The sequence below is a fragment of the Carnobacterium sp. ISL-102 genome (genome assembly GCF_018612935.1).
GTDB lineage: Bacteria > Bacillota > Bacilli > Lactobacillales > Carnobacteriaceae > Carnobacterium_B > Carnobacterium_B alterfunditum.
Genome location: NZ_JAGGRF010000012.1, coordinates 1 through 42,135, shown reverse-complemented (window position 1 = coordinate 42,135; position 42,135 = coordinate 1). Strand labels below are relative to the sequence as shown.

The following is a 42,135-nucleotide window of genomic DNA, read 5'->3' as shown; positions in this document are numbered from 1 at the left end:
GCCGAACACAGAAGTTAAGCTTCTTAGCGCCGATGGTAGTGAAGGGTTTCCCTTTGTGAGAGTAGGACGTTGCCACGCAGATTCAATTGTTTTTTTTTATGGAGGTTTAGCTCAGCTGGGAGAGCATCTGCCTTACAAGCAGAGGGTCGGCGGTTCGATCCCGTCAACCTCCACCATGAGTCATTAGCTCAGTTGGTAGAGCATCTGACTTTTAATCAGAGGGTCGCAGGTTCGAATCCTGCATGACTCATAGCTAATCATGCAAATATGTTTAGTTATGCCATGTTTTTGCGGGTGTGGCGGAATTGGCAGACGCACTAGATTTAGGATCTAGCGTCGTAAGACGTGGGGGTTCAAGTCCCTTCACCCGCACTGTTTTTATTGAAGGACTGAAGTATTACTTTAGCCGGCTTAGCTCAGTTGGTAGAGCATCTGATTTGTAATCAGAGGGTCGAGGGTTCAACTCCTTTAGCCGGCATTCTTTTGCGAAAGTAGTTCAGTGGTAGAACATCACCTTGCCAAGGTGGGGGTCGCGGGTTCGAATCCCGTCTTTCGCTTACTAGGTTGACTAGTAAGCTCATTCGTAAAAAGAATAAGCTGTTCTAATGCCGGGGTGGCGGAACAGGTAGACGCACAGGACTTAAAATCCTGCGGTGAGTGATCACCGTGCCGGTTCGATTCCGGCCCTCGGCACCATACGCACCCATAGCTCAATTGGATAGAGTACTTGACTACGAATCAAGGGGTTAGAGGTTCAAGTCCTCTTGGGTGCATTTCATTTAAAAAAGAATGAGGAATCATGAACGGGAAGTAGCTCAGCTTGGTAGAGCACTTGGTTTGGGACCAAGGGGTCGCAGGTTCGAATCCTGTCTTCCCGATAAATAATTATAAAAAGGTGCTTTCTCTTAATTTAGAGAAAGCACCTTTTTTTGTTCGTTTTATACTGTTAAGTAATATCGGCTGTATAATTTTTAGTGTTGATAAATTAATCCTTCCAAATTTCTAGAGTAATAGGGTCGCTTGTAGCCGTGTAAAGGATGCTCTGGCAGAATACATGAGACAGCCTAGGAAGTACTACAAAATGGTGTCGCCACATCCATACGCTAAAAGATACGACTACTATTTACCTTTTTAAATTAGCATACAAAACAATTTTTTTAAGTCAGTTGATGATTTGAAAATAAGGTTTTTTTTTTATAAAAATATTTTTTTGAAGTATTTATCCTTTGTTTATTGAGGAATAGAGCCAATTTAGAAGTTGTTTAAATGGAAATGAGTAGAGTTACTTTTCAAATCCTCTTATTTCTCGTATAATGAAAGTCAGGATTAGTCAAGAATACTTTCTGGTTCTCGCTAGAAGTATCCTCCGCTATTGATTTAGTTTATGTTATTGATAAACTAAATGATTAAGTCTAGTGTTGGGACGATAAGAAAAGGAGTGTTACTAAAAAAACACCGTTGCAATGTAGTAAAGATAAAGCTATTATCTTTACTATACACTGAAATGTTTTAGTAACAGATAGCTCATGCACAATCAAAACATGTCAGATATCATTGAAGCTTATTTAAAGAAAGTGTTAGGTCAAGATGAACGAGTCGAAATTAGGCGTAGTGAAATGGCAAATCGATTTAATTGTGTTCCTTCCCAAATAAATTATGTTATAAACACCCGTTTTACTGTGCAACAAGGTTATTTAGTTGAAAGTAAGCGTGGTGGTGGAGGGTATATACGTATTATTAAAGTAAAATTGATAGATGAAGCTGAAATGTTGGATATGATGATCGATATTGTTGGAAATAAAATTACCCAAAAAAATGCTTGTTCTATTATAGAGAGATTATTTGAAACTGAAATGTTGACTAAGCGAGAAGCTAACATCATATTATCTGTGATGGAAAAATCACTCTTGAATGCTAATGGAATGATTGAAAATGAATTAAGAGCTAGATTATTAGTAGCTTTTTTAAATAATTTAAAATATGAGTAAAGAATAAAACCGGAGGCGAAATATAGATGGATGAATTATTTTCTGAAAAAGCAAGAATGGTTTTAATCATGGCGCAAGAAGAAGCAAAGGGATTTCGTCATCATTCTGTAGGAACTGAGCACTTACTTTTAGGCTTGATTATGGAACAGGATGGAATTGCCGGAAAAACGTTAAGACAATTTTCTGTTACAGAAATTGATATCCGAGAAGAAATCGAACACTTTACGGGTTACGGAACAATGAAATACCTTTCTAAAAATGCTATTCTTCCTTATTCTCCAAGAGCTAAACAGGCTATAACATTTGCTACAGATGAAGCAAGACGTATGGGTTCAGCACTTGTGGGTACAGAGCATTTATTATTAGGGCTGTTGCGCGAAGAGGATATTTTATCATCTAAAATTTTAAGTAATCTCGATATTAATTTAAATAAAGCCCGTCAAATCGTGTTGAAAAAAATCGGTTTGAGCGATGTAACGAATAGTAAAGGTAGAAAGGCAAAACCAGCTGCTAAACAAGTCGCAGGTACACCTACTTTAGATTCTTTAGCTCGCGACTTAACATCCGTGGCAAGAGAAGGAAAATTAGATCCAGTAGTTGGGCGTCATAAAGAAATCCAACGTATTATCCAAGTTTTGAGCCGCAGAACGAAAAATAATCCTGTTTTGGTAGGAGAACCCGGTGTAGGTAAAACAGCCATTGCAGAAGGATTAGCACAAAAAATCAATGACGGTGAAGTTCCAGCTGCATTAGCAAATAAACGATTGATGATGCTTGATATGGGTTCGTTGGTAGCAGGTACAAAATATCGTGGTGAATTCGAAGAACGAATGAAAAAAATTATAGACGAGATTTACCAAGATGGCGAAGTTATCTTATTCATAGATGAGTTGCATACTCTAATTGGTGCTGGTGGAGCAGAGGGTGCGATCGATGCGTCTAATATCTTGAAACCTGCATTAGCGCGTGGTGAACTACAGACCATAGGAGCAACAACACTAGATGAATACCAAAAATATATTGAAAAGGATGCTGCTTTAGAAAGACGATTTTCACCGATCCATGTCGATCCTCCTTCTGAAGAAGAAGCAGAAGAAATTTTATTAGGTTTACGTTCTCGTTATGAGGATCATCATGGTGTCAAAATTACAGATGAAGCTGTACACGCTGCAGTTAAACTCTCATCTCGTTATATTACATCAAGACAGTTGCCGGATAAAGCTATTGATTTGATAGATGAATCTGCTTCTAAAGTACGTTTAGATGTTTCAGGTAAACCTTCTCCAGTTGCAGCTGCAGTTGCAGAATTGGAGGCTTTGATACAGACCAAAGAAGAAGCAATACAGTTACAAGACTTTGAGAAAGCTGCTAGAATTCGTATGAAAGAAATGAAACAACGCAAAAAAATTGAAAATTTGCTGCAAAAACAAGAAGGAAAAGCTTCGTTAAAATCATTGCAGGTAACGGAAAGAGATATTGCAGAAGTAGTCTCTCTTTGGACGAGTATTCCCGTTCAACAGATGGAGCAAAAAGAATCTGACCGATTAATGAATTTAGAAAAAATATTGCATAAACGAGTGATTGGACAAGAACAAGCAGTTGAATCAGTTTCTAGAGCAATTAGACGATCTAGGAGTGGGTTGAAAGATCCAAATCGCCCAATTGGTTCATTTATGTTCTTAGGGCCTACAGGTGTCGGAAAAACAGAGCTAGCTAAGGCACTTGCTGAAGCCATGTTTGGCAATGAAGAAGCATTAGTACGGGTGGATATGTCTGAATTTATGGAAAAATACAGCACGAGTCGTTTGATTGGTTCACCTCCGGGATATGTAGGATATGATGAAGGTGGTCAATTGACTGAAAAAATTCGTCAAAAACCATATTCTGTTATTCTATTCGATGAAGTTGAAAAAGCCCATCCAGACGTTTTTAATATTTTATTACAAGTTCTTGATGATGGTCATTTAACAGATGCTAAAGGTCGGAAAGTCGATTTTAAAAATACGGTCATGATTATGACATCTAACTTGGGAGCAACAGCTCTAAGAGATGAAAAATCGGTAGGATTTAGTACAAAAAACAATAAAAAGGATCATTCAGCAATGGAAAAACGGATACTGGAAGAAATGAAAAAGACGTTTAAACCAGAATTTATTAACCGTATTGATGATTCTATCGTATTCCATTCTCTAGAAAAAGCAGAATTAACACAAATTGTAAAATTAATGGCACAAACCATTATTAAAAGATTAAAAGATATGGATATTGATGTTAAAATTACGCAAGCAGCTATTGATGTCATTGCTAAAGCTGGTTATGACCCTGAGTATGGTGCACGTCCGATACGTCGTGCACTTCAAAAAGAGGTTGAAGATCGATTAAGCGAAGAATTATTAAGCGGACGGGTCAAAATTGGTGATCATGTTACAATTGGTGCCTCAAAGGGGACTATCCGTATTACTGTGACAGATTTAAAGAAAATAACTGAAAAAGCATTGACTGTAAGTGAGAATAACTGATTTAATTGCTCTGAGATAATAAAATGTTTACTATCTTTATAAGATAATAAAATGTTTACTATCTTTATAAGATAGTAAACGTTTTTATTCGTATTTTAAATTTCTTTCTGCTATGATAAAACAAAAGAAATAATGGAAGGAAAGTGACTATTCATGAAAAATTCAACAAAATCTTTACTAGTAGGAGTTGGAACGGTCTTTGCAGTGGGGGCAATTATAGTTTCAACTTCAAGCATGGCAATGGAAAAATTAGAGTCTAAAATGAATCGTAAAAGAGCAAGATATTTTGTGAAAGAAAAATTAAAAGGCAACGAAAAGGCAATGAGTGTTGTAGATGATTTATCCGATACGGAAGTGGCTAATTTATTGAGTGTCGTTGATAAAGTTTCTGACTTGAAAGGCAACGTAAGTTCATATGGGAATCATCTGAAAGAGACTACAAATGATTTTAGAGATGCTTTTATGGATAAAAAGCATGATTTACATCATGAACTGAAACATCATAAAAAAGATTTGAAACATAAATTAAAAAAATAAATTAGTTTAAAGCTAATAGTGAGCAAAAAATCGACCGTTAAATTTCTATTTAACGGTCGATTTTTTTAAATTGTTATTAAATAACAAAGAAGTAGATCGTTTCTATCTTTTAATGAAAAACCGAATTCTTCAAAAAATCGATCTAACCGATACTGTAATGTATTTCGGTGAATATAAAGATATTTAGCTGCCAGGCTTATGTTTCCTTGATTCAGCCATATTGCTGTGATCAGCTCCTTTATTTCAGGGTGAGAAGCTAAATCTTTTTTTAATTGTTGGATAATGGGACTTTTTGATAGAGCTTCTGAAGCATAGTAATTCAGTGCAACATCAGACAAGGAAAAAACCTGTTTGCTTTTTTGTAATTGATTTAAAAAAATAGTTTGCTCCTCTTTAAAAAATTGCTTGAAGTCTAAAGAAAGAGGCCAATATTGGCCAATATAGCCACTCGTTTTTGTTGAAAAATCGTCATCTAAAGTCTGTAAGATCCCAATCGTCTCCTCTTGAGCTGCTGAAAAACCTGAATAACGGTGGATCAAAAGTCCGTAATGATCATCAATAAAGAATGCTTCTTGTACATCTTTAAAAAAGCTTTTAAATGAGCTAAGCCATAATTTTTTATCAAAACGAGTGTCTTTTTTTGTGATATCAAATTGTACAACTCGGTAGATACCTTTTTCAATGGGAAGGGAAGGGGTATCCTCTATTAAAAATTGATACCATTTTGATTGCGGAGTTTCTAAATTTTGCATGGTGATATCTTGATTAAAAATCAGATAAAGTAATTTTTTTTCTGAGACTGTCAGCTGATTTTCATCAAAATTGATCCATTTATTTTGGTAAGGAAACGTTAAAAAAGCTTGATCATTTTTTGAAACATCTGTTAAAAAAGCAGATGGATAAATAGATTTAAATTGATTGAAATTCATAAGAGCACTCCTTTAAATGAAAACCGATACAATTAGTTTGTATTCTTATTCTATCATTTTTAACATAAGTTTGTAGGTAAATTATGCTATGATAAAGAAAAGAGTATGCGAAGGAATGGGCAGATGTTAACTATTGAAGAAAAAACGTATTTTATGCAAGAAGCGATCAAAGAAGCTCACAAAGCAAAATCAAAATTAGAGGTCCCTATAGGTGCAGTAGTTGTGCTAAATGGGGACATTATTGGTCGTGGGCATAACATAAGAGAAGAATCAAATGATGCAACAACTCATGCGGAGATGTTGGCTATTCAAGAAGCTAATCGAAATTTGAAAAATTGGCGTTTAGAGGACGCTCAATTATTTGTAACATTAGAACCTTGCCCTATGTGCAGTGGTGCGATGATTTTATCTCGTATCAAAGAACTTTATTACGGAGCAAGTGATCCTAAAGGTGGCACAGCAGGTACATTGATGAATTTGCTTGATGATAATCGTTTTAACCACCAAGTACAAACTGAAAAAGGTCTTTTGGAAGAAGAATGTAGTCAATTATTAAGTGATTTTTTCCGAGAATTGAGAAAACGTAAAAAAGAAGAAAAAATGCAAAGAAAAGCAAAACTAACTAAAGAAGACGACAGCCAAGTATAATACGAGGTTGCCGTCTTTTTTTATTTTCCGATACACGCATGCATTTACTGTTGCATCATAGCTTGATCTTTATCGATAACTGCTTGTACAGCCTTTGTAATAGAAGAGACAAAGCCAGTATCTTCTAATGTTAAAACACCTTCAACAGTTGTTCCTCCTGGAGAAGAAACCTGATCGATTAAATTCCATGGTGTTTCACTGCTATCCAATACTAATTTTCCACTTCCAAGTACAGCCTGGGCAGCAATTTTTGTTGCTGTTTCTTTAGACATACCATTTTTAACAGCAGCTCTTGCCAAGGAATCAATAAATAAAAAGACAAATGCTGGTGAACTTCCAGCAAGTGCTGTAAATGTGCTAAAGTCTTTTTCAGGCAATTCGATAGCTTCTCCAACAGCTTTAAACATATTCAAAACGAATGCTTTTTGTTCAGGAGTTGCATAGTTATTTCCGCAAATAGCAGTCATCCCTTCTCCAATCTGTGAATTCAGATTAGGCATCACTCGAATTATTGGTGTGTCATTGTTATCATTCAATAGCTCCGACAGTTTTTGAATGGTCGTTCCGGCTGCAATCGAGACAACTACTGGTCGATGAATAGCGAGTTCAGCTTTAATTTCTGTTAAAATAGCTGGAAAAACATTTGGTTTAGCTGCGAGAATTAAAATATCGACCTTTTCTACCAGTTCTTTATTAGATGAACAAGCATGCGTTCCAGTTTCTGCGGTGAAAATTGCTAATTTTTCTGGAGTTGTATTGTGTACATAAATATCTTGGTTGGATGTATGCCCATTTTGTATAATACCTTTAATAATGGCATTAGCCATGTTCCCAATACCGATGAATCCTACTTTCATAGTTAACACTCCTAAATTTTTTATTTTAGAGGTTCATCTTACCATAACTCCAAAAAAGTAGGTTTAATAATTTACTTTAGTTGATTTTAGAAGGCAATCAATTTCTAAAATCATAAAAAATTAAATTGGATAATGATAAGGATATTAAAAAGAGTTGCACGTATTTAAAAAAACAGGTATACTTCAAAACGTAACTGTTACGTTTTGCGAACGTATGAAAGTTTAGGCAAAAGTTCATATTTTTATTAACTGGAGGATGAAAAATCATGAAATCAACTAAATCAATAGCCGTGGGTTTAACCCTAATTAGTGCAGCAGCAATACTAGCTAGTTGTGTAACGGATGAACAAGCTAGTAACTCATCAGAAAATACTAATAAAGAAGATAAATTAAAAGTAGTGACTACTTTTTATCCAATGTATGATTTCACAAGAAATGTGACCCAGGATTCTGCTGAGGTGTCTTTGTTGTTGCCAGCTGGAACAGATGTGCATAGTTTTGAACCTAGTGCAAAAGAGGTCGCTGAAATTCAAGAAGCGGATGTTTTTATTTACAATAGCGAAGAAATGGAAACGTGGGTCCCAGCGGTACTCGACACGATTGATCTAGAACAGGTGCAAGTTATTGATGCTGGTGAAGGCATCTCGCTTATTGAAAATGAATCAACCGAAGAGCATGAAGAGCATGAATATGAGGCTGATGTGGAAGAAGAACACCTGCATGCATTCGATCCTCATATTTGGTTAGATCCTGTATTTGCTCAAGAAGAAGTGACAACTATAAAAGAGGGGCTGATTATTGCTGATCCAGAAAATCAAGAAAGCTACGAAGCAAATGCTGTTTCCTATAATCAAGAGTTGGAAGCATTAAATCAGGAATATCAAACTACTTTTAAAGATGCAAAAAATCGAACATTCGTTACACAACACACAGCTTTTGGGTATTTAGCAAAACGGTATGATTTGATTCAAGTTTCAATAGCTGGGTTAACAACAGAAGAAGAACCGAGTCCAGCTAAATTAGCTGAGCTATCAGAAATTATCAAAGAAGAAAAAATTGAATATATTTATTTTGAAGACAATGCTTCTTCCAAAATCGCTGAAACATTGGCAAATGAGGTCGGAGTTGAATTAGCTTTGTTGAGTCCACTAGCGGGAGTCAGTCAAGAAGATCAGGAAGATGGGATAGACTATATTGAAGTCATGAAAAAAAACTTGGACTCTTTAAAGAAAAGTATTCGTTAGGTTGTAATAAGTACTTTCGGTTAGATCCGGCAGTTTATTAGCTATCTTTTATCAAATAAAGTAAGATAAAGATAAAACATAAGTCATTGGGAATGGAAGAGAAGTGACGATATGGAGGTAGCTAAATGTTTGAAAAAATAAAAAATCCAATTCTTTTTCAAGGAAATTTAAATAAAAAAAATTACTTTGAAGGTTGGTATTTTAAGCAAGTATCATTCGATGAAAAGACCAGTATCAGTTTTATTCCAGGGGTAAATTTATTCAGCGGAGATGAGCATAGTTTTGTCCAGTATATCTACATGAATTTAAATGAACGAAATGAAAAAACGACAAAGACGGGTTACATTCGTTACCGGTTAGACGAATTTAGTTATCAAAATGAACCATTTCTAGTTCAAATTGGGCAAAATATTTTTACGGAATCATTTATCTCCGTGCGACTTAAAGATGAGCAGTTTATGATCCAAGGGAAATTAGGCTTAGGAACTTTCCAAAGTATAAAAAAACCCCTTTTAGCTCCTTCGATCATGGGAGGATTTGCATATGTTCCAAAGATGGAGTGTTACCATGGTGTGATCAGCATGAACCATCGTTTACAAGGGAGCTTAACAATCAACAATAAAGACATTGAATTTACAAATGGTAAAGGGTATATCGAAAAAGATTGGGGCACTTCTTTTCCGAAAGAGTATATTTGGATCCATTCAAATCATTTCAAAGATCCCAGTACTAGTCTGTTTTTATCAGTTGCACATATCCCATTTCACGTAAAAACCTTTAAAGGGTTTATTTGTAATCTAATAGTGAATGACAAAGAGTATCGCTTTGCAACCTATAACAATAGTAAAGTAAGCATATTGGATCAAACAAAAGATTCAGTAACGATTGTTTTTACAAATAAAGAAGCAGAACTAACGGTTAAAGGACTGATTACATGTTCTGGTGAACTTATCGCTCCTGAAAATGGAAGTATGAATAAGGCTATTAAAGAAGGTTTATCAGGAGAAGTCACTATTTTATTGAAAGATAAGAAGCAGAATAAGGTGTACCAAGATACAGGTAATTTAATAGGTATCGAAATAGTTTAAGCCTAGTTTAAAGAGGTGAAAAAATGGAGAATAATGAACAGGAAATAATTTATGGCTCTTTTAAATATGACTTAGGCAGACTTTATATCGCAGCAACCGATAAAGGACTTTGTTTTGTGAGTTCGCTAAATGAGCCGCTGAGTGAACTTGAAGTGTGGATGACAAAGGCGTACCCAAAAGCAGTTTTGGTGGAGGATATGGCTAAATTACAGCAGTACCATCAACAAATTCTAGAGTATTTTAATGGGACTAGAATGACGTTTACTTTTCCATTAGATATTAATGGGACTTTATTTCAACAAAAGGTTTGGAATGTTTTGAATGATATTCCGTATGGGGAAACAAGATATTATGGTGAAATTGCAGCAGAAATTGGACAGCCCAACTCTTTTCGGGCTGTTGGTACAGCAATCGGAAGAAATCCCGTATTGATCGTAGTTCCTTGCCATCGTGTTATCCATAAGAATGGTAAGTTAGCGGGTTATCGAGGAAAGTTAGAGATGAAAGAAAAATTGTTAAATTTAGAAAAATATACAAGAGCAACAGGTCTTGCGAATAATTAAGTAAGCTTCTAAATGTAGATAGGCCATACATGCTGATGTATGGTCTATTTATATGTCTAATAAGGACTTGAAAAAGACTTGCTAAAATGAAGGTCATGCCTTATTATACTATATATAGATTCCAAACAGTTTTGTTAACTACATATGGTGTTTGAAAGAAATGAATAGGATGGTGATCAAGAATGTTAAAAACCAATAATGATTTTTGTGAAAAATTGAACAATGATAAATTGAAAGTGTTAAAAAGAGATGGCAGAGAAGTTGAATTTAAAGAAGAAAAAATCTTCGAGGCCTTATTGAAAGCTCAGCGTTCATTGACAAACCAAACAGACGAAAAAAACATTCAGGAGTTAAAAGACATCGTTGAAGAAGTCAAAGAAGAAATAGCGAGCCGATTTATCGACAATATTAAAATCTATGAGATTCAAAGTATCGTCGAACACACTGTGATAGACGCACATAAACATGAATTGGCTGAAGCTTACTTGGTTTATAGGACCCGTCGTGATCTGGAAAGAAGTCAGTCAACAGATATCAATCATGGTATCCATCATCTGCTGCTCAAAGAACAGACAGTTGTAAACGAAAATGCGAATAAAGACAGTAATATTTTTAATACACAAAGAGATCTGACTGCGGGGATAGTTGCTAAATCGATAGGTCTTAAACTGTTGCCGAAACATGTAGCTAATGCTCATCAAAAAGGAGATATTCATTACCATGATTTAGATTATCAACCGTATTCACCAATGACAAATTGTTGCCTGATCGATTTCAAAAGTATGTTTAGTGAAGGATTTAAGATAGGAAATGCTGAAGTAGAAAGCCCACGTTCGATCCAAACAGCAGCTGCGCAAATGGCTCAAATTATTGCCAATGTTGCTTCCAGCCAGTATGGCGGATGTAGTGCCGATCGAATCGATGAAGTATTGGCTCCTTATAGTCGATTAAATTATCAGAAACATTTAAAAACAGCGAAAGAATGGATCTCAGGAGAAGAAAAGCAGCAGCAGTATGCAAAAGAAAAAACTAAAAAAGATATTTATGATGCGATGCAAAGTTTAGAATATGAAATCAATACGCTTTATTCATCACAAGGGCAAACACCATTCACAACATTAGGATTTGGATTAGGAACAGATTGGTTTGAACGAGAGATTCAACAGTCTATTTTGCAAGTACGAATCAATGGATTGGGAAAAGAGAAGAGAACGGCTATTTTTCCAAAACTCGTCTTTTCATTGAAGCGAGGGGTCAATTTAAATCCAGAAGATAAAAATTACGATTTGAAAAAATTAGCGCTCACTTGTTCGACGAAAAGAATGTATCCTGATGTCTTGATGTACGATAAACTTGTCTCATTAACCGGCAGCTTTAAAGCTCCAATGGGGTGTCGCTCTTTCTTGCAAGGTTGGAAAGATGAAGATGGAAATGAAGTGAACGCTGGAAGAATGAATTTAGGTGTCGTTACTATGAATTTGCCGCGCATAGCTTTAGAGTCTAAAGGAGACCAAACGGTATTTTGGAAAATACTTGAGGAACGGTTATCGGTTTGCCGAGATGCGTTAGTTTACCGGGTTCAAAGAACAAAAGAAGCTACACCCGAAAATGCTCCTATATTGTATCAGTATGGAGCTTTTGGAAAGCGGATTAAAAAGGAAGCTCTTGTGGATGACCTATTTAAAGGCAAACGTGCCACAGTATCTTTAGGGTATATCGGATTATACGAAACAGCAACAGTGTTTTTTGGACCTGAATGGGAGAAAAATGAAGAAGCTAAACAATTTACAATAGATATCCTTAAAGAAATGAAGCAGCACACAGATCAGTGGGGAGAAGAACAAGGCTACCATTTTAGTGTGTATTCAACCCCAAGTGAAAGTCTAACCGATCGGTTTTGTCGCTTAGATACGAAAAAATTTGGCGTAATAGATAATATTACAGATAAAGAGTATTACATGAACAGTTTCCACTATGATGTTCGTAAAAAACCGACACCATTTGAAAAAATAGAATTTGAAAAAGATTATCCGGAATATACTTCTGGTGGATTCATTCATTATTGTGAGTATCCAAATATGCAACAGAATCCAAAAGCATTGGAAGCTGTGTGGGATTTTGCCTATGACCGTATCGGATACCTTGGGACCAATACACCAATCGATCATTGCTATGACTGCGGATTCGATGGAGATTTTGATCCGACCGAAAGAGGATTTAAGTGCCCTGAATGCGGCAATACTGATCCAGAAACGTGTGATGTTGTAAAAAGAACCTGCGGCTATTTAGGTAACCCTCAAGCTAGACCAATGGTTCATGGAAGACACAAAGAAATTTTAGCCCGTGTCAAACATATGCCAAAGGATGAGGAAGTTAAAAAATGAGAAACCCTAAACCAAAAGAGTGGCTGGCTAAGGACTATAGCCAAAGCCGGATCGCCGATTATAAACCGTTTAATTTTGTTGATGGAGAAGGAGTAAGATGCAGCCTTTATATGAGCGGGTGTTTATTTGCATGCAAAGGCTGTTACAATAAAATCGCTCAAAATTTTGCTTACGGATTTGAGTATACGACTAAACTAGAAGACTCAATCATAGAAGATTTACGGCATCCTTATGTTCAAGGTTTGACCCTCTTAGGAGGCGAGCCGTTTTTAAATACGCAAGTAGCTATCCCATTAGCCAAAAGAATCCGTTCTGAATATGGGTATACAAAAGATATCTGGTCATGGACCGGATATACTTGGCAAGAATTGATGCAAGAATCTGAGGATAAATTGGAATTGCTTTCCTTGTTGGATGTTGTCGTAGATGGTCGGTTTGAACTAGCTAAAAAGGATTTAACGTTACAGTTTCGCGGCAGTTCAAATCAACGAATCATTGATGTGCAAGCGTCATTGAAACAAAAAGAAGTTATTTTATGGGAAAATCAGTTTAGCTAAATTAGAAGAGCGGCCAATCGTTTTCTTTTGGGTTCTACAACAAATGGTGTGGATGTTTCAAAAAAATTTATTCTGGAATGGACGGGTTTGCTTGTGGAGAGCCAAGGGAACGCCTGAAGCCTAAAAGAATGTCTTCCGGCTTTCAAGCTTCAAACACAACGTAATCGCTGAAGCGCCAACGTTGTGTAATTCTCATTGAATCCTCTACATGGCTACAAGCAACCCTATTCCTCCATAAATTTTGGGTAAGTAATGCCATTAGATTAAGTCTATCAACACCAAAAATTATACAGCCTTCTTTTGGAGACAAGTAGCATGAAATAACTAAAATATGCTACACTACAGTTAGTTAAAGGAGCGGATAGCAATGGATGGAAAATCAAGAGTAAACATTAAGATCGATTCATTAGTCGATATTGTTTTGAAAAAAGACCAACGAACCAGTAAGTTAACTAGAGGCCATGTGAAACGGATTTTAACTAATAGCGCGCAGCATCCGCATGGTATTAAAGTGATGTTGAAAGAAGGAGACCAAGTTGGTCGTGTACAAAAAATCTTAACAGATGATAAATAAGAAAATATGAAGTTCAAACTAAACTAAAAAGAGAAATCAAATGATGTGAAAACATCTTTGATCTCTCTTTTTAGTTAGTAGAAACTACAATCAGTATTAGCTTAATTAGGTAATCGGAGCACAAAAGGCTGTAAGCGAGAAGCAATCAGAAAAGCAAAACCGGCCTTGATGATATCTCCTGGAATAAATAATAAGAAGCCGGTTTTTAGAATAAGGCTGTTGCTCATTGTCAGATCCATGTAGCCACGTACTATAAAAATCATATAAGGCAACCCGAATAAATAAAAGATACTTGAGCCAATGAGCATCGCTCCTATAGCAGTTTTCAGGGTGAATGATCGACTTTCTAAGAACCAAGCCATAAGATAAGCACCAACAATGAAGCCAATCACAAATCCAAAACTAGGGCTTAAAAAAGATTGAAACCCTTTGAAAATCAAAATCAAGAATAAATGCAAACTTTGTGCAAGAAAAGCAGCTCTCTTTCGCAAAATAAGACCAGTCAATAAGACAAACAGTGTTTGCAATGTAAAGGGAACAGGGCCTAACGGTAAGCTGATAAAACTGCCGATATAAGTTAAAGCAGCCATGAGACTGCAAAGCGTCAGTTCTCGTGTAGTTAATTTTGACATAATAGTCTCCTTTTAAATTGAACAAGTAATCATTCAAATGGTTTTTTCATAATGATCTCGCCATAAGACAACGTACGTTGGTGACCGTCAGATAGCCGGACTACCAGTCCTCCTTTGGAATCGATATCGATCGGAACAGCTTCAAATTGTTGATTGCGTTCTTTGAACGTAATTTTTTTCCCCAACACAAAACAGCGTTTTTTATATTCTGCTAAAAAAGAACGTTCTTCGATCGCTTGGTAGATGGTATAGAACTGGTTCGCAATTTCAGCTATTAGGAGGTTACGATCAAAACTAGCCTTTTCTGTAGAAGATGTAAGAAAGCCGGCAATAGCTTCTAGTTCAGTGGGGAAACCGGCTGAAGGTTCTTTGACATTCAAACCTATCCCAACAATTAAGGTCTCTACTTTACCACTTTCAAAATCAGATACCGCCTCTGTTAAAATGCCGCAAATTTTTGTATCGCCAAGATAAATATCATTTACCCATTTAATTTGCGGTTTCTTAGTGGTCAATTTTTCAATAGCCAAACAAACAGCTACAGCAGTGGCTGTGGTAACTAAAGCAGCATCAGCCATATTTAAATTAGGTTTGAGATAAAAACTCATATAAATACCCGTTTGACTAGGAGAATAAAAAGATTTACCTAATCGTCCGCGCCCTTTAGTCTGTTCTTCAGACAGAACGATTCCCTGCCTTATAGGATCTTTTGATGAAAGTCTTCGAGCTTCATCATTTGTAGAGTCGATTGTTTTAAAAGTATGCATAGAAAGGTCTTGCAGAGCAGCCAATAGGGATGGTCTAATGGTTTCGGCAGAAATGACATCTGATTTCGCAGAAAGTCGGTACCCTTTATTGGTTACAGCTTCAATAATATACCCTTCTTTTTGTAGTGTTTTGATGCCTTTCCAGATAGATGTTCTTGAAAGGCCTAGAATATCTGCTAATGTTTGACCGGAAATACTCTGTCCTTTTTGTTGTTCTAATACAGAAAGAATGCGTAATTTTGTAGACATAAGTTCACCTCGGTTTTAGTATAATCGGTTCTTTTTTTATTGTCAACTACATTTTTTTAAAAAGGTAACAATCGAAGTAAGAAGCTGTAAATTAGGGGGGAACGTTAGGAATAACGCTTGTTTAATCAATATAAAAGTAGTAATATTAGAACATTCTACAAAAAAAGTCATAGAAGAATCAAAGGAGAATAAAGATGCCTGTAATGGAATTAAAGCAAGTAAATAAATCATATAAGGTCAATGGTGGAGAAACCTTTCAAGCTTTGAAAGATGTTAATTTGTCTTTTGAAAAGGGAGAATTGATTTCTATTATTGGGGAATCGGGCAGTGGAAAATCGACACTGATGAACTTGATTGGTGGATTAGACTCAGATTTTCAAGGTGAAATTCTTGTCAATGGTGAAAATATTAGAGATTATTCTGAAAAGAGTTTAGTTCAATACCATAAGGAAAAAGTAGGGTTTGTATTTCAAAGTTTCAATCTTATTTCTCATTTGTCTGTTTTAGATAATGTAACATTAGCAATGACGTTATCGAATGTTTCGAAAGCAGACCGTGAAAAAAGAGCAAAGGAAATTTTGGATGTAGTAGGCTTGAAAGACCATGTGTATAAGAAACCTGACGCTATTTCAGGTGGTCAGAAGCAACGCGTTGCTATCGCACGTGCACTAGTAAATGATCCTGATATCATTATCGCAGATGAGCCCACAGGAGCTTTGGATTCAGAAACATCGAACCAAGTTTTAGAAATGATCAAAGAAATTGCTGAAAATGGCAAACTAGTCATTATGGTCACTCATTCTGAAAAAGTAGCTGCCTATTCTAGTCGAGTTGTGACAATCGATGACGGCCGAGTAATCGATGATCAAGCTGGAAATGCATTGATCGTTAAAGAAAATAAATACAAAACCGAGAAACCCAACCGCAATAAAAATTTAAGTTTGCTAGGTTCTATGAAGTTAGCACTTTTAAATATGAAAGAAAAGTTATCACGAAATATTTTGATAGCCTTAGGTGGAAGTGTAGGGATCATGAGTGTTATTTTGATGTTGTCTCTAGGTAGTGGGGTAAATGCTTACTTAACGGATACTATGAATAGCCAAGTGAATCCATTAGTCAGCGAAGTTCACATGCCAGATGAAGCAACAGGCAACGAAACAGAGATAAACAAATTGCAAAAACAAAACCCGTTGTTAGGCTTATCTAGCGCAGCTTCGTTTGAAACTGAGAATACTGAAGAATTAGCAGGGATCGAGCATGTAGAGTCTGTTGAAGAAGGCTTTACTAATTTCTCAGTTGGATCAAGCAAAGCTTCTTTTGAAGAAAATACGGCTCAATTCATGAGTATAACAACTGTTTCTTCAATGATCACTAGTGCGGATATTTTAGAAGGTGAATTGCCTAACGAAGGTGAAGTCGTGATCACGGAGAACTTGGCCGATACTTTAGGCGATGATCTAGTAGGAAAAGACATTCAAATAGAAACCTTGATCAATGAAGAACTGCTTGATTTAACGATGACGGTCAGCGGTATTTATGGTTCTGAAGGTGGAATGGACACCGTATACTTGAGTTATGAGAATTTGGAAAATGCTTTAGAAGAAGCAGGTGGAGAACTAGCACCTAATATCGTTTACTTGGTTTCTGATGATGCAGATGCGACTGAGTCTATAAAAGCTGAAGTTGAAAAATTGGAGTACAAAGGTTCATCGACAGAAGCATTGGCAGATACGTTTAGCCAAATGTTAGATATATTTACTTATGTACTAGCCGGAGTTGCTGGGATCTCGCTAATTGTTTCGGCCATTATGATCTTGACTGTCTTATACATCAGTGTCGTGGAACGGACAAAAGAAATTGGAGTGATCAAAGCAATAGGTGGACGTAAAAAAGATATCCGCCGTATCTTTGTATCCGAATCATTCTTGATCGGTTTATTCAGCGGTCTGTTTGGCGTAGGAATTGCTTGGGGGCTATCATTAGCCGCCAATGCAGCAAGTACGCATTATTTTGATGTTGATATTATCATTTTAACACCAACGTATGCCATTGCTGGGATCGTTTTGAGTATCATCATTAGCATGGTGGCTGGTCTAATGCCAGCATCTAAAGCTGCAAAACTAGATCCAGTAGAATCATTAAGAAGAGATTAATAAAGTGAACTATATTTTTGCTAAAGAATAAAACCTAACGTATAACTGTTTATAAGCAGTTATACGTTAGGTTTATTTGTTTATCTTATTTGTCAGTGGTATAGACTCTGGGAACTCTAGCTCCAATCAAGCAAGCCACTTCATAATTGATCGTACCCATTTGTTTCGCCACTTCGCCAATAGAGATACAGTTAGTTGATGGATCTCCGAAAAGAACGATTTCTTCACTAAGATTAAAAGCAACAGAATCAATTTCAGTAAGATCTACCATTGTCTGGTCCATACATACGCGTCCGACAATAGGCGCTTTATGGCCGTTTAATGTTACGTGACCCTTATTCGATAGTGCACGTGAAAAGCCGTCTGCGTAGCCTACTGGAATTGTTGCAATAATTGAATCTTTTGTAGTTGTATAAGTTCGTCCATAGCTGATACTTTGTCCAGCCGGAACTTCTTTGATTAAAAAAGGTTTTGTTTTAAAGGTCATAACTGGTTTCAACTCTATTTTATCGCGTAAGTGTTCTTCAGGGTATAAGCCATAAATACCGATACCAACTCGAACCATATCTAAATGCATCTCAGGAAAAGCAATCGTTGCAGCAGTGTTGCAGCAGTGCTTGAGAGGAATCACATAGCCTTCTTTTTGAATAGAAGAAACAATTTCCATAAAGTGGTTAAATTGATCGTAAACAAATGTAGAATGAATAGCATCTGCATCTGCAAAATGAGTGAAAATGCCTTCCAATATCAAGTAGTCTGATGTAACGGATGCAATGATTTGCAAAGCTTCATCTGCCGTTCGTACTCCAATGCGATTCATCCCGCTATCTACTTTTAGATGAATCCGGCAGACTTTCATTTTTTCTTCTGCTCGTTTTTGAATGCTTGCTACAGCTTCTTTAGAGTAAATCGTCAATGTGATATCGTTGTCGATAGCTGCTTCAATCGTTTCCGTGTCGAGACTATTATAGCCAAAAACTAGAATTGGAATGGAGAATCCAGCTTTTCGTAAAACAAGCGCTTCATCTAAAAAAGCAACGGCCAGATAGGTTGCACCAGCATCAATGGCTGTTTGGGCAACCTCTTTTGAACCATGGCCATACGCATCAGCTTTTACAACTGCCATTAAAGCCGTCTCTGGTGGGATCATTTTTTTAAAGCTTTTTATATTGTGTTCTAAGTTATCTAAAGCTATCTCTACCCATGTTTCTCTAAAACTTTCTCTTTTCATATCATTCACTTCCTAAAGTTAGCTAGCATATTTTAAACAATGATACCACTTAATAGCAAAAAAATGAATGATTAACAAATGCTTTATAGCAAAGTAGGTAATGATTTTAAAATTCATATAGGCTTGAATAAGGCATAAAATGATTTGATCAAAGATAGATAAATCGAATTTTTAAAATCTGTAGCGGTAGAATAGAAAAAATACAATGCAGTTATTAGTCGTTGGTTGTGCTATTTTAGGAAGCAGCCTACTGCAAGGGGAAAAGTGTTACCATAGAAGTTAGCTGTTTTAAGTGAAAATAAATGGTATTATTAATTAAGTAAAGAGGAAATTTTGTATTTTTTAGCAGTAAAAGTGAAAAATTTCACAAGGAGGAAATAACTATGACTTTTAATGTTTTGATGTACCATGAATTTCGAGAACGAGGCGATGTGGATGTTATGAATCCATCGACTATTTCGGTTGCACAAAATTATCAAGATGCTTTACCAACAGTACTTTTCAGTTACATAGATGATTTTAAAGAACAAATGAATTTTTTGAAAAGTGAAGGCTACCATACATTGACGCTTCAAGAAATGAAAAATTTTTACGAGAAAGGAATACCGTGTCCAGAAAAATCGGTTTTAATAACATTTGATGATGCATTTCAATCAGTGCACAAGTATGCCTATCCGATTTTGAAGAAATTACAGTTTCAGGCAGTAAGTTTTGTGGTATTAGGTTGGCTATCACAAAAGAAAAAAATATTTGATCCAACTGTATCAGCAGTTATGAGTAAACAAGAACTTGAAGAGATGAAAGATGTATTTGAATTCGCTAATCACACAACTAATCTTCACAAACGATACTCTAATGGAACAACTGAAATGCAAACGACTTCTTTTCAAGAGTTGAAAGAAGATTTAGAAAGATGTGGAGAATATGTGACCTACCCAGATGTATTTGCTTATCCGTTTGGAATTTTTGCGTCTGAGGATACAAAACGCTTAGCTGAAGTCGGTATACATTATGCGTTTACTACTGTTCCAGGGATAAATACAAAAAGCACACCTTTGCTAGAACTACACCGTGATACGGTGATGCTTGATTGTACATTAGAAAAATTTAAAACAATTGTGGAAAGAGGAACGAAAAAATGAAAAAATTAGTTAGACTCTTAATAGCAATCATATTGGTAGGAGCAGCAGCAATAGCATTGGCAGCTTGTTCAACGGATGCCAAAACAGTTCAAAGTAATGAAGCTAGTTCTTCAGACACTGTAAATGAGCCACTTAGATTTGGCACATTACCTGCAGAATCGGCTATTCCTATTATATTAGCTGAAGAGAATGGTTATTTTGAAGATGAAAATGTAGCTGTGGACATCACTCCTTTTAGTTCGCCAAACGATCGCAATGCAGCTGCTCAATCCGGTGAACTGGATGGGATGATTGCAGATGTGATGACAGCTCTTTCATTCCGGGAAGGTGGAATCGATTTGACGATTACATCTGATATCAATGAAGAATTTAAATTGTTGTCTTCACCTGATTCAGGAATCATAGAAATCAAACAATTAGATGGTAAAAATGTTTCATTAATACCTAAGCTGCTACTTGAATATATTATGGATGAAATAGCTGCCAAAAATGAAATTGGTTATGAAGTGGTTTCTATCCCTTCTATCCCGGCAAGATATGAAGCATTATTGGAGAATCAAATTGATTCGGTTATCTTCACTGAACCTCAAGCCACAGCACTTAAAATAAATGGAGCACATGTGTTGGCAAGTTCATCAGATTATGGAATCAAAGGCGGAACGATTCTATTTAGTGATGAGAGTGTAGCAGAAAGGTCTACTGACATTGCTGCTTTTTATCGTGCGTATGACAAAGCGGTTGATTATATAAATACAACTGATCCAGTTGAATACAGTACTAGTTTAAATGAGTATAATTTCCCTAAAGAAATGGGAGACTATTTATCCAATAAAGAAGAAGGTTACACTAAAGCAAAAGCTGTTACTAAGGAACAATATGCTAGTATTGAAGAGTGGACCAAGGAGAAAGAAATGATCAGTAAAGATTATGCGTATGAAGAATTGACCGATTTTTCTATGCTAAAAGAATAGTAAAAATACCACGATTTGACTGTCTCAATTAAGAGAATCAGTCAAATCGTGGTATTTTTTAGTTTGAAATCAAATTGATTTATTCCATGGAGTCAAAAACCATTCAAGGAGATCGATCAGTTTAAATAATAAAAATCCGACTAAACAAAGCGCCAGTATGCCGCAAAACATTTGGGAATAATCAATGACAGACCAAGCATTCATAATGTAATAACCAAGACCAAATTGAGTAGCATAATTTTCTGCAAAAAATAGCGAGGCTACTGCAATCCCAATACAAACACGTAACCCACTAATAATTTGTGGGAGAATAGCTGGATAGAGTAGATAGATAAAGGTCTGCCATTTACTCGCATGCATCATCTGCATCACCTGATAATAGGACTGGTCAATTTGATTTATGCCATCGCGTACGGATAGAATTAGTTGAAAGACGATGATCCAGACGACTAAGCTGATTTTTGATGCATCACCTAAACCAAAAACCAGCATGAAAACCGGTAGAAATGCGACTTTCGGTATAGGGTAAATGAAATATAGCAAAGGAGACAATAAACGATCTGCCCATTTGCTGGCTCCGATCCAAATACCTAAAGGCACACTGATCACAAAAGAAATAAGAATCGCCGATAAGATCCGGAATAAACTACTGAAGATATGGGGGAGCAGTATCGGAAACACTTCTATAAATAAACGAATCGTGTTGATCGGTTCTGGAATAACAGGATGTGACACGACAAAGTAGAGAGACTCCCAAACTAAAAATAAGCCTATCAAACCAATAAAAGTATCTAAAGGGAATTTTTTGTTTCTATTCATGCTGTGTCCCGCTTTCTAGACTTTCTCGAACCATTAAGCACATGTCGTAAAAGGCCAGCTTTTTACGACTATTTTCAATTCCAACTAAAGGATTATGTATGATCTCATGTATTCCGCTTTGATTCATAACAATGATTTGCTCTCCTAGAAATACTGCTTCCTCGATAGAATGAGTAACTTGTAAAAGAGTTGTCTTTTTTGTTTGATGAATGGATAAAATCAGATCCTGCAATTGCTCTTTGGTCATGGCATCCAATGCTGAAGTAGCTTCATCTAAAAGAAGGATCTCAGGATCTAAATTCAAACTTCGTGCAATTGCTACACGTTGTTTTTGCCCGCCGCTAATCTGAGAGGGATAGAATTGGGCAAGATTTAAAATGCCTAATTTTTTTAAAAGGTGGTTTGTCTTCTTTTTGATACTGTCAGGACTATGATGGGTTATTTTAAGCCCCATCGCTACGTTATCGAAAACGGTAAACCATGGAAGCAAAGCGTATTCTTGAAGAATGATTCCAGTATGAGCTGGGAAATCGGTTACTGGAATATCATTTATTTTCATTTCTCCGCTGACAGGTTTAATAAATCCGGCTAAAGCATGAAGAATAGTCGTTTTTCCGCAGCCGGAGGGTCCAATTATGACACATGTAGAGTTAGATGGAATAGCAAAAGAGATCCCATTCAATACAATTTTATCTTTAAACGAACAAGTTAACTTGTTCACAAATATAGCGTTTTTAATCATTCAGCTGTCTCCTTTGGGTAGTCGATTCTATTATAAAATTTATAGTCATGACATACAAACAACTTTTAAAAATATAAAAGGTTAAAATGATGTAAAAAATTTTATTCTGACTTCAAAAATTCAGAAAAATGGCTTCTGAAAGTAATTATTATTTGATTTCAAAAAACACTGGCTTTTTATTCGTAAATCCTTTATAATAAAAAGTGCCGAAAGGCCGTACGGCAATGATAGACTTTCGAATCGTGTCAGATCCGGAAGGAAGCAGCACTAAGGATGTTCCGTCATGTGCCGTTCGTACATAGAATAAAAAAAAGAAACTGCTGATTGGAAAATCAGCGGTTTCTTTTTTTATTTTATTCTTCAGTATAATTATATAGCTGAAACTGTAAAGAGTCTTTGACTAGCTGTTTAAATTCTGCCTCAAATAACGTATAATAGAGAGTAATTATGAACGGTTCAAGAAAGGGAGAAATGCATGAGTTATCAAGCACTTTATCGAGTATGGCGTCCCCAACGATTTCAAGATATCGCGGGTCAAAAAGCCATCACACAAACGTTAATAAATGCCTTGGCGCAAGGGAAAACAAGCCATGCATACCTATTCACTGGGCCTCGTGGAACAGGAAAAACGAGTGCAGCTAAAATTTTTGCTAAAGCCATTAATTGTCCCAATTTAAAAGATGGGGAACCATGTAATGAGTGTGAAACGTGTCGTTCTATTACTCAAGGTCAATTAAATGACGTGATTGAAATTGATGCGGCCAGTAATAATGGAGTAGAAGAAATTCGGGATATTCGGGATAAAGCAAAGTATGCACCGACTAGTGCTGAATATAAAATTTACATCATTGATGAAGTCCACATGTTAACAACTGGAGCTTTCAATGCCTTACTGAAGACGTTAGAAGAGCCCCCAAAAAATGTCGTTTTTATTTTAGCTACAACAGAGCCGCATAAAATCCCTTTGACCATTATTTCTAGAACACAACGGTTTGATTTTAAACGAATCAGCGTTCGTGATAGTTGTGAGCGGATGACATATATTTTAAATCAAGAAAAAATAACCTATCAGGAAGAGGCTTTAACGGTTATTGCCAGAGCTGCTGAGGGTGGTATGCGGGATGCCTTAAGTATATTAGATCAAGCAATCTCATATGGAGATGATTCAGTAACTGTTGAAAATGCAATGAGTGTTACTGGTAGTTTGACACAAGAATTAGTTTTAGACTATTTTGATGCTATTATTCAATCCAATACTGAAAAAGGTTTATCCCTTTTGCAAAGTATCTTGTCAGAAGGAAAAGATGCCAGCCGTTTTGTAGAAGATTTGATTCTGTTCAGTCGAGATTTGTTGGTTTATCAGCAAGCTCCCCAGATGACTGATTTACTGGAAGGCGCTAATGTTGACGAGGGATTTAAAACACTCAGTCAAACGATTACAGCCCAACAATTGTATGAAGTCATCGGGATCCTAAATGATACTCAACAAGAGATGCGATTTACAAATCATGCGGAAGTGTATTTAGAAGTTGCAACGGTAAAATTGACTCAATTAGCTGTTGCTGCGTTGGTAGGCAGTACAGCAGTTGAAGAGTCGAGAGTGAACGGAAATACCCAAGTTGAGCAGCAAAAGCTCACGGATATGGAGAAAGAGCTCCTAGAAATGAAAAAGCAGCTGCAAAAACTTGCTAAGAATGGCGGAACGCCTCAGCCACCTAAGAAAACACCTAAAGTGGTCTCTAAACCAGGAAATACCCAATTTAAAATAAATACGACGATGATCCACAAGTTATTAAGTGAAGCAACAAAAGAAAATTTAGCTCAGTTGATCGATATTTGGCCTGATTTATTGAGTATGCTGTCAGTAACTCAGCGAGCGATCATGAAAGCTTCAACACCAGTTGCGGCAAGTCCTAATGGATTGATCGTCTCATTTGAATATGATATTTTGTGTCAAAAAGCTACAAATGATAATGAATTGCTTGAAGCCATCAGCGAAAATCTACAACGTTTAGTGGGGTATTCACCAAAAATGATCTGTGTTCCAGCAGAACAATGGCCAATTATTCGAGAACAATTTTTGAAACTTAATAAAGAGTTGTTGAAGAAACCTTCAGTAGAAAAAAGCACTTCTCCAGCTGTTGTTAAGGGTGAGACCCAAGTTGTCTCTGATTTTGAACAAGAAAATTTAGCTAGTTTAGAAACGGCGTTACCTGAACCAGATGAAGATGAAACCATTGTGATAGAAGCTATGGAGTTGTTTGGAGAAAAAAACGTCGAAGTAAAAAATGATTAAAAATCAACCAATTGAAAGGAAGAGTAAACGATGCGTGGAATGGGAAATATGCAAGGCATGATGAAACAGATGCAACAAATGCAAAAAGAAATGGCGAAATCTCAAGAGGATCTAAATGTTAAAGAATTTTTTGGAACAACTAATGGAGATTTGGTCACTGTAACGTTGACTGGAGAAAAGAAAATGAAAGATATCGCTATCAAACCAGAAGCAGTCGATCCGGATGATATTGAAATGTTGCAAGATTTAATCATTATGGCAACAAATAATGCTTTAGAAAAAGTAGAAGTTGAAACACAAGCCGTTATGGGGAAATACGCTAAAGGCATTCCAGGTATGTAAACCACAAATAAGCAGATAATGATTAAAAATGGGATTCCTTGCGGGTCCCGTTTTTTGAATCTTATAATTCCTGCATAAAAAGGATGAGAAGGGAAATGGCTATGCAATATCCAGAACCGATATCAAAATTAATGGACAGCTACATGAAATTACCCGGAATTGGGGCGAAAACAGCAGCTCGCTTAGCTTTTTTTACGATCGACATGCGCGAAGAGGACGTAACGGACTTTGCTAAATCGTTGATCAGTGCAAAAAGAGACCTGCATTATTGTTCCATTTGCGGCCAGATTACAGAAGATGATCCTTGTCAAATATGCCAAGATAAATCACGTGATAGAAGCATTGTTTTAGTTGTAGAAGATCCAAAAGATGTCATGGCTTTAGAAAAAATGCGTGAATATCATGGGTTGTATCATGTATTACAGGGTGTTCTTTCTCCAATAGAGGGAACGGGCCCAGAAGATATCAATATACCGAGTTTGATCAAACGATTGCAGTCAGATGAAATCAATGAAGTGATCATTGCAACAAATGCCAATGCTGAGGGCGAAGCAACAGCGATGTATTTATCGAGACTGATCAAGCCAGCAGGAATTAAGGTAACACGCTTGGCTCATGGACTTTCAGTTGGAAGCGATATTGAGTATGCGGATGAGATCACATTGCTAAAAGCAGTTGAAGGGCGCAGAGAACTTTAGCCAAAAATCAAGAAGGAGGCTGGAAAAATGCTGTTCAAGAAAAAATATGCATTACGAAGAGAGTATGATGCAGCCTTGCTAAAATTAATGACAGAGACAAAAGAAAAATGGGAATACGCAAAAAGAATCGAATATTCGGTCATTGAAAAAGACAGTCTGTTATTTGCTCAAACAAAATTAGCAGAAGCAAAGTATTTTTATTTGTTTAAAGAAGCTAAAAAACGGCACATTAAAGGTGACACGTCAACTTTAGGATCATTTAAGTGATCAAAAAGCGAGGAGGAGCGAGGATGAATGAAAAAAATAGTACAGAACAGCATCGTCGCCCTCTATTTGATGCATTAAAGCAACATGAAAAGAAGGAAAAGGTCTCTTTTCATGTTCCAGGACATAAAAATGGCATAAACTGGGATGAATCATTAGACTCTTTTCACTCTATGCTTCCTTTTGACCAAACAGAAGTTTCAGGACTGGATTATTTACATGAACCAGTTGGCGCTATAAAAGAAAGTCAAGACTTGTTGAGTGGATTATATGGCAGTAAAAAGAGTTACTATTTAATAAATGGCTCAACGGTGGGTAATTTAGCGATGGTCATGGGTGCAACGAATAAAGGCGATCAAGTATTTGTTGATCGAAGTTGCCATCAATCCGTTATCCATGCATTAGAGTTAGCGGAACTGCGACCGATTTTTTTAACACCTGAACTGACTGAATTAGATGAAGCACCTTTGGGAATTACGTTGGAAAGGTTAAAAGAAGCTTTTGGGAATTATCCATCTGTTAAGGCGTTGATCGTAACGTATCCTACGTATGATGGAATGGTTTATCCACTCAAAGAATTGATAGACCATGCTAGAAAAAGCGAGTGTCTAGTGTTAGTAGATGAAGCACATGGACCGCACTTTACATTAGGAGATCCTTTTCCTGCTTCAGCGTTAGATTTAGGAGCAGATGTGGTCGTGCAGTCTGCACATAAGATGCTGCCTTCTTTTACACAAACAGCGTATCTGCATATCGGAAAGCAAGCGTCACTTTCTTTGGAAAATAAGGTTGAACATTATTTGCACATCTTCCAATCTAGCAGTCCATCTTATCCATTGATGCTCTCGTTAGAGTACGCTCGTTATTTATTAGCTTTTTTTAATGAAAAAGACTTGAAAACTACTTTGGAATACCGGGACCTATGGAAAAAACAATTTGAACATGCTGGTATAGAATTCTTGCAAAGCAGCGATCCTTTAAAAGCGAGAGTATCTTGGGCAGATCATAGTGGTGAAGTGTTAGCTGCTCAATTAGAAAAGCAAGGTATTTTTGGCGAAAAGATAGATCATGCTACAGTGCTGCTGACGTTTCCTCTTCTAAAACAAGGAACAGACGTTGGCAAACCATTTTCTATACAATTACTGCAGCAGGAAGAAAAAGAGTGGATCAAAAATAAAAAAAAGACGGTGTCGATTGACCCTTATACAGAACTAGATTTAGACTATGACAGTCAAAAAAAGCGCACGATTGAACGAATTCGCTTGGAAGAAGCAGAAGGAAGAATTGCAGCACAGAATATAACACCCTACCCACCAGGGATCCCATTTGTGTTAAAAGGAGAAAGACTAACGATTGAACAGATCAAGCAATTGGAGTATTACTTAAGTCAGTCAATGAGAGTTGTTGGACTTGGAAACGAAATAAATCTTGCTGTTTTTTCTGAAAATGATTGATGCTATCGTGAGCAATAAATAAAAGCTATTAGACTGTCAGACATAGATACAGTATAATGAGAGTAGCTATAAAGCTAGATTAAGAAGTTAGGAGCTTAGAATAGTGAAAGGAATATTTATTACAATTGAAGGTCCAGATGGTGCAGGTAAAACTAGCGTTATAAAAGAACTTATTCCAATGCTAGTCAAAACAGTTCAACAAGAAATTGTTGCGACAAGAGAACCTGGAGGCAGTCGGATCGCCGAAGAAATTCGTGAACTTATTTTAAATCCAGAAAATACTGAAATGGATATACGTACAGAAGCATTATTGTATGCAGCCGGGAGAAGGCAGCATTTGATAGAAAAAATCATTCCAGCCCTAGAAGCAGGAAAAGTAGTTATATGTGATCGCTTTGTGGATAGTTCACTGGCTTATCAAGGTGTAGCTCGTGGTATTGGTGTTTCTGAAGTAGCTAAAATCAATCAATTCGCAACAGAAAATCTTTCTCCTGACTTAACACTCTATTTAGATATCGAGGCACATTTAGGTTTGGAACGAATCAATCAGAATAAAGAAAATCGTCAATTTGACCGTTTGGATCAGGAGACACTAGAGTTTCATGAAAAAGTTCGATCCGCCTATCTAGACATTGCAAAAGAACAATCTGAGAGGGTCGTTCAAATCGATGCAAGCCAAGAATTAGAAAAAGTTGTTGAAGAGTGTTATCAGACCATCATAAAAAAAGTAACGGGATAAAAATATGAGGAGTTGATTTTCAATGAAATTAATATTAGCTATAGTTCAAGATAAAGACGGCGGACGTCTATCGAATGAATTTGTAGATGCAGGTATACGAGCAACAAAGCTTTCAACAACAGGGGGCTTTTTAAAAGCTGGAAATACTACATTTATTATCGGAATCGAAGAAGAACGTATTGATGAAGTATTAGATCTTATTCGTAGAAATTGTCAATCAAGAGAACAATTTATGACTCCTCCGGTCAGCTTAGACATTTCAATGGAAACATCTATGCCTTACCCAGTAGAAGTTCAAGTTGGTGGAGCTACTGTATTTGTATTACCTGTTGATCAGTTTCAACAATTTTAAAATCGGGTCGTGATAACTATCGAAGAAAAATTAAATTGGCTACAGCCTATATTGTTCAAACAATTTAAAAAAACAGTGCAGCAAAAACAGTTAGCTCATGCTTATCTTTTTGAAGGCGTTTCAGGAACGGGTAAAAAAGAACTGAGTTTATGGTTAGCAGCTAGTTTGCTTTGCCAAGAAGGAACAGAAAAGATTCCTTGCGAAAAGTGCCAAAATTGTCGCCGAGTGTTTGAACATCAACATCCGGATGTAATTGAGATCATTCCAGATGGCTTATCTATAAAAGTGGAGCAAGTTCGTAACTTAAAAGCAGAATTTTCAAAAAGTGGTGTAGAAAGTCAGCAAAAAATCTTTATAATTGAAGATGTTGAAAAGATGACGACCGGTGCTGCAAACAGTTTGTTGAAGTTTTTAGAAGAACCTGAAGGAAGCGCAGTAGCATTTTTATTGACTACAGCTAAACAACGGATCCTTCCAACGATTTTATCCAGGTGTCAGCTGGTTCATTTTCAGGCGTTAACCAAAAAAAAATTAATGTTAGAGCTTGAAACTAAAGGACTATCTATTAATCAGGCTTCTTTATTGGTACAATTGACTAATAGTGTAGAAGAAGCACTTGAAATGAATGAAAATGAATGGTTTCAAGAGGCAAAAACAATTGCTTGGAAATGGTTTACACTGATCACGAATAAAGATCGTCAAAGTTTCGTTTATGTACAAACGACTATCATGCCTCATTTTAAAGATCGTGATGCTCATAGAAGGTTATTGGATTTAATTTTATTAGCCTACCGAGATGTCTTAATGATCCATTATCACACAGTTGATGTATTGGCTTATGCACGTTATCAAAAAGAACTTGATCACATTAAAACAGAACATACAGGAATAGTAACAATACAAGCTATCGAAACTGTTCTACTTAGTCGTAAAAAACTAGAGAGTAATGTCAATGCTCAAGGTGTTTTTGAACAGCTTGTTTTACAATTAATGAAATAAAAGTCAAAAAATGACTAAAACGAGGATCATAGCAAAGAGTGGGTGAAAAATAGATGGATAAAAAAACTTTATATGATAGTTTTACTCAAATAGAACTGGATACTGATACAACTCTCCATCAAATTTCTAAAATTAAAAAAGAGGTTGAAACATTAGTCGAAGAAAATGCTACTCTTAGCATTGAAAATCAACATTTGAGAGACCGTTTGAGTGATCTTGAAAAGCAGCAACGATCAGATGAAGAAGTTGTAGAACCTGAAATGAGTAAATCGCGTTTAAATCTCGAAAAATTATATGAAGATGGATTTCATGTGTGCAATGTGTTCTATGGTTCAAGAAGAGTGAATGATGAGCCATGTGCCTTTTGTTTAGATGTTATTTATGGCGAAAGAAGATAAACATGAATTTAATAAAAAAACTTGTAACCGTAATGAAAATGGCTACAAGTTTTTTATTATTTATAATTATATTAGCTGGAAAATAGTCTTTTAAACTAAACAGTCTGTTTGAAAAAGTATAAATCGAATAGTTATCGTAGAAGATAAGCCATAAAAGGGAGTCGATAAAAATAATGAGAGCTGTATCAATCAAAAAACCAGGTAATTCTGAACAGTTGGAAATCCGAGAACACACGATGCCTAAGATCAAAGAAGGAGATCTATTGGTACACGTTAAAGCAAGTGCTATAAATCGAACTGATATCATGACACGTGAAAATAAACAATTGGCTGAACCTTATCCAATATTAGGAGTCGAGGTTGCGGGAGTTGTGGTTGAAAATAGCAGCAGTTCCGATAACCGGTTGGCTCCTGGGACACGCGTTGCAGGGCTAGTAAATCACGGCGGATATGCAGAGTATGTAGCTATGCCGTCGAATCGAGCCATACTTATACCGGACAACATGAGTTTTGAAGCAGCAGCGGCAATTCCAGAAGTTTTTCTGACAGCCTACCAAACACTTTACTGGTTGGGAGAGTTAAAGTCAGATGAAACAGTTTTGATTCATGCAGGAGCCAGTGGTGTAGGAACAGCGGCTATCCAATTAGCAAAAAAAATGACTAAAGCACAGGTCATCGTAACGGCGGGCTCAAATGAAAAGTTGGAATTATGTAAAGCACTAGGAGCAGATAAATTGATCAATTATAAAGAAGAAGCGTTTGATCAAATCGTTTTAGATTATACAGCACAAAAAGGTGTTGATTTGATCTTAGATTTCATCGGAGCTTCATACTGGGAAAAAAATTTAACTAGTCTAAAAGTAGATGGACGTTGGATCCTCATTGGCGTGTTAGGCGGAACAGTAGTTGAAAAGATCAACTTAGGCAAGTTACTGCAAAAACGAATCACGTTAAAAGGGACTCTTTTAACGCCTAGAAGTGATGACTATAAGGCTCAATTAACAAATGAATTTATTGAAAAGGTCATGCCCTATTTTGAAAAAGAGCTGATCAAACCTATTGTAGATAGTGTTTTCTCACTACGTGACGTAGCTAAAGCTCATCGCTATATGGAAGACAATAAAAATTGTGGGAAAATAATCTTGAAGATCGAGGATCAAAGCGAGTAACAATTGGATTTTACCCATTTTATATTCAAGGAGATCTCCATATGGTATAGTAAAAATGATTATAATTGAAGGAAGTGTCAACAGTGAATCAATGGTTACAAGATGATGAACGTATGGATCAATTGCTCAGTCATAACTTATCCATTATCCAAAGTCCATCCGTTTTCTCGTTTTCATTAGATGCAGTATTATTAGCAGATTTTGCTCAACCAGCTAAACACGATCGGACAAAGATTGTTGATTTATGTGCAGGGAATGGAGTTGTCGGCTTGTTGCTTAGTCAGAAAACAAGCAGCTCTATTATTGGAATTGAATTACAAGAAAGATTAGTTGATATGGCCAATAGAACTATTCAAATCAATGCTTTAGAAGGCCAACTTTCAATGGTGCATGGAAACTTAAGTGATGCAAGTAAGTGGATCAAAAAAGATACGGTTGATACGTTAACATGCAACCCACCGTACTTTGCCGTAGGAGAAAAAAGCATCAAAAATCCTAATTCCCATTTGGCTATTGCCAGACATGAATTGCATACAAATCTAGATGAGGTTATGAAGGTCTCAAGTAGCTTATTAAAAATGAACGGAAAAGCTTATTTTGTTCATCGTCCAGATCGACTGATCGAAATTTTGGAAACAATGAAGAAGTATCAGATTGCTCCTAAAAAAATGCGTTTAGTTTATCCTAAAGAAGGAAAAGAAGCTAATACGTTATTAATAGAAGGCATAAAAGATGGGAAAAATGCGGGATTCCGCGTTTTACCGCCACTTTTTGTGTACAGCGAGGATAATAACTATTTACCAGAAGTGAGTGAGATGCTGTATGGAGTCCGTTAGTTATTTTTACGTCTTGTATTGTCAGGATGAAAGCTTTTACGGCGGATATACGACGAATCTTACGAGAAGAGAGCTAGAACACAATCAAGGTGTTGGAGCTAAGTACACAAAACCACAAACGAGAAGACCGGTAAAAATGATTTATGCTGAGGGCTATGGAACTAGAAGTGAAGCTACAAAAGCAGAATATGCTTTTAAGAAACAAACAAGGAAAAATAAAATAGACTATTTAATAAATCAAGGAGTAGTGTTTCCCATTCAAGCGACGAAGTCTTGTTTGTTAAACATGCAAAAAATAGAAGCAAAGGAAGATGGAAAAAATGCAGAGTCAAAAAAGTTTTGAACACACTCAGGGTGGAAGTTTATATCTTATTCCCACGCCTATTGGAAATCTAGAGGATATGACATTTAGAGGAGTAAGACTATTAAAAGAAGTCGATTTGATTGCTTCTGAGGATACACGTACAACTCAAAAATTACTGAATCATTATGAAATAAAAACACCTCAAATCAGTTTTCATGAACACAATACACAAGAAAGAATTATTCAACTGATTGAAAAATTAGAAACAGGTATAACAATTGCACAAGTGAGTGACGCAGGAATGCCCTCTATAAGTGATCCTGGACATGAGCTGGTTGTAGCTTGTATCCAAGCTGGAATACTAGTTATTCCGTTGCCGGGAGCGAACGCCGGACTAACAGCACTGATTGCGTCTGGAATAAGCCCACAACCTTTTTATTTTTTCGGCTTTTTACCACGTAAGAAAAAAGATCAACTCGTTGCTTTAGAAGAATTGAATCATCGACCTGAAACGATTATATTATATGAATCGCCGCACCGTTTAAAAGAAGTATTGAAGAATATGTCAACCGTTTTTGGAATGGATCGCCGCATCGTTTGTTGCCGCGAATTGACGAAAAGGTACGAAGAATTTATAAGAGGTACGATTGAAGAAACGATTGACTGGTCAATGACGAATGAAATTAGAGGCGAATTTTGTTTGATTGTTGAAGGAAATAGTGCCGGATCGCTTTTAGCAGAAAAAGATACAAGTTGGGAAAGTTTGTCGTTAAAGGAACACGTTGATTTGATGATCACTGAAATGGAATTTACTAGTAAAGATGCCATTAAAGAAGTAGCAAAACTAAGAGGATTAAAGAAGCAAGAAGTTTATGCAGCTTTTCATGAATTTTAACATAAAAAAACAACTAAAAGCATCTACCCTCTTCGCGGAAAAGGATTTCCAAAGAGAGGGTAGATGCTTTTTTAGTAGTGCTATTACGCAAGCTAAAGCATTGGATCCAATGATCAATTATTACGGTTTGCTTTATCTTCTGCTAATAAATCGCGAATCTCTTTAAGGTATTGTTCAGCAATTGGAACTTCAATTTCTTCAATAACGTCTACTGGTTTTTTTAATTTACTTGCAGCATTGTTGATGATTTTAATAAAGATAAAGACAACAAGTGCAATCAACGTGAAGTCTACAACGGATTGTAAGAAAGCACCATATTCTAAAGTAGCGCCACCAACTTCTACAGATAAACCTTTGATGTCTTTTCCGCCAGAAAGGATACCGACAAGGGGCATAATAATATAACTTACAAGTGCAGTAACAATGGCAGTAAATGCAGAACCAATAACGAGTCCCACCGCTAAATCAAGAACATTCCCACGAAAGGCAAATTCTTTAAATTCATCCATAAATTTTTTCATTTTTTTCTCCTCCTTACAAATAGTTCTAATTAGTATCATCTAGACCAAACTTAACTATACCAGAAGCGTGTTTTTAGTGTCTATCTTTATGCATAAATTATCCGGAGCAATTTTTTAAGTATTGGATCAAGGTAAAAAAGATGAAATTATGAAAATTAATGAGGAGTAAGAACAAAATAAGGTATAATGAAGGAGCGAATAAGTTTTATAAGGGGGAAAAGAAATGAAGAAAAAGTTTAGTTATCTAGTGATCATCTCTTTAGGCATGGTTGTATTAAGTGCTTGTGGAACAAACGATGAACAAGAAGGTGCATCAACTGAAGCAACGCAGTCTGAATCAGTTGTATCTGAATCAACTGTATCTGAGTCAATTGCCTCTGAATCAACCGCTTCGCAAGCAGAAGAATCAGTAACAGAAGAAGTTTCGCTGCAAGAAAAGTACAATAAAGTTTATACAGATGGATTAGCTCAGTACGATGCTGGAAAATATGATGAAGCTGCCGGTACAATTGGACTATTGCTTCAAAATGATTTATCAGAGTACAATGAAATCAAAACAAAAGCTGTAAGCTTGGAAGAAAAAATTACTCTTGCTCAAGCTGAAGAAGCAAAAGCTGATGAAGCTACCGCAGTGATAGAAAAGTCAACTTATAAAACAGAACGTACGTCAGATCTAGCAAGTTCTGAATTCACAGAAGCAACAGGTAAAGATATCAAAACGGTTCCAGATGATGAAATCAGTACGTGGATAAGCGATAAAGAAGCTGCAGTAGAAGAAACACTTAAAGAAACAACAAAAGCAACACCCGAAGAAGAAATGACGGAAGTATTGAACCAAGTAGTTGCAATTTCTGGTATTTCGGCAGAAGATAATCAATTTTATGCAACTAAAACAGATGAGCAGACTTATACTGTTGAGATCCGCCATTCACACGAAGTAGATGGAGTGGGAATCTCTAATATGGTAGGTATGTTCAAATACGATTTAACAACAAAAGAGTTGAAGAAAATGGATCCGTTAACTGGTGAATATTCTGTATTCAACGGAACAGATTTCTAAAATTTAAAGCAAGCTAAAAAGCAGGAACTGGGCAATAGTCCAGTTCCTGCTTTTTAATTGTTATCGTTTTTTAATGTAATGTTCAACAGGATAATTAGAGAGTGGCAAGTCAGTAGATTCACCTGAGATGATTTGGCTTAACATGTGACCAATCAAAGGTCCAGAAGTCAATCCGGATGAACCTAGACCACTGGCTGTAAAAAGGTTAGGGTAACCGGGAACAGCTCCAAAAAAAGGAGCGAAGTCAGAAGTATAGGCTCTTGTTCCAACGCGTATCCCAGTGATGGTCGCATTTTTTAACCCGGGAGCAAGTTCTATCGCTTCTTCTAACATGAGGTCTAATTTTTCTTTGGTAGCTGTTAAATCATAGCCGCCATCATTTTCATGTGTGGCTCCCACGACAATTTTTCCATTCGCAAAAGGAATAATATCTTTTTCACCATCTGGCATAATAACCGGCCATTGAGACATATCTTCGTGTAAATGAAGTTGGACTAGCTGTCCTTTTTGAGGGCGGATATCGACAGCTAAATCGAGTGGATCAAGTAATTCAGGTAACCATGCGCCCACTGCTAAAACGACTGTATCATATGTTCTTTCTTGAGTGGCAGAGCTGATAAGATACTCAGTTGAATTGGTTTGAGATAATGTGATCTTCTCAGGATAATAATGTGCTCCGTTGGATTTAGCCTGATCGATCAGCTTTTTGGTCAATAGAGAGCCATCGACACGTGCGCCTCCAGAAGCAAATAAAGCCGATTCTTCTGAGCCGTATAATGGGAATTTAGCTTTGATTTCTTTGGGTGATAGAAGTGAGATCTCTCCAATTTCTGGAGCAGTTTCTAAACGTTTAAGAGCTAGTTGTTCTAATTTTTTTAGTAAGCTCGGTTTTTTTTTGAAGACAAGTGTTCCTACTTGCTGGTAAATATCTGAATCATTAAGAGGTTCATTTAAATCACGCATCAATTGAGGGTAAAAGGCCGCTCCCTTAGAGGCCAATTGATACCATTCTTTATTGCGGCGTTGAGATAACCAAGGGCAAATAATTCCAGCCGCAGCAGAAGTGGCTTGTCCCACACCATCATCATAGATAGCAACTTCATAATTTTTTTGGCTAAGGTAAAATGCAGCAGTAGCTCCTACAATACCTCCGCCAATCACGGCAATTCGTTTTATTTGTGTCATTTATCTTCATCCTTTTTATTTGTATCCTAGATGTATGTAATAGTATGAAATGTAGTACGAATGTTACATGAAGCAGATTGCGTTGTACAAAAAATAGGCAACCTAAATTAGTATGGAGCAAATACAGGTTTTAATAAATGAAAGCTATAAATAAAATTCCAATCTCACTTTTGCATAGAAAAGTGAGATTGGAATTTACTGTAAGAATAGGTTTTATTCACACTATTTTTGATTGCGTTTATACTATACATAAAAAGATTTTTTAACGGATTTGACCTTCTCCAAAAATAATGTATTTTGATGAAGTTAATTCACTTAGACCCATTGGGCCGCGGGCATGTAATTTTTGAGTGCTTATCCCGATTTCTGCACCAAATCCAAATTCAAAACCGTCTGTAAAACGAGTTGAAGCATTAATGTAAACAGCAGCAGAATCTACCTCGCGATGAAATTTAAGACCAGCAGCGTAATCATCGGTCACGATCGCCTCAGAATGACCCGTACTATAGCGATCAATATGTTCAATTGCTTCATCTAAAGAAGAGACTACTTTAACAGCTAAAATAAAATCTAGAAATTCTGTTTCCCAATCTTCTTGCTTAGCTGGAACTGCTTTTTGCAAGTAAGAGAGGGCTTTTTCATCTGCTCTTAACTCGACATTCCAAGGTGCCAATGCTTTTTCGATAGCAGGCAAGAAAGTCTCTGCTACATCTTCATGGATCAGTAACGTTTCAGCAGCATTACATACGGAAGGTCTAGAACATTTAGCATTAACAATGATATTGGACGCCATTGTCAATTGGGCATCTTTATCAATATACACATGGCAGTTTCCAGTACCTGTTTCAATCACAGGTACTGTAGCTGTGTCCATAACTGTTTGGATCAGCTTTGCACCGCCGCGAGGAATCAAAACATCCAAGTAGCGATTTAACCGCATCATCTCTTTTGAACTTTCACGTGTAATATCTTCAACTAGTTGAATCGCTGTAGAAGGAAGCATGGTTGTTTTAAGCGCATCTTGTAAGACGTGGACTAATACTTTGTTTGAGTGGATAGCTTCTTTACCGCCACGCAAAATAACCGCATTGCCAGCTTTAAAGCACAAAGATCCAGCATCAGTAGTCACATTTGGGCGAGATTCATAAATGATCCCGATAACGCCTAATGGAACGCGTTGTTTGCCAATCGTTAGACCAGCTTCATTTTTCCACATGCCATCAACTTTTCCTATTGGATCTGGTAAATCAGCTATTTCAAGGATCCCATTGGCCATGGCTTGTATGCGCTCTTCCGTTAAAATCAAACGATCGATCATGTTTTCTGATATCCCGTTTTCTTTAGCGGCAGTCAAATCTAATTTATTTGCGGTGAGAATAGTCTCTGTATGATCGATCAAGGCTTGGCTCATTGATTTTAAGGCTTCATTTTTTTCAGATGTTGTAGCTTTTGCAAGTGAGCGAGCTGCTTTCTTTGCTTGTTCACCTAATTGAATCAAGGTTTCCATAAAGACACCCTTTCTAATTTAGTTAGCAGAAAATAATGTTCCAATTTCTTTGCCTGCAATAATATCAAAAATAATTGTAGGATCTTCACCATTAGCCAATACCATTTGGCTGGATTTTTTTAAAATATGATCAGCAGCGACCAGTTTGGTAGACATGCCGCCAGTTCCATAACTTGATCCTTTTCCGCCAGCAAGAGCATATAAATCATCTGTGATAGTATGGATTTCGCTAAAAAGAACGGCATCCGGTTCATCATTTGGATTTTTATTATAAAAACCATCGATATCTGATAGCATGATCAATAAATCAGCATCGGTAATTTCTGCAACGATAGCGGATAAGCGATCATTATCGCCGAATTTAGTCAGATGATCGAGTTCGTCAACGGCAACAGTATCATTTTCATTTACGATAGGAATGATGCCTTTTACAAGTAACTGTTCAAAGGTGTTGATCGCATTTAGTCGACTAGCAGGGAATTCAACTATATCACGGGTCATCAAGACTTGACCGACGATCTGGCCATAGCCAAAAAAGAATTTACTGTAAAGATTCATTAATTCAGTTTGCCCTACTGAAGCTACAGCTTGCTGTTCAGGAATGGTTTTTGGTCGTTCAGTTAGTTGCAGGCGAGAAATGCCGACCCCTACAGCTCCAGAAGAAACTAAAATAACTTCTTTTCCTTGGTTCTTTAAATCAGATAAAACAAAAGTTAATTTTTCTAAACGTTGTAAATTGATGCTGCCATTGGCGTACATGATTGTACTGGTTCCAATTTTTACAATGATCCGTTTACAAGAGGATAATAATTGTCGAGAAGTTGTTGTCATTTTTTTCATCCATTCTATTCTTGATAATTCTAAAAATGTAATTTTATCCAATGGACAAGTCCATTGAAATAATCAGGCATTCGGTTCCTTTCAGTTTAACAGTTTCTGAGGTGAAAAACTAATTTTTTCTGATCTGTAATAGACTCGTATAGCTAAAAAAGCCCTGGACATTTGTGCCGGACCCTTTTAGCTATATAGTTGCTTAATTAATTGTTTAAAAGGTTTTATTCATTTTACGCATAATGAGCTTTTGAAGCTCAACTACTATAAGGATAGAAAATGCCAATCCAATAGCTATTAACCAATGAACAGTACTTAGATCAACCAAGTTAAAAATATCAGCTAAGAATGGTACAGTGGCTACCAAGGTAAGCAAGACAATGGAGAGCAGTGCCAACCAGAATAGATTAAGATTGGACGTGATCCCAACCTTGAAAATCGACTCTTTACTTCGTGCATTGAAAATATGCAGCACAGAAGACCAACCAAGAATTATAAAAGCCATTGTTTGACCAACTTCGTGACTTGTAGGGATAGCAGAATCAACGCCAACAAATGCTCCAATATAAAATCCTATCAATGTTGTAATAATAAATGCCAAAGAGGCGATAGTAATATTAAGATAGCCGCCATTTGCAAAAATACTTTCACCTTTAGCAGTTGGACGATTTTTCATAATGGTCGGATCAGCTTTTTCCCTGCTTAATGCAAATCCAGGGATCCCATCTGCTACAACATTTATAAATAGCAATTGGATGGCTATAAGGGGCAATCCCCATCCTAAAATGACAGCAATCAACATGATGAAAATTTCTGAAATGTTACAAGATAATAAGAAATAAACGGTTTTTTTAATATTTTCATAAACTCGTCTGCCTTCTTCTACAGCGTGAACGATCGTATCAAATTTATCATCTGTTAGAACCATATCAGCAGCATTTTTAGCTACTTCAGTACCCGCGATCCCCATAGCCGTACCAACATCAGCTGCTTTTAAAGCTGGTGCATCATTTACACCATCACCGGTCATAGCTACGACTTCACCATGGGATTGCCAAGCTTTAACGATTCGGATCTTATCTTCCGGAGAAACACGTGCGTAAACAGAGTAATCACGGATGGTTTCGGTTAATTTCTCATCTGAAATTTCGCTCATTTCAACACCCGTGATCGTTTTATCGCCTTTCTCAAGAATCCCAATTTTTTCAGCAATAGCAGAAGCAGTAGCAGCATGGTCGCCAGTAATCATAATCGTTTTGATACCAGCTGATTTGGCTTCTTTAACAGCTTGGAGGCTTTCTTCTCTTGGAGGATCGATCATGCCAACGATCCCAGCGAATGTAATGCCGCTTTCTAATTCTTCAGTAGACAGATTTTCAGGAAGTTGAGCGTATTTTTTATATCCAACAGCGATAACGCGAAGAGCATCGTGAGCAAATGAATCGTGAGTCGATTTAGCTTTTTGACCCACTTCATCCGCAGCAGCAGAAAAATCAACCGGTAAATGGTCAAAAGCACCTTTAGTAATTGAAATGTAGCCTTCATCTAGTTCATGAACAGTCGTCATCATCTTTCGACTGGAATCAAAAGGGATCTCGTGGATACGAGGGTAAGCATTGTCTAATTCGTTTTTTGGAAACCCTTTTTTCTGCAATAAACGGATGATCGCTGTTTCAGTCGGATCTCCGCTATTGACCTCCTCGCCATCGCGGTCCTCAATAGCAGCATTTGAAGCGAGGCTCATCATTTTAAGGACCCAATTTTCATCCTCATTAAACGTATTGTTGATTTCGATCGGCTCATGCGGAAAAGCCCAGATTTTTTGGATCGTCATTTGATTTTGAGTTAATGTGCCGGTCTTATCGGAAGCAATAACAGAAGCACTACCAAGTGTTTCAACAGAAGGGATCGTTCGTATAATGGCATTACGTTCGACCATGTTTTGGACGCCGTAAGCTAGTGTGATGGTGACAATAACGGGCAAGGTTTCAGGAACTGCAGCAACCGCGAGAGATACAGCTGTCATTAGACTTGTGATTAAAGCTTCACCTTGCATGAAGCTTAAAGTGAAAATAATGATTCCAGCGATTAGAGCTAAAATACTTATTTGCTTTCCTAAGCGATCCATTCTAGATTGTAAGGGTGTTTTTCCTTCTTTAGTGCGGTTTAATAAGTCAGCAACAGAACCCATTTCGGTATCCATCCCCGTAGCAACGACAATAGCTTTTGCCCGACCTTTAGTAACCAAGGTTCCAGAAAAAACAGTGTTGAATATATCTCCGATAGGACTGTTTTCTTCTACTTCAGCATTTTCGTTCTTTTCAACAGGGATACTTTCTCCGGTCAAAGCCGATTCTTCTACTTGCAGATTGCTGCTTGAAAGCAAGCGAGCATCTGCTGGAATTTTATTGCCGGATTCTAATAATAAAATATCTCCCGGCACTAGCTCAATTGCGTCGATAACTTCTTCTTGTCCATTGCGTATCACTCGTGCTTTTGGGGCAGATAAACTCTGCAGCGAAGCTAGAGCTTTTTCTGCTTTACCTTCTTGACGAATAGCGATGATGACGTTAATTAAAATGATAGAAAAAATCACAATAGGTTCTGAAAAATCATCGGGGTGTTCCGTGATGGCAATGTAGGTTGAAATTACTCCGGCAAAAATCAATATGATAACAGTAACGTCTTGCAACTGGTCAATAACTTTTGAAAATAAAGAAACAGACTCTGCTTCTTCGAATTGGTTAAGCCCAAATTGTTCTTTATACTGCTCAACTTCTTTAGAGGTCAAGCCTTTTTTTGGATGACTGTTAAACTCGTCTATGATAAAATCCGTTTTTTTTGTTTTAAAATTCATAACTTTCCTCCTAATGGAATCAAATTCGATTTTAAAAAGCAAGCGACCACTTGTTTGTGATGATTAATTATAGCAAAAAGTAGCAATGTTTTCAAGCAAATAGGCTTAGTATATAAGGATAAATGAGCATTAAGTAAAATAAAAAAAATCCATTGTAACACTCGGTTTCCTTAAAGATTTAACTACATTTAGAGTAACGTAAAATTTTTTTTAGGGGAGAGGGATTCTAAAAATAGGTAGAGTTCACAGTAAGCTAGACGTATCTTTTTTTCTAGTACATGTTATTATTAACTAAACAGCTTTTGAAAGGGGATGCAATGTATATGAATATTGCTTTTATTGCACATGATAAGAAGAAAGATGAAATGGTAAGATTGACTACAGCATATAAAGAAATCATTAAAGAACATCAAATATTTGCTACAGGAACAACAGGACAACGAATAATTGATGCAACTGGTTTAAATGTTCATCGCTTTAAATCAGGTCCGCTTGGAGGAGATCAACAAATCGGAGCTTATGTATCTGATAATAAAATAGATTTAGTTATATTTTTGAGAGATCCTTTAACACCCCAACCACATGAACCTGATATTTCGGCACTGCTAAGATTATGTGATGTTTATGAAATACCTTTAGCAACTAACCTTGGAACGAGTGAAGTTTTACTGAGAGGTCTAGGAAGTGGATTTATTGAATGGCGTAAAACACAACGCGACTCTCAATTAAAAGAACTAGAAGCATTCGAATGAAAAAAGGAACATCGGACAATTTAAATTGTCCGATGTTCCTTTTTTATTACATATTTTTTATTACAAGCCGCATTTTAATTTA

The 42,135-nt window shown here is 36.6% G+C and carries 40 protein-coding genes, 8 tRNA genes, 1 rRNA gene and 1 other RNA gene; 38 read left to right on the top strand and 12 right to left on the bottom strand.

The window, feature by feature from the left end:
- The 12 genes from rrf to J7E16_RS07040 form a co-directional block, all read left to right on the top strand.
- Positions 1–78: ribosomal RNA gene (gene rrf, locus J7E16_RS11625) — 5S ribosomal RNA — on the top strand; the annotation flags it as partial.
- Positions 79–100: 22 nt separating this feature from the next.
- Positions 101–176 (top strand) — tRNA-Val (locus J7E16_RS07090).
- A 1-nt stretch (position 177) separates the two neighbouring features.
- Positions 178–250 (top strand) — tRNA-Lys (locus tag J7E16_RS07085).
- 40 nt (positions 251–290) lie between these two features.
- Positions 291–372 (top strand) — tRNA-Leu (locus tag J7E16_RS07080).
- Between the two features lie 33 nt (positions 373–405).
- Positions 406–478, top strand: a tRNA-Thr gene (locus J7E16_RS07075).
- 7 nt (positions 479–485) lie between these two features.
- Positions 486–557, top strand: a tRNA-Gly gene (locus J7E16_RS07070).
- 50 nt (positions 558–607) lie between these two features.
- Positions 608–696: transfer RNA gene (locus J7E16_RS07065), tRNA-Leu, on the top strand.
- A 3-nt stretch (positions 697–699) separates the two neighbouring features.
- Positions 700–773, top strand: a tRNA-Arg gene (locus tag J7E16_RS07060).
- A gap of 31 nt (positions 774–804) precedes the next feature.
- A tRNA-Pro gene (locus J7E16_RS07055) sits at positions 805–878 on the top strand.
- A gap of 648 nt (positions 879–1,526) precedes the next feature.
- On the top strand, positions 1,527–1,988 hold the full coding sequence (locus J7E16_RS07050; RefSeq protein WP_214890321.1) for a CtsR family transcriptional regulator: 462 nt from the start codon (positions 1,527–1,529) through the stop codon (positions 1,986–1,988).
- Positions 1,989–2,014: 26 nt separating this feature from the next.
- On the top strand, positions 2,015–4,507 hold the full coding sequence (locus J7E16_RS07045; protein WP_214890320.1) for an ATP-dependent Clp protease ATP-binding subunit: 2,493 nt from the start codon (positions 2,015–2,017) through the stop codon (positions 4,505–4,507).
- A 153-nt stretch (positions 4,508–4,660) separates the two neighbouring features.
- Entirely contained in the window at positions 4,661–5,044 is a 384-nt protein-coding gene (locus tag J7E16_RS07040) for a hypothetical protein (protein WP_214890318.1), read from the top strand.
- A gap of 65 nt (positions 5,045–5,109) precedes the next feature.
- Here the strand turns inward: J7E16_RS07040 and J7E16_RS07035 are convergent, their stop codons facing one another.
- Complete coding sequence (locus tag J7E16_RS07035) at positions 5,110–5,973, bottom strand: helix-turn-helix domain-containing protein (RefSeq protein ID WP_214890317.1); 864 nt, start codon at positions 5,971–5,973, stop codon at positions 5,110–5,112.
- Positions 5,974–6,078: 105 nt separating this feature from the next.
- Between J7E16_RS07035 and tadA the strand changes: the two genes are divergently transcribed.
- On the top strand, positions 6,079–6,621 hold the full coding sequence (gene tadA, locus J7E16_RS07030; protein ID WP_502756792.1) for a tRNA adenosine(34) deaminase TadA: 543 nt from the start codon (positions 6,079–6,081) through the stop codon (positions 6,619–6,621).
- A 44-nt stretch (positions 6,622–6,665) separates the two neighbouring features.
- On the opposite strand, the gene proC is transcribed toward tadA, so the two are convergent.
- Complete coding sequence (gene proC / locus J7E16_RS07025) at positions 6,666–7,478, bottom strand: pyrroline-5-carboxylate reductase (RefSeq protein WP_214890311.1); 813 nt, start codon at positions 7,476–7,478, stop codon at positions 6,666–6,668.
- A gap of 263 nt (positions 7,479–7,741) precedes the next feature.
- On the opposite strand from proC, the gene J7E16_RS07020 reads away from it, so the two are divergent.
- From J7E16_RS07020 to J7E16_RS06995, 6 genes are all read left to right on the top strand, one after another.
- A complete protein-coding gene (locus tag J7E16_RS07020; RefSeq protein WP_214890327.1) occupies positions 7,742–8,722 on the top strand; it encodes a metal ABC transporter substrate-binding protein in 981 nt (326 codons plus the stop codon).
- Positions 8,723–8,847: 125 nt separating this feature from the next.
- A complete protein-coding gene (locus J7E16_RS07015) occupies positions 8,848–9,810 on the top strand; it encodes a tocopherol cyclase family protein (RefSeq protein ID WP_214890309.1) in 963 nt (320 codons plus the stop codon).
- Between the two features lie 23 nt (positions 9,811–9,833).
- Entirely contained in the window at positions 9,834–10,373 is a 540-nt protein-coding gene (locus tag J7E16_RS07010; protein WP_214890307.1) for a methylated-DNA--[protein]-cysteine S-methyltransferase, read from the top strand.
- A gap of 182 nt (positions 10,374–10,555) precedes the next feature.
- Positions 10,556–12,757: an anaerobic ribonucleoside-triphosphate reductase gene (gene nrdD / locus J7E16_RS07005; protein WP_214890305.1), complete on the top strand. Its 2,202-nt coding sequence runs from the start codon at positions 10,556–10,558 to the stop codon at positions 12,755–12,757.
- A complete protein-coding gene (gene nrdG, locus J7E16_RS07000) occupies positions 12,754–13,314 on the top strand; it encodes an anaerobic ribonucleoside-triphosphate reductase activating protein (RefSeq protein ID WP_034547274.1) in 561 nt (186 codons plus the stop codon). The genes nrdD and nrdG overlap by 4 nt, the downstream gene beginning before the upstream one ends.
- Before the next feature lie 367 nt (positions 13,315–13,681).
- Positions 13,682–13,888 (top strand): YwbE family protein, encoded by a 207-nt coding sequence (locus J7E16_RS06995; protein WP_034547276.1) that lies wholly within the window; start codon positions 13,682–13,684, stop codon positions 13,886–13,888.
- A gap of 101 nt (positions 13,889–13,989) precedes the next feature.
- On the opposite strand, the gene J7E16_RS06990 is transcribed toward J7E16_RS06995, so the two are convergent.
- Both J7E16_RS06990 and J7E16_RS06985 read right to left on the bottom strand, forming a co-directional pair.
- Complete coding sequence (locus tag J7E16_RS06990) at positions 13,990–14,520, bottom strand: biotin transporter BioY (RefSeq protein ID WP_251006109.1); 531 nt, start codon at positions 14,518–14,520, stop codon at positions 13,990–13,992.
- A gap of 29 nt (positions 14,521–14,549) precedes the next feature.
- Positions 14,550–15,536, bottom strand: a complete 987-nt coding sequence (locus J7E16_RS06985) for a biotin--[acetyl-CoA-carboxylase] ligase (protein WP_214890304.1) — start codon at positions 15,534–15,536, stop codon at positions 14,550–14,552.
- A 194-nt stretch (positions 15,537–15,730) separates the two neighbouring features.
- On the opposite strand from J7E16_RS06985, the gene J7E16_RS06980 reads away from it, so the two are divergent.
- Positions 15,731–17,689, top strand: coding sequence for an ABC transporter ATP-binding protein/permease (locus tag J7E16_RS06980; protein WP_214890303.1), 1,959 nt, complete (start codon positions 15,731–15,733; stop codon positions 17,687–17,689).
- A gap of 85 nt (positions 17,690–17,774) precedes the next feature.
- Here the strand turns inward: J7E16_RS06980 and alr are convergent, their stop codons facing one another.
- Positions 17,775–18,920 carry an alanine racemase gene (gene alr, locus J7E16_RS06975; RefSeq protein ID WP_214890299.1) on the bottom strand — a complete coding sequence of 382 codons (1,146 nt, stop codon included), beginning with the start codon at positions 18,918–18,920 and terminating at the stop codon, positions 17,775–17,777.
- A gap of 383 nt (positions 18,921–19,303) precedes the next feature.
- Between alr and J7E16_RS06970 the strand changes: the two genes are divergently transcribed.
- Together J7E16_RS06970 and J7E16_RS06965 are read left to right on the top strand one after the other, a co-directional pair.
- On the top strand, positions 19,304–20,062 hold the full coding sequence (locus J7E16_RS06970; protein ID WP_214890296.1) for a polysaccharide deacetylase family protein: 759 nt from the start codon (positions 19,304–19,306) through the stop codon (positions 20,060–20,062).
- Positions 20,059–21,033, top strand: coding sequence for an ABC transporter substrate-binding protein (locus J7E16_RS06965; protein ID WP_214890293.1), 975 nt, complete (start codon positions 20,059–20,061; stop codon positions 21,031–21,033). The genes J7E16_RS06970 and J7E16_RS06965 overlap by 4 nt, the downstream gene beginning before the upstream one ends.
- A gap of 69 nt (positions 21,034–21,102) precedes the next feature.
- Here the strand turns inward: J7E16_RS06965 and J7E16_RS06960 are convergent, their stop codons facing one another.
- Positions 21,103–21,852: an ABC transporter permease gene (locus J7E16_RS06960; RefSeq protein ID WP_214890289.1), complete on the bottom strand. Its 750-nt coding sequence runs from the start codon at positions 21,850–21,852 to the stop codon at positions 21,103–21,105.
- The gene (locus J7E16_RS06955) at positions 21,845–22,594 is read right to left on the bottom strand and encodes an ATP-binding cassette domain-containing protein (RefSeq protein ID WP_214890285.1); all 750 of its coding nucleotides are present in this window, start codon (positions 22,592–22,594) and stop codon (positions 21,845–21,847) included. The genes J7E16_RS06960 and J7E16_RS06955 overlap by 8 nt, the downstream gene beginning before the upstream one ends.
- Before the next feature lie 213 nt (positions 22,595–22,807).
- On the opposite strand from J7E16_RS06955, the gene ffs reads away from it, so the two are divergent.
- The 14 genes from ffs to rsmI all read left to right on the top strand — a co-directional run bounded on the left by ffs (position 22,808) and on the right by rsmI (position 33,340).
- Positions 22,808–22,894: signal recognition particle sRNA small type (ffs, locus tag J7E16_RS06950), an RNA gene on the top strand.
- Positions 22,895–23,069: 175 nt separating this feature from the next.
- Positions 23,070–24,890: a DNA polymerase III subunit gamma/tau gene (dnaX, locus tag J7E16_RS06945; protein ID WP_214890282.1), complete on the top strand. Its 1,821-nt coding sequence runs from the start codon at positions 23,070–23,072 to the stop codon at positions 24,888–24,890.
- A 30-nt stretch (positions 24,891–24,920) separates the two neighbouring features.
- Entirely contained in the window at positions 24,921–25,232 is a 312-nt protein-coding gene (locus tag J7E16_RS06940; RefSeq protein ID WP_214890279.1) for a YbaB/EbfC family nucleoid-associated protein, read from the top strand.
- A gap of 101 nt (positions 25,233–25,333) precedes the next feature.
- Positions 25,334–25,930, top strand: coding sequence for a recombination mediator RecR (gene recR / locus J7E16_RS06935; protein ID WP_034549040.1), 597 nt, complete (start codon positions 25,334–25,336; stop codon positions 25,928–25,930).
- A 27-nt stretch (positions 25,931–25,957) separates the two neighbouring features.
- Positions 25,958–26,197 carry a YaaL family protein gene (locus J7E16_RS06930; RefSeq protein ID WP_214890276.1) on the top strand — a complete coding sequence of 80 codons (240 nt, stop codon included), beginning with the start codon at positions 25,958–25,960 and terminating at the stop codon, positions 26,195–26,197.
- A gap of 23 nt (positions 26,198–26,220) precedes the next feature.
- A complete protein-coding gene (locus tag J7E16_RS06925) occupies positions 26,221–27,648 on the top strand; it encodes an aminotransferase class I/II-fold pyridoxal phosphate-dependent enzyme (RefSeq protein ID WP_214890273.1) in 1,428 nt (475 codons plus the stop codon).
- Positions 27,649–27,751: 103 nt separating this feature from the next.
- Positions 27,752–28,387 carry a dTMP kinase gene (gene tmk, locus J7E16_RS06920; protein WP_214890270.1) on the top strand — a complete coding sequence of 212 codons (636 nt, stop codon included), beginning with the start codon at positions 27,752–27,754 and terminating at the stop codon, positions 28,385–28,387.
- A gap of 22 nt (positions 28,388–28,409) precedes the next feature.
- Complete coding sequence (gene darA, locus J7E16_RS06915; RefSeq protein WP_034547302.1) at positions 28,410–28,739, top strand: cyclic di-AMP receptor DarA; 330 nt, start codon at positions 28,410–28,412, stop codon at positions 28,737–28,739.
- Between the two features lie 9 nt (positions 28,740–28,748).
- Entirely contained in the window at positions 28,749–29,738 is a 990-nt protein-coding gene (gene holB, locus J7E16_RS06910; RefSeq protein ID WP_353049872.1) for a DNA polymerase III subunit delta', read from the top strand.
- Between the two features lie 53 nt (positions 29,739–29,791).
- Positions 29,792–30,136 carry an initiation-control protein YabA gene (locus J7E16_RS06905; protein WP_214890269.1) on the top strand — a complete coding sequence of 115 codons (345 nt, stop codon included), beginning with the start codon at positions 29,792–29,794 and terminating at the stop codon, positions 30,134–30,136.
- A gap of 173 nt (positions 30,137–30,309) precedes the next feature.
- Entirely contained in the window at positions 30,310–31,305 is a 996-nt protein-coding gene (locus J7E16_RS06900) for an NAD(P)H-quinone oxidoreductase (protein WP_214890268.1), read from the top strand.
- Between the two features lie 113 nt (positions 31,306–31,418).
- Positions 31,419–32,141, top strand: a complete 723-nt coding sequence (locus J7E16_RS06895) for a tRNA1(Val) (adenine(37)-N6)-methyltransferase (RefSeq protein WP_251006111.1) — start codon at positions 31,419–31,421, stop codon at positions 32,139–32,141.
- Positions 32,128–32,484, top strand: coding sequence for a GIY-YIG nuclease family protein (locus J7E16_RS06890; RefSeq protein ID WP_034547307.1), 357 nt, complete (start codon positions 32,128–32,130; stop codon positions 32,482–32,484). Before J7E16_RS06895 ends, J7E16_RS06890 begins: the two co-directional genes overlap by 14 nt.
- Entirely contained in the window at positions 32,462–33,340 is an 879-nt protein-coding gene (rsmI, locus tag J7E16_RS06885) for a 16S rRNA (cytidine(1402)-2'-O)-methyltransferase (RefSeq protein WP_214890266.1), read from the top strand. Before J7E16_RS06890 ends, rsmI begins: the two co-directional genes overlap by 23 nt.
- Before the next feature lie 113 nt (positions 33,341–33,453).
- Here rsmI and mscL read toward each other — a convergent pair whose 3' ends face one another.
- Complete coding sequence (gene mscL / locus J7E16_RS06880) at positions 33,454–33,861, bottom strand: large conductance mechanosensitive channel protein MscL (RefSeq protein WP_214890265.1); 408 nt, start codon at positions 33,859–33,861, stop codon at positions 33,454–33,456.
- A 223-nt stretch (positions 33,862–34,084) separates the two neighbouring features.
- Between mscL and J7E16_RS06875 the strand changes: the two genes are divergently transcribed.
- The gene (locus tag J7E16_RS06875) at positions 34,085–34,921 is read left to right on the top strand and encodes a hypothetical protein (protein ID WP_214890264.1); all 837 of its coding nucleotides are present in this window, start codon (positions 34,085–34,087) and stop codon (positions 34,919–34,921) included.
- 60 nt (positions 34,922–34,981) lie between these two features.
- On the opposite strand, the gene J7E16_RS06870 is transcribed toward J7E16_RS06875, so the two are convergent.
- From J7E16_RS06870 to J7E16_RS06855, 4 genes are all read right to left on the bottom strand, one after another.
- The gene (locus J7E16_RS06870) at positions 34,982–36,106 is read right to left on the bottom strand and encodes an NAD(P)/FAD-dependent oxidoreductase (RefSeq protein WP_034547315.1); all 1,125 of its coding nucleotides are present in this window, start codon (positions 36,104–36,106) and stop codon (positions 34,982–34,984) included.
- A gap of 262 nt (positions 36,107–36,368) precedes the next feature.
- Positions 36,369–37,613, bottom strand: a complete 1,245-nt coding sequence (locus tag J7E16_RS06865) for a glutamate-5-semialdehyde dehydrogenase (RefSeq protein WP_214890261.1) — start codon at positions 37,611–37,613, stop codon at positions 36,369–36,371.
- 18 nt (positions 37,614–37,631) lie between these two features.
- Positions 37,632–38,453, bottom strand: a complete 822-nt coding sequence (gene proB, locus J7E16_RS06860) for a glutamate 5-kinase (protein WP_214890322.1) — start codon at positions 38,451–38,453, stop codon at positions 37,632–37,634.
- A 205-nt stretch (positions 38,454–38,658) separates the two neighbouring features.
- Positions 38,659–41,301: a cation-translocating P-type ATPase gene (locus J7E16_RS06855; RefSeq protein WP_214890258.1), complete on the bottom strand. Its 2,643-nt coding sequence runs from the start codon at positions 41,299–41,301 to the stop codon at positions 38,659–38,661.
- Positions 41,302–41,624: 323 nt separating this feature from the next.
- On the opposite strand from J7E16_RS06855, the gene mgsA reads away from it, so the two are divergent.
- Positions 41,625–42,053 (top strand): methylglyoxal synthase, encoded by a 429-nt coding sequence (gene mgsA, locus J7E16_RS06850; RefSeq protein WP_214890256.1) that lies wholly within the window; start codon positions 41,625–41,627, stop codon positions 42,051–42,053.
- Positions 42,054–42,135 lie beyond the last annotated feature (82 nt).

Excerpts from the sequence above, each read along its gene's own strand:
- darA (WP_034547302.1), top strand. The coding sequence starts at position 28,410 with ATGAAATTAATATTAGCTATAGTTCAAGATAAAGACGGCGGACGTCTA.
- J7E16_RS07050 (WP_214890321.1), top strand. The coding sequence starts at position 1,527 with ATGCACAATCAAAACATGTCAGATATCATTGAAGCTTATTTAAAGAAA.
- alr (WP_214890299.1), bottom strand. The coding sequence starts at position 18,920 with ATGAAAAGAGAAAGTTTTAGAGAAACATGGGTAGAGATAGCTTTAGAT.
- J7E16_RS06870 (WP_034547315.1), bottom strand. The coding sequence starts at position 36,106 with ATGACACAAATAAAACGAATTGCCGTGATTGGCGGAGGTATTGTAGGA.
- J7E16_RS07010 (WP_214890307.1), top strand. The coding sequence starts at position 9,834 with ATGGAGAATAATGAACAGGAAATAATTTATGGCTCTTTTAAATATGAC.
- dnaX (WP_214890282.1), top strand. The coding sequence starts at position 23,070 with ATGAGTTATCAAGCACTTTATCGAGTATGGCGTCCCCAACGATTTCAA.
- J7E16_RS06960 (WP_214890289.1), bottom strand. The coding sequence starts at position 21,852 with ATGAATAGAAACAAAAAATTCCCTTTAGATACTTTTATTGGTTTGATA.
- J7E16_RS07045 (WP_214890320.1), top strand. The coding sequence starts at position 2,015 with ATGGATGAATTATTTTCTGAAAAAGCAAGAATGGTTTTAATCATGGCG.
- J7E16_RS06930 (WP_214890276.1), top strand. The coding sequence starts at position 25,958 with ATGCTGTTCAAGAAAAAATATGCATTACGAAGAGAGTATGATGCAGCC.
- J7E16_RS07040 (WP_214890318.1), top strand. The coding sequence starts at position 4,661 with ATGAAAAATTCAACAAAATCTTTACTAGTAGGAGTTGGAACGGTCTTT.
- J7E16_RS06895 (WP_251006111.1), top strand. The coding sequence starts at position 31,419 with ATGGATCAATTGCTCAGTCATAACTTATCCATTATCCAAAGTCCATCC.
- proB (WP_214890322.1), bottom strand. The coding sequence starts at position 38,453 with ATGAAAAAAATGACAACAACTTCTCGACAATTATTATCCTCTTGTAAA.
- J7E16_RS06900 (WP_214890268.1), top strand. The coding sequence starts at position 30,310 with ATGAGAGCTGTATCAATCAAAAAACCAGGTAATTCTGAACAGTTGGAA.
- J7E16_RS06875 (WP_214890264.1), top strand. The coding sequence starts at position 34,085 with ATGAAGAAAAAGTTTAGTTATCTAGTGATCATCTCTTTAGGCATGGTT.
- J7E16_RS06965 (WP_214890293.1), top strand. The coding sequence starts at position 20,059 with ATGAAAAAATTAGTTAGACTCTTAATAGCAATCATATTGGTAGGAGCA.
- recR (WP_034549040.1), top strand. The coding sequence starts at position 25,334 with ATGCAATATCCAGAACCGATATCAAAATTAATGGACAGCTACATGAAA.
- J7E16_RS07015 (WP_214890309.1), top strand. The coding sequence starts at position 8,848 with ATGTTTGAAAAAATAAAAAATCCAATTCTTTTTCAAGGAAATTTAAAT.
- J7E16_RS06905 (WP_214890269.1), top strand. The coding sequence starts at position 29,792 with ATGGATAAAAAAACTTTATATGATAGTTTTACTCAAATAGAACTGGAT.
- J7E16_RS07035 (WP_214890317.1), bottom strand. The coding sequence starts at position 5,973 with ATGAATTTCAATCAATTTAAATCTATTTATCCATCTGCTTTTTTAACA.
- nrdD (WP_214890305.1), top strand. The coding sequence starts at position 10,556 with ATGTTAAAAACCAATAATGATTTTTGTGAAAAATTGAACAATGATAAA.
- J7E16_RS06925 (WP_214890273.1), top strand. The coding sequence starts at position 26,221 with ATGAATGAAAAAAATAGTACAGAACAGCATCGTCGCCCTCTATTTGAT.
- J7E16_RS06995 (WP_034547276.1), top strand. The coding sequence starts at position 13,682 with ATGGATGGAAAATCAAGAGTAAACATTAAGATCGATTCATTAGTCGAT.
- J7E16_RS06940 (WP_214890279.1), top strand. The coding sequence starts at position 24,921 with ATGCGTGGAATGGGAAATATGCAAGGCATGATGAAACAGATGCAACAA.
- proC (WP_214890311.1), bottom strand. The coding sequence starts at position 7,478 with ATGAAAGTAGGATTCATCGGTATTGGGAACATGGCTAATGCCATTATT.
- J7E16_RS06890 (WP_034547307.1), top strand. The coding sequence starts at position 32,128 with ATGGAGTCCGTTAGTTATTTTTACGTCTTGTATTGTCAGGATGAAAGC.
- J7E16_RS06980 (WP_214890303.1), top strand. The coding sequence starts at position 15,731 with ATGCCTGTAATGGAATTAAAGCAAGTAAATAAATCATATAAGGTCAAT.
- nrdG (WP_034547274.1), top strand. The coding sequence starts at position 12,754 with ATGAGAAACCCTAAACCAAAAGAGTGGCTGGCTAAGGACTATAGCCAA.
- J7E16_RS06865 (WP_214890261.1), bottom strand. The coding sequence starts at position 37,613 with ATGGAAACCTTGATTCAATTAGGTGAACAAGCAAAGAAAGCAGCTCGC.
- J7E16_RS06985 (WP_214890304.1), bottom strand. The coding sequence starts at position 15,536 with ATGTCTACAAAATTACGCATTCTTTCTGTATTAGAACAACAAAAAGGA.
- mscL (WP_214890265.1), bottom strand. The coding sequence starts at position 33,861 with ATGAAAAAATTTATGGATGAATTTAAAGAATTTGCCTTTCGTGGGAAT.
- J7E16_RS06855 (WP_214890258.1), bottom strand. The coding sequence starts at position 41,301 with ATGAATTTTAAAACAAAAAAAACGGATTTTATCATAGACGAGTTTAAC.
- rsmI (WP_214890266.1), top strand. The coding sequence starts at position 32,462 with ATGCAGAGTCAAAAAAGTTTTGAACACACTCAGGGTGGAAGTTTATAT.
- tadA (WP_502756792.1), top strand. The coding sequence starts at position 6,079 with ATGCGAAGGAATGGGCAGATGTTAACTATTGAAGAAAAAACGTATTTT.
- J7E16_RS06990 (WP_251006109.1), bottom strand. The coding sequence starts at position 14,520 with ATGTCAAAATTAACTACACGAGAACTGACGCTTTGCAGTCTCATGGCT.
- J7E16_RS06970 (WP_214890296.1), top strand. The coding sequence starts at position 19,304 with ATGACTTTTAATGTTTTGATGTACCATGAATTTCGAGAACGAGGCGAT.
- J7E16_RS06955 (WP_214890285.1), bottom strand. The coding sequence starts at position 22,594 with ATGATTAAAAACGCTATATTTGTGAACAAGTTAACTTGTTCGTTTAAA.
- mgsA (WP_214890256.1), top strand. The coding sequence starts at position 41,625 with ATGAATATTGCTTTTATTGCACATGATAAGAAGAAAGATGAAATGGTA.